This is a genomic window from Desulfoluna sp. CYM3A (assembly GCF_056829965.1).
This window is the reverse complement of the sequence record NZ_CP186556.1, coordinates 4,890,796-4,947,337: the sequence shown is the minus strand read 5'-3', so window position 1 is coordinate 4,947,337 and position 56,542 is coordinate 4,890,796. Positions and strand designations below refer to the sequence as shown.

Genomic DNA, 56,542 nt, shown 5'->3' with positions numbered 1-56,542 from the left:
TCCACCGTCCAGCCAGAGCCCGTGGTCGGGGCAGCGGTCGATGATCACACCGCTTCGCTGTCCGAAGTTGACGCGGTTCATCACCGTCTCGCACACCGGGCACTTGATGTAGGAGATGCCGTACTCGTCGTGGCGCTGCAGGGCGTAGAGCTCTTTGAGCTTTTTGTGGTTGACGTGGCTCACGTTTTTCACCGTGGCCTTGATGAGGGCTTCGAGCTCACCGGCATCAAAGAACATGCCCATGCACGTTTCGCAGCGCTCGATGAGAAAGGTGCCGCCGATCTTGAGGTCGATGGTCTTCATGGCCTTCTCACACCTCGGGCAGATGCGCTCTTTTTCAGGGGCCACCTCGGTGTACTCGTGGATGCCGGACAGGTCGGTGTCGTTTCGGGTGCCGCAGTAACTGCAGACAATGGTGTCCGCAGGGATGGGGGCTGAACAGTTTTTGCAATTGGCCATAGGTCAAACTCTGTGGGGTGATGAGGATGTCAACCAGTGGGGGCAGTACTTTCGCTTGCCTCCGGCGGGGCGCTTGAAAAAAAGCCCCGCAAAACATGTTCCGATTGGTGCCGAAGCCCTTGGGCGAAGGCGGATGAAACCTCTGGCCCCCGGCAGGGCGCCGGGGGCGTGTTGATCTATCAAGGCAGCGGGGGAGGCCCGTCTTCCAGGAGGAGCCTGAGCTCCTGGAGATCGGTGGCCTTTTCCCATCCTTCCATGCCCTTGCGCCAGACCAGGGTCTCTTTGGTGATGGCCTTGTCCCGGATCATCTCGTGGACGATCTTGGGGGAAAATGGACCCTTTTGCTCTCCGCCGATGCCCAGGTAATACGAGATGGCTTCCTGGGGGGGCAAGGGGGGCGGTACGGCAGCGCCGGAAGAGGTGGGGGCCGCCGCAGGCTGACTGGCCTGGGCTGCCTGGTCGGCCATGGTTCGGGTCATCTGGTTGGCCATGGCAAACCCCATGCCCATGCCCACCCCTGCCGAGGCATCCCCCGAGGGGTTTTCCGCGGCTTTTTCCAGGGCGTTGGCGGCCTGGAATTTGGTGTAGGCGTCCAGGTCCCCCACGATGCCCATGCTGGTGCGCTTGTCCAGGGCCTCTTCCACGGCCTTGGGCAGGGCGATGTTTTCGATGAGGAGCTTGGTGAGGTCCAGGCCGTAGGCGGAAAACTCTCCGGCAAGCTTGGCGGTGACCCAGGCCGAGAGCTCGTTGTAGTTGGCCGCCAGGTCCAGGACCGGGATCTTGCTTTCGGCCAGGAGGTCGGCAAAGCGGGTGATGACCATGCTGGTGAGCTGGCCGGTGATCTCCTCCACGGTGAAGTGCCCCTCGGTGCCGGCGATCTCCGTGATGAAGGCCTTGGGGTCTGCGACACGGACCACGTAGGTGCCGAAGGAGCGAAGGCGCACCGGCCCGAACTCGGGATCCCGCAGGGTGATGGGTTTTTTTGTTCCCCACTTGATGTCCGTGAAGTTTCGGGTGCTTAAGAAGTAGACCTCGGCTTTAAAGGGGCTGTCAAAGCCGTGGTACCACTTTTGGAGGGTGGTGAGGACGGGCAGGTTGCGGGTGGTGAGGCTGTAGAGCCCCGGCCCGAAGACATCGGCGATGCGGCCTTCGCTGACAAAGACCGCGGCCTGGGACTCCCGGACGGTGAGTTTGGCCCCGTACTTGATCTCGTTCTGGTACCGCGGGAACCGCCACACCATGGTGTCCCCGGAGTCGTCCAACCAGTCGATGACATCGACCAGTTCACCTTTCAGCTTGTCCCAAAGAGCCATGTGGGTCCTCCTTCCTCGTGATGGGGCCGTCATGCGGCCGGTTACGGAACCGGGAACGTGTGTGCCTTATTCCTTATGTCGGATAAAGGCGCATCGGACTTTAAACGTGCCGTAACTATTCAGCTTATGTTTGCCTCCGGCGGCCCTGCCGGGGGCCAAACTTTTGAAACGTTTGACAAACAGGTCTTGACGGCTTTGGCATGAATTTCAGCGATTTTGACTGTTCTAATCTTTTTGCGGAGAACTTTTTTAAAAAAAGCGACCCGCCGGAGGCAAGCTGAATAGTTACAACGTGCCTCCGGTTGTGTCCGGCCGGAGGCACGTGGTGTCGAGCGTCTGGCTATTCCACGGAAAAATCGGTCTGGGCCAGCAGGGTCCCGTCTTCGGCCAGGATTTCCACTCGCCAGGGCGCAGGAAGGGAAGGGCTCATGGCCTTGGAACTCCAGGTTCGCCAGGACGCGGAGGCGCCGATGGTCAGGGGCACCTCGGCCACGCGCTGACCGTCACGGTACCAGACATGGGTGATGGTGGTGGGCTCGGGCGAGACAATGCGGCTGTGGCAGAAGAGGCGCGGGGTGTCCGTGGAGAAGAGGGTACCGGTCTCAACGGGCTCACGCTCCACAATGTCTGTTGCGATGACCATCTCCGAGACACTCACAAGGATCGGGATGTTTTGCTCTTCGGCAGGTTCCATGTCCGCTGCGGTTTCAAGGTCCTCGGAGGTCATGGGCTCCGGGGGCAGGGGGACTGCCTCGGCCTCAACGTCGGCTTCAACGGCCGTGGGCTGAGGGGTTGTGTCGGACTGGGCCGTGAAAATCACCTCGCCTGGGTTGGCGTCGTCCAGGGTGGGGGCGGCGGAGGCAAACGATCCGACAAAACACAGGGAAAAAACGGCAATGAGAAGCGGTGCAAACAATTTCAACATGTTTCTTTCCTTTCGACTGGGATGCCAGGGGATGTTACCCCGAGGCATCGGGTTCTTATGGAGCGAAGGTTGCCTTATAGTAATCTTCGTGAAACCCCACCATAATCCGGTCTTTCAACCTGAGGGTGGGGGCGCGCAGGTTTCCGGACGGCCCCATGGCCGCCTTGAGTATGGCCTCTTTGTTCTCGTCGCTGGCCTTCCATTCCGTCACCTTTTTTCCCCGGGCCGTGATTACCAGGGGGCGTGATGAGAGGATGGCCCAGGCCGCATCGGCGTCAATGCGCTCTTTTCGCGCATCCACGACCTCTTTGGGGGCGAGGTTGAGGGGCCCAAGAAACTCCTGGGTCTTGGTACAGGACGTTCAGCCTTTTCGAAGGTATGCCCATTCAATCATGATATGCTCCTTAACGTGATGGTTGGGTGTGACATGTGTGGGAGACCCACAGGGTGCCGGAGCAGGAATCCCCGGCGGAAGAGGGGGAGGGGAAAGCCCTCGGCAGGAGGGCTTTCCCGAAATGAAACGGATTACCGCTGTGCTATCCGCAGCATTTTTTGAACTTTTTGCCGCTGCCGCAGGGGCAGGGATCGTTGCGGCCCACCTTGGGGCCCTGGCGGACGACCGTTTCGGGGACAACGCCCACGCCGTCGTCAAAGTACCAGGCACCGTCGACCTTCACGAAGCTTGCCAGCTCGTGGTGGCGAGCCTTTTCGCCTTTGACGGCGTAGTTGGCGATGAATTCCACCTGGCCGGTTTCGTCGCCTTCGCCGCCCTTGTCGGTGCGAACCACCTCCAGGTTGAACCACTCGGATTCGCCACCAGTCGAGTTCTGGCGTTCGTCATGGGTGTGTCGCTTGTCGGGGTGGATGGACTCCTTCAGGAAATCGGTCTCCACCTTGGCATAGGCGGTGTATCGGGCGCGCATGAGCTGCTCTGCCGTTTCAGCGGCTTTTTCGCCTCTGATAATGGGTCCGCAACAGGTATCGTAAGCCGCATCAAGTCCGCATGGGCATGGTTCCATGAATTTACTCCTTCAAGTCTGTATCGTTGCTTCGTCTTTTTGGCCCTTGTGCATGGGCCGGATCATCACAGGTTATCCTCGTGAGGTCCTATATAAATAAAATGACGCATAAAGTAAACGCCCAGCATTATACGGGAGAACCGGCAACGGGCCCCTCCCGGTGCTCGGGAATCTCTTCCAGTGTGGTGACGATGGGGTCCCTCATGATCGCCTTCTTGGCCTCGGCTGCGGCGGCCGCTGCCTGGGGGAAGACCGCGGAGAGGGCCGCAATGTGGTGCAGGTTGTCGGCGGTGCGCAGAACCAGCCTGGAGAGGTCCCCCTCCTGAAGGCCCGAGAACCTCACCACATCGTTCCACGGGGTGCCTGCTGCCCAGAGGTACAGGGTGGCTGCCGGGTGGAGGTAGAGAAAGGGGACGTTAAATCCCCAGTCCAGCATCTCCCGGGCAAAGGGGGTGAGCCCCTTTCTGATGGTGAGGAAGGTGTGGATGAGCTTCTTGGGCAGAGCGCTCCGGTCGATGCTCTCGTCGTCCCGTTCCCGCTCGTTCACAAAGGAGGCCACCATGGCCGTCATGAGGGCCGGGTCCTCGGGGAAGAGCTTCAGGCGGAAACACTCCCCCACCAGAAGGGGCGAGTCGATGCGCAGGCGGGAAGCCCACTCGCCGTCGGCGGTGAGGCGGTTGTCGTCGTCCACAAATCCCTTGAACTTCAAAAACTCCAGGTGAAGGGTGAAATCCTCCCAGAGGCGCCTGTTGTTTCGGCCTCTGCCCCGTTTTTTCTCCAGCAGGAAGGAGGCAAATGATTTGTCCAGGAGCCCTTCGATCTGGTGGGGGCTGTGGGAGAGCAACAGGTTCAGCACCATGGAGAAGTTGATGCGAATCTGGCTCTCCACGCGCTCGGGGGCCTGGTTGGTGAGGCGCGCCAGGTGCCGGAGGTCGTTGAACTTGCCGGGCAGGATCACGGCAAAACCCACTTGTCCTTGCCACGCCTGCCGGCACGGCCCGTCATCTGGTTGTACTCCGAGGAGGACAAGGGCATGAACTCCACGCCGTTGTAACGGTCCGAGTTCATGATCACCACACTCCGGGCGGGGAAGTTTACCCCGGCTGCCACGGTGCTGGTGGCGAACATGGCGTCTAAGAGCCCTTCGTTCATGAGGGTCTCGATGACGATCTTCCACCCCGGGAGCTGCCCGCTGTGGTGGGCGCCCACGGCCAGGTGCTCCAAATGATAGCGCTGCTTGTGGCGGCTGAGATGGGGGTGGGCCGTCAGGATCTCGTCCACACGCTGGGAGAGAAGGTCGGCACGGGCCGGGTCCCCGGCCAGGATCTCTCCGGAGCAGAGCTCCAGGGCTCCGTTGCAGTCGGCCCGGGACTTCATGAAGAAGATGGCGGGGAGCAGCCGGTATTTTTTCAGCACCTTCATGATCTCGCCCATGGGGGGCAACCGGTTGGGGGGCGCCAGAATGGGGGGATTGTCCTGATTGACGTAGGAGTTGACCTTTTTGTACAGCCCCACGCTTCCCTTGCCCCCTTTTTGGCTCACCAGGGGAAAGAGGGTGCCCGAGGGGTGGAAAAACAGGGGGTGCAGGGGCACGCTGCGCTTGGTCTCTTCGATGACCTGAACCTCCCGGCCCCTTAAGTCGGTGAGCCAGTCCGCGATCTGGCGGGCATTGCCCACGGTGGCCGAGAGCAACAGCAGGGGAATCCGCGAGGGCAGGTAGATCATCACCTCTTCCCAGACCACGCCGCGGTCGGCGTCCCCCAGGTAGTGGGCTTCGTCCATGACCACCAGGTCGGTGGTAAGGTCCCGGCCGGTGTGCATGGCATCGTAGAGCTGGTTCCTCAGGATCTCGGTGGTGCCCACGATAATGGGGGCGTCCGGGTTGTCCTTGATGTCCCCCGTGAGGATCCCCACGCTCCCTTTGCCGAAGAGATCGCAGAAACGGCTGAAGATGGTGTTGGTCAGGGCCTTTAAGGGCGTGGCGTACCAGCACCGCTCTCCCCGCTCCAGGGCTCCCATGATGACTTGCTCGGCAATCCAGGTTTTTCCCGACCCCGTGGGGGCCGTCACCAGGCAATCCCCATGACGAACCGCCTCCACCGCTTCCAGCTGAAATCGGTCCGGAGAAAAAGGACGGGCCTCCGGGGTGCCTATCTGCTCAAAAATGGGTTTCAGCCGCTCATCGGAGCCGGCCTTGATGGTGGGTGCGAATTTTTTTCTGGGCGGCCGTCGGTGTCTCCGGCGCTTGGGGTGGGGACTGCGTCTGTGGTAATTCTGTGTCATAGGGTGAGGTCTCTAACCAGCCATAGGCTATGGATACAACGTTTATCATGGATGGCACGCCCGAAGCGTCGGACCATGTCCGGTTGCGGGCGGCGCTCAAGTCATTTGTTTGCGTATTTTTTATCAACAGCCCACTTTATCATATCCGGCCGCGTTCTGTACCACCAAAAGTCCCTTGTCATATCCCGGGCAGTTCAGAAAGAGGCAACGTTTGCCGATACCTAAAAATAGAAGAGGGGAGGCCCTTGTGTCGGTAAAGGGCTGGTCGTGCGAACGCAAACCGTCTGGAGTGCCTTGTGAAACGTGTGTTGCCTGCCTTGGTTGTTCTGTGTCTTTTCAGCGCATGTACCCAAAAACGCTTTGCCTTTGAATACGCCGGGGAGCCTGTACCAGGGCCCGGCGGGCCCTGTCGTGTGCATGTGGCACAGGAAGGAGATGGGCAGCCCGGGTTTCGGGTGAAGGCGGTGCGGCTTGTGCCGGAACGGGTGGTCAAAACCCGGGTGGAAGCCAGGGGGGTGACCCGCCTGGAGATATACGGGTACGAGCCCGACGCCCGGCTGATCCTGGGCAGCGCCCTCTCCACCGTGGCAGGGGTTGTGGTGACCCCGGCCATGTGCGTGGACACCGGCTGGGGAGAACCCGACGGGGAGGAGGCCATGCGGCAGCGGGTTGTGGACAGCCACCTGCGCTCCTGGCTTTTCATGGGGTACCTGTGGGCTCCGGTGGACTATGATGTCGTGGATCGGCGCCGGATCCATGAAGAGACCGGAACCGTCCGCGAACAAAAGGTCTGGAGGAACATCCGGGTGACCGTCATGGACGATCAGGGGCGCTCGGTGGAGACCCTGGCCCTGGGAGACGGCCTCTATCGCCCGGACGTCACCGATGCCCTCCTCGAATCGCGAACCCTGTATGTGAGCGCCTCCTGCGAGGGTGCCTCCGATGCCCAGACCCTGGACCTGCTCCCCTGGTACCGAAAGCGGTACGGCCTCACCCAGAAGGAAGCCTCTGCCTTCGGCCGGCTGGAACCCGACCATCGCCCCTATCTCTTGAAACTCCCCCCGGAGCTGCGCGCCGATTTTCTCGCTTTTTCTTCACCGGAGCGAAACAGGTTTACAGAGCTGCTTCCCCTGGCAGCAATCCAGAATCGCGGGGCGGTGAATGCAGCCCTGACCGCTGCTGTCGAAGGAGCCTCTCAACCCGTCGCCTCCTTTGACGATGATCTTCCTGCTCTCCTTAAAGCCAGCAGCAAGGTGCAAAGGGATTCGCGGAACTGGCTCTTTGCCATGGGCATTGAGGAGTACGACCAGACCGGTCCCATCACCTATTCACGCCGCAGCGCAGAGCTCTTTACCCGGGTGGCCATGAAGCGCCTGGGGGTTCCGCCTGAAAACGTCTTTCTCCTGACCGACGACGGGCAAAGCAACATCCCTGCTTGCCCCCGCACCTTTCCCGTCACCGCCGCCTCCATCAAAGACCAGTTTCGCTTTCTCCTGCGAGGCTGCCGGGAGACCGTGATTGGTCCTCTACTACAGCGGCCATGGCCTTCCCTCCCTGACCCAGGGCAGCGCCCCTTATCTCCTGGCCCGAGACCAGGCACCGGACTTTGTCCACACCGACCCCTTTTTCAGGGTAGACGCCCTGCTGGACGCCCTCTCCCAAAGCCGGGCCGCAGAGGCCATCGTGTTTCTGGACAGCTGCTTTACAGGGGCCTCCGACGGCTCATCCGCCTTTGGCAACGGCCGGGCCGCCACCCGCCTCGTGCCCAAAGGGATAGAGGTCGATGGCCGCCGCATGGCCGTTCTCACCGCCGGAACCGAACGCCAGTTTTCCAACATGTACCCGGAAAAAGGCCACCGACTCTTCAGCTATTTTCTCATGAAAGAGCTGTGCCACACCCACCATACCCTGGAGGGCCTCTTTGAGCGCGTCCACGACCAGACCCGCCGCGTCAGCAGGGCCAGGGGCGGCACGCAACTCCAGGAACCGACCTTGAGGGGCAACGGTCGGTTGAAACTGCCGGGGACGTAAAAGGACGCCTCCGGCGGCCCGCGGGGGCCAAACTTTTGAAAAGTTTGACAAACAGGTTTTGAGAACAATTCCGGTCGTTTTACTGAAATATCCGGGAGTTGATATGTTCTGGACTTAACGAGTCTGTAGCCCTTTTTTCCCTCAGCCTTTCAGGGTTGAGGGAAGAGGGCTGAAACCGAAACGTTTTTGGTCCGGTTTTATTTTAAGCTACCGCCGAAGGCAGTGCGGTTAAATCGGCAATGGGCAAATAGCGACAACGTACCCTGTGACTTCGAAGCTTGTGAGCCAGACCGCACAAATCATTAGCGTTTATGTCGGGCGTAGCCCGAGCGAAGGCCATTGCGCTTTGCCCTGAGGAACGAAGGGCAAAGCGCAATGGCGATCAGTTCGAGGTGGCTCACCTCGCCGCCGGAGGCTTGCTTTTGCTCCCGACTTTAACCATAGAAGGCTGTTTAGCAAAATGGTCTGACTTAGGGCGTGTGTGATGCGTTGTGCAGGATGGATTGCTGGTGTGGTTATTCTGTTGGGTTGTCTCGGTTGCGGCGGCCCTGCCTGGTATGTGAACCGGGACCTTGCGGGGCCCGGGCATGTGCTGGTGGGGTACGGGCAGGGAGAGACCATGGAGGAAGCCCGGGCGGACGCGGCTCGGGAGATTGCCGAGTCATTGGGGGTCCGGGTCTCGTCCACGGGGGAGGTGGTGAGGGAGCAGGGGGCTGACGGGGCGTCGGGCTCTGCCCGGTTCCGGGTTTCCCTTGTCAGCCGGTTTTATTTCGGTAGTATTCTCACCCCGGTGAAGCACGGCAAGGCAGGGGGAAGGCATTTTGTGGCCCTGGCCTATGACAACCGCACGTTCATGCAAAAGCTCGGGGATGGCCGCATGGGGGATCGGGCTTCGGGATACGTCCATGCCTCCGGGTACAAGGCGAGCCTTCCTTTTTCGTACAATCTTTCGTTTCTGGGCATTTTTCCCGACGACTATCATGTGGTGAGGCGGCACGGCGGATGGGCCATGGCCCTTGAGGGAAAAGTCTATCCCATTCCCCCCGAGGATTGGTTCCGGCAGCTTTTTGTGGAAAAGGCCGACAACCAGGGCTTGCGACTGGTCGTGACGCCCTCCGGCGTCCTGAGATCGGGGCGCTGCTATCGGGTATTTCTCTCCCCGCCCCACCCCACAGGCTACCTCAGCCTCTACCATATCTCGGAATCGGGTCAGGCCCTGACCCTCATGGACAACCATCCCGTTACATCCTTTGAGCCCGTTGCCTACCCGGATGAGACGCATTACGCGGGGCTTGAAGCCATTGCAACCGGCGGAAACGGCAGCCGGGACATGCTCCTTGCCACCTGGTCGTCGGAGCCCACAGAATCCCCTGTGGCACCGCCCCCGGTGTCCGACACCCCATGGCCCGATACCGACACCCGGACCTTCAGCTACGGCGACCTGCTGGATGCCTTGAAAGATGCCCTCTGGGCGAGTCGGTTTGTGTGGATTCAAGGCTGGTAGGTGGCGTTTTTACCTTGGTCTTTCCGATTCGGGAGGCCGGGTCTCTCGAATTGAGCGGGCTTCACTTTTTCCACAGGGAAGCCAGCGGTAACCACCATTGGCTTTACTTGTCAGCCACAAGAACGAGTTTACTTTCCAGTAAAAGCCCCCCCTGTCTTCCCAACGCAAAACGGGACACAGCTTACGCTTGTGTCCCGTTTCCACAATTGGGCCCTTGCGGGCACCAACCGGCCCATGGCGGGACCGGCTATACAGGGGGGGGAGGGCAGCAACGCCGCCCTCACCGTCCTGATTTCATACCATCTCAGTACACAGAATCTTTGTGACCATACAGGTTGCTCCTTCCCGGACAGCCCCATTTCTGTCCATATAGCGGGGTGGTGCCAATCTGCCTATATGATCTATAACTCACGGGCGCAGCCCGTCAGCGAATGTGACGGGGCGAAGCCCCGGAGCATTCGCAATCCTGGGGTGCAGGGGATTATCCCCTGCCCGCCGGAGGCACGGTTTTACATTTTTGCCAATTCGGCCACGATGGCGTCACCCATGGCGGCGGTGCCCACCACGGTGCTGTTTTCGCGGGCGATGTCCGCGGTGTGGGTGCCGGCTTCGAGGACGTTGGAGATGGCCGCTTCGATGGCATCGGCCGCTTCACCGAGGTCCAGGCTGTAGCGCAGCATCATGGTGGCGGAGAGGATCTGGGCGATGGGGTTGGCCACGCCCTGGCCTGCGATGTCGGGGGCGGAGCCGCCTGCGGGCTCGTAGAGGCCGAAGCCGTCGGCGTTTAAGCTGGCCGAGGCCAAAAGGCCCATGGAGCCGGTGAGCATGGCGCACTCGTCGGAGATGATGTCCCCGAACATGTTGGAGCAGACGAGGACGTCAAACTGGTGAGGGTCTTTGACCAGCTGCATGGTGGCGTTGTCGATGTAGATGTGGTCCAGGGTTACCTCGGGGTACTCCTTGGCCACTTCGTTGACCACTTCACGCCAGAGCACCATGGTGGTCAGGACGTTGGCCTTGTCCACGCTGGTGACTTTTTTGCTGCGCTTCATGGCGGCGTCAAAGGCGTTTCTGGCGATGCGCTCGATCTCGGCACGGGTGTAGATCATGGTGTCGAAGGCGGTCTCGTCGGCGCCTTCGCCGTGGCGGCCTTTGGGTTCGCCAAAATAGATGCCACCGGTGAGTTCGCGGACGCAGAGGATATCAAAGCCGTCTTTGGCGATGTCGGGCCGCAGGGGGCAGGCGTCCACCAGGGTCTTGAAGACCTTGGCAGGGCGCAGGTTGCAGTGGAGCTTGAAGTGTTTCCTCAAGGGCAGCAGGGCGCCGCGCTCGGGCTGCTCGGCCGGGGGCAGGTGCTCCCACTTGGGACCGCCCACGGAGCCGAAGAGGATGGCATCGCTCTCCTCACAGACCGTGACCGTGGGCTCGGGCAGGGCCTTGCCCTGATTGTCGATGCCCGCGCCGCCCACGTCCGCCCAGGTGTAGGCGAGTTCAAAACCGAATTTTTTCTGGGCCGCGTCCAGGACCTTCACCGCTTCATCCATCACTTCGGGGCCGATTCCATCACCGGGTAAAACCGCAATCTTTTTCATCACATCACCATGTAAAATGAGTCTTGCCGAATTCGTTGGTTGGATTCGGCGGGGTTCGGGCCTGGGGAGAGAGACTCCGCACCGGGCTTATATCGTAGGCGTATGCCGTATTAACCAATACTGTATGGGCTGTAGTATTGTTTAAGTCGGTGGGGTTTGTCAAGGCGTATGTCATTCTAATATTTGTATGCGGTGCGTTGCCCGAGAGGAATAGCAAGATGGGCAAACCGGAAAGCAATCCCGGAAAAGTAAGGCCCTTGGGTTCTGGTGTATTCATCTCTTCATTTGATGAACCCAGAACCCAAGGAGTGTTCATGATGATCGATTCAACGAAAGAGACCTATTCCATTTGCCCCGTGGGCCAGGTGCATGAAGAGGCCGAAGGGGGCTTTACCCTGCAGGTGGGCAAGGCTTTCAGACGTGCCTTGAAAGAGCTTCATCGGTTTTAGCCATGTACAGGTTCTCTGTGGGCGAACGACCACGACACAAGGGAAGACAGGGCGCGTCTCCTGACGGAGCTTCCCTATGCCGAGGGTGTTGAGGCCGGTATTTTTGCCTGCCGCTCCCCGTATCGGCCCAACCCCATGGCCGTGACCACCTGTGCCTGCCTTCATGTGGACATGGAACGGGGCATCATCCGGGTTCCCTGGATCGATGCCCACGACGGCACACCCATCATCGACCTGAAACCCTATATCCCGGTGTCGGACAGGGTGCGTGAGGCCGTGGTGCCGGAATGGTTCCGAAACTGGCCCCAGTGGCATGAAGACGCATGGCAGCTCGAAGAGATGTTCGGGGCATGCGAATGACCTGAAAAAACCTTTGACCTGTCTACAGGTTTATAGGCTACTGAGTGGAGCCGGATAGAGTGTTGGGTTGACGGAACAGATGAAAGGAACAAGGTCATGTACACCGTTTCCGATGTCACGAAAAAGCTCGGCATATCCCGCTCCACGCTTCTCTATTACGAGAGGGGCGGTTTGGTTGTGCCTGAAAAGGATCCGGTGAACGGGTACCGGCTTTACTCGCAGGGTGCCCTGGACCGGCTTGTGATGCTGAAGCAGCTCCAGAAGGCGGGGTTTTCCCTTGCCGAGTGCCGACATTTTATGGACGGCGACCCTGATATGGCGCTTATCCGGGAGCGGCTCGTGCACCTGGAAAAGGAGCTTGTGGAGATGACGGTGGCCCGGGACCTGCTTCGCTCCCTTTATCATCGGATCACCGGAGATGCCCCGCCTGAGATGGCCCCAGCCGATGCCCGTGAGTGGCATGCAGAGTTTGAAAAACGCTCGGCAGATGCGCATGCGGCCTGGTTGCGAAAGATGGGGTTCAGTGAAAAGGAGGCCCTCTACATTCGCTGGGTATCGCGGGACATGCACGACAACGCCACCTACGTGAATCATTTTTTTCACGTCTTCGAACAGATGAAGCGCCAGGGGCCGGGGAGCACCGAGGCGACCCTCAAGGCGTTTGGCAGCATCTGTCATCCGGAGGCAATCCGTTCCATCCTCGATATCGGATGCGGCTCCGGCTCGGCTTCCCTTGTCCTGGCCGCGGCGTGCGGCGCACATATCACGGCCGTGGACAACCACCAGCCGTTTTTGGATCGTCTTCAAGGAGAGGTGACCCGCCGGGGATTGGAAGATCGGATCACCCCCCTTAACATGAGCATGCACAGCCTCGATTTTCCGGAAAATCACTTTGACCTTCTGTGGGCCGAGGGTAGTGCTTACATTGTTGGCGTGGAGGAGGCCCTTTCTCTGTGGCGCCCCCTTATCCGCGACGGCGGCTACCTCTTCCTGAGCGACGCCGTATGGCTTACCCGCAAACCTTCCAAAGCCTGCCAGGACTACTGGCGCATTGAATACCCCCGGATGACCGATCCCGACACACGGAAAAAGCAGGCGGAAAGCCTGGGCTATGAGGTCGTGGACACCTTTATCCTTCCACGCAGGGACTGGCAGGATTTTTACAGCGACATGAAAGCCACCGTTAAAAAGACCGTCGAAACCTTTGGCATGAGCCGCGCCCTCCGGGAGATGACCGACGAGATTCTCCTGGATGAAACCCATGGCGACGAATACGGATATGTTTGCCTGCTTTTGAAAAAGTGACAGCCTTGCCTCCGGCGGGCAGGGGCTACAGCCCCTGCACCCAAGGTTCGCGAATGTGCTCGGCCTTCGTCCCTCAGGCCGATCTCATTCGCTGACGGGCTTCGCCCGTGTTGAATACCAAGGGCAAGGGACAATAAATTTTTTGATGCATGAGGGGCAGTCAGCTTTCGAGGTGGATCACCTCGCCGCCTGAGGCGCGTTTTTCCTTGCAATTTACACCCATGATGGAGACAGAACCATGCACACTGAGTATCGCATACGCCGCGCAGAATCCAAGGACGATGGAAAACGCCTTCACGACCTTTTTCAGGAGGTCTTTCACCCGGAAGAGGTGGGGGTGCTGGCAGAGACCATGTTTCATCACCTTCCGGGCATGACAAAGGAGAACTGGTTTATTGCAGAGGAGAAGGCCACCGGCCGGGTTGTCTCGGCCTTTGCCCTCATCCCCTGGGCCTGGGAGATGGAAGGGGTGCCCCTGAAGGTGGCGGAGATGGGCATCGTGGGGACCCTTGAAGCCCACCGGGGCAAGGGATTGATGCGGCTGTTGAACAAAGAGTTCAACCAGGCCCTTGCGGATGAGGGATACGACCTTGCCGTGATCCAGGGGATTCCCGGATTTTACCATCGGTTCGGGTTTCACTACGCCGTGGAGATGGAGAACCATATCAACCTGCACCTGGCCGTCCTTCCCGGGGAAGCTTGAAAAGCCCCGCTTTGACTTCAGGCGGGGGCGGGGGTGGAGGATATCCCTTTTTTGATGCAGAAAGATAAGGCCTACCGGGGCGCTTATTCCATTGCCGTGAAACGGACGGAAGCAAACTGGCGGTATCTTTTTTCCGAAAGCCTGAAAACAGAGTACGGCTCGGAGTTCTGGGTGATGACGGATCCCAAGGGCGAGGCTTCCCATTACTTTCGTATCGCCTTGAACGGGTTCGGCAAGGGCCTTATTGTGAGTGAAGTCAGCGAAGGCGTTGACGAGGGCGCGGCACAAGAGATTCTTTCGTTTTGCAAGGGAAAAGCCCTGGAAAGGGACAAACCCTATGTCCGCCTCAACCTGCACCGGGAATCCACGTTGGGAAAGATCGCCCGGTCCATGGGCGCCCCGGAGAGTCTTCCTTACGCCTGGCAGGTAAAGGTGGTGGACAAAGAAGCCTTTCTGAAACGCATGGCCCCGGTCCTGGAGCGTAGACTGGCGGAAAGCCTTTTCCCCAGCTACACAGGCACCCTGCGGCTCAACCTGTTCGACTCCGGCATCGACCTTGCCTGGCAGGACGGCAAGCTTTACCACATCGGCCCGGCTACAGGCGAGGACTGCGATGCCATGATGAGCATGACCGACGATCTGTTTGCCCTGCTCTGCCTGGGCCATCGCTCCTGGCAGGAGATCCGCCACATCCGGCCCGATATCTTTCCGGATCTTATTTACGTGGATCCGGCCGTATGCCCCGCCTCAGGCCGCACCGCCCGCCTGGTGGATGCCCTGTTTCCCAAGCGGATGTCCTGGGTGTACTGCCAGTATTAAGTAAACTTAAGGGTAACTATTCAGCTTATGCCTCCGGCGGCCCTGCCGGGGGGTAAACTTTGCAAAAAGTTTAACAAACGGGCTTTAAAAAATCTTTTTGAGTGAATTTTTACTTTAAAGGCGGATGTGATTTGACCCGAGGACGGCAAGTGCGCAGTCCGCAACCTGCTTTCAAGGTGGCACACCTTGCCGCCGGAGGCATCTTTTGATTTACGCTGTCTACGCAGGTTGTTTTTTTCTCAGTGTTTTGACGTCTTGGGTGACCTCCTGCAGGGGCTTTCGGCGTACGCGGTGGGGCAGGGCGAGTTCGGCAGCGGTTTCGATGTCCTTTTGGGTGACGGTGTCGCGGCCGTCATAGGCGGCAAGGGTTTTGGCGGTTTTGAGGATAATGATATCGCCCCGGTGTCCGTCCACCCCGACATCGAGGCAGATGGTGGCGATGTCGTAGAGGCAGGCCTGCTCCACGGTGACGGTGGGGTAGAGGGCCACGGCCTTTGATATGCGCAGGGAAAGATCAGCAGAGGCCTTTTCCCATCCCTTGCAAAATCCTTCCGGGTCCTGGTCAAAGGCGGCCCGTCGCTCCATGACCTGCACCCGTTCTTCGGGGTCCCGGCTGCCTTCGATGGTGACGCAGAGGCCGAAGCGGTCCAGGAGCTGGGGGCGGAGTTCTCCCTCTTCGGGGTTCATGGTCCCCACCAGGGTGAACCGGGCCGGGTGGGAGACCGAGACACCTTCCCGCTCGATGGCATTCACGCCCATGGCCGCCGAATCGAGGAGGACGTCCACCACGTGGTCATCCAGCAGGTTTACCTCATCCACATAGAGGATGCCCCGGTGGGCCGATGCCAGCAGGCCGGGCTCCATGCGTTTTTCTCCTTTTTTCAGGGCATGCTCTAAGTCCATGGTGCCCACCACCCGGTCTGGGTCGCCCACGGGCAGCTCCACGACCTTCACAGGGGTACTCTCCACCTCCGGCGCGTCTTTTTTCTCCGCCCCTTGAGCGGGGCACTCTTCCACCATGCACTCCGTGCAGATCTCTCCCATCTCGGAAGGCACCAGTTGAAACGGGCATCCTTTAACTTTTTCCATGGCAGGCAGGATGTCGGCCAGGGCCCGGACAGCCGTGGACTTGGCCGTGCCTTTCTCTCCGCGAATAAGAACGCCGGAAAGCCCGGGGTTGATGATGTTGAGAATCAGGGCAAGCTTCATGCGCTCTTGCCCCACAAGGGCCGGAAAAGGAAATATTGATGGTTTCAACGTGGAACCTCATGTCTGTCCATTGGTTGTCAAGTGCCCCCGGTGGGCAGGGGCTACAGCCCCTGCATCCCAGGTTTGCGAATGCTCTGGGGTTCGTTCCTCACCCCTCCCCATTCGCTGACGGGCTTCGCCCGTAGCCAGCATTGATGTTTATTCAAACGTTTTCGTGTTCTTCATGGTTGGATTATTGGTCCATGAAGACAGGCTTGGGGTCGGGTATGGCCGAAGTTTTTTCGGTACTCTTTGGTTACCCCGATGACAATGGGTAAAGCCTGTTTGTCAAACTTTTCAAAGGTTTGACCCCCGGCAGGTAGCCGGAGGCTGTTTTTTACGTTTATGTTGCAGGGTGTCGTTTTTTCACCAGCCCCACCAGGGCGTCGGCTTTGAGGTCGTCGATGCGGTAGCAATCGGCGCCTGCGGCGTTTGCCAGGGTTTGGGCCAGTCCGAAGCGGAATCGTCCGGCCTGTTCGGTGTCCACCACGATGGTTTTCACGCGGGTGTCCTGGGCCAGGCGGGTGGCAAAGGTCAGGGCTTCGTCCACGGGTTTGGCGTCTCCAATGGAGACGTTGCTTTTGCCGTCGGTGATCATGATGATCACGGGCCGGGCCCCCGGGTCCCGCCGCGTGACGGAGGCGACCATGGCCGCGGCTTCGCTGAGCCCTGCGGAGAGCGGGGTGCGGCCTCCCACGGGCAGGTCGTTTAAGAGGCGGGCGGCCAGCTCCACGGAGGAGGTGGGGGGCAGGTTGACGATGGCTCCCGACCTTCGAAAGGAGATCATGGCCACCTTGTCTCTTTTTTGGTAGGCGTCCAGCAGCAGGGAGAGCACGGCGCCCTTGGCCGCTGTCATGCGGGCCCTGGCGCCCATGGAGCCGCTGGCGTCCACAAGAAAAACAAGGACGTTCCCGGTCTTTTTTTCCCGGATCTTTTCCCGGATGTCTTCGGGGCGGATGCAGAGGCGTTGACCTTGGGGCGCCGTTCGGATTCTCTGGTACGGGGCAGCGGCCCGCAAGGTGGCATCCAGGGCAATGTCCCGGCCTCCTCGGTTCATGCAGCTTTTTATGTAGCGTCCCTGGTTGCCTTCTACTCGGGTCCGGGACCTTCGCCCCGAGCCCTTTCGGGCTTTACGGTCTTTGCCCGTTTCAATGGCGCGCACCCGAAACGGGGTGCCGGTTTTAAAAACGGTGTCGTCCTGCCTTATCCTCTCCGGAGTCGGTGGGGTGTTTTTTGGTGACGTGTCGCCTGAAGGCTGGCTCCCTTTAGACGATGTGGGCTCCGACTGGGAGGCGTTTTCCTCGCCCTGATTATCTGCGGTATTCTGGCTTTTGTCTGACGGGGAGGGTTCGGGGGGAGGTGGGGCCATCTCCCGGGCCCTGTGGCTCAGGGCAAGGGGGGCAACGGTTTGGAGATCTTCATCCGTGGCTATCTCTCGGCCCATGAGGGCTGCGTGGGCCCGTGTTGCCTGTTCCATGACAAGATCGGCACGGTGCCCGGCCACTCCGGCGTTCCGGGCCTGCTCCGCCACTTTTCGCCTTAGGGTTGTGGGCAGGGTGACCCGGGGGAGCAGGGCCACGGCTTTTTCGATGGCCCGGGCGAGTTCCCGTGTCTGGGGTTTCCAGGTGTTTCGGAACGCTTCCGGGTGTTGGTCAAAGGTCTCCCGCTGCACCATGAGCTCCATGCGGACGGTGGGGTCCTGCTCGGCGGTGACGTCCACGCAGAGCCCGAATCGGTCGAGGAGCTGGGGCCTTAAGGCCCCTTCTTCCGGGTTCATGGTTCCCGCCAGGAGGAATCGAGAGGGATGGGAGAAGGAGAGCCCTTCCCGTTCCACACGGTTTTCTCCGGAAGAGGCGGCGCCCAGGATGCTGTCCACGAGGTGGTCGTCCAAAAGGTTTACCTCATCCACGTAGAGGATGCCACGGTGGGCTGCTGCCAGAATGCCCGGCTGGAGGACTGTTTGTCCTTCCCTGACGGCCCGGTTGAAGTTCATCCCACCGATGAGGCGGTCTTCCGTGGCATTCAAGGGAAGGGTCACCACCCGTCTTCGGACGCGAACCGGAGGCTGTGTGTGCTGTGTGCCGCATACGGGGCAGGTCCGGCTGCCGTTGGGGGCGCAGTGGAACGGGCAGCCCGGAAACACCTCGATGTCGGGAAGGACTTCGGCAAGGCCCCGCACCAGGGTGGATTTGGCCGTGCCTTTTTCTCCGCGGATCAGCACGCCGCCGATCTTCGGGTTCACGGCGCAGAGGAGAAGGGCCAGTTTGAGGGTCTCCTGGCCGGTGACGGCGGCAAAGGGGAAGAGGCGGCTCATGAGACACCCCCCATGGGGGCGTCTCCGGGGTCGGTGGCCGCTTCGATGTCTCCCTCCAGCTCCATGTACCTTTCCTGCAGGTCCATGATCTCCTCGTCGGTGGCATCCCAATAGCCCCGTTGCCAGGCTTCGAACATGCGTTCCAGGATGCGGGCGGCGGCGAATCGGTTGTTCTCAAGGAGTTTTTCGTACACCTCTAAGTTGTCCACGTAGGTCTCCTTTACCTGGCTGAAGACCCAGGAATCCACCGTGCCCGTGGTGGCGGAGAGGCCCACGAGGTTTTCGATGCGGGCGTTGATCTCCTGGGCTCCGTGGACCTTGTGGGCCAGCATGTTGTCGATGTACTCCGGGTTCAACAGGCGGGTGCGAACCCCCAGCTCCACGGCTTTGGAGGCTTTGTCCGTGAAGAGTTGGCTGCCGGAGCTGTCGGTGATGAGCATGTCCGGCTTTTCCCCCCGCACAGCTTGTACCGAGCGGGAGAGCCCGCCGAAAAATTCGTAGTAGTGGTCCAGGTCGGTGAAGGTGTAGTCGGCGGAGCTTCTCACCTGGGAGACCAGGTCCACGGTTTTCAGCCCTTCGCGAAAGAGGTCGGCCCTGGCTTCCCCCCGCCGGTTTCGGGTGTAGATGTGTTTCTGGGAGGCGAGGTAGGCCTCGGCGATTTCGGTTTCGTCCTGCCAGTTGCCAGACTCAATGATGCTGGTGATGCCGGTGCCGTACTCCCCCTGGGGCGGACCGAAGATCCGGGCCCGGGATAGCTCTTTTGCCTCTTGCTCCCCGTGGTCTTTGACCAGGGCCGCAAACCGCTTCCGGCTGTGTTTTCGGACATGGTTTGCCTCGTCGGGTTCGTTCAGGGAGGCCACGGTGTCAAAGGCGTTGTCCAACAGGTCCAGCAGGGTGGGGTACATGTCCCGGAAAAAGCCGCAGATGGTTGTGATGCAGTCGATGCGGGGACGCCCCAGCTCGGCGGACGGGATGATCTCAAAGGTTTTTTCCATGGACGCCCGGGTAGAGGTGATGCGAACGCCCAGGTAGGCCAGGACCTGGCAGAGGGTTTCGCCCCGGGTGCGGGAGGTTTCGAGGCCCCAGAGCACCACGGAGACCGAGTCCGGCCATTTTCCGTCGTGTTCTTTCCGGTAGTGCGCAAGGGTGCTCTCTGCAATGCTCTGGCCCCTTGCCATGGCCGCGTCCGAAGGCACGAGACGGGGATCGAACTGAAAGAGGTTGTGGCCCGTGGGAAAGATTTCCGGGTCGCGGATGAGGTCTCCCCCCAGCTTGGCCTCCACACGGGAGCCGTTAAGGGCCCCCAGCAGGGCGTCTATCTCTTGTGTCTGTCGGATCCTGTGGAGGCATTGGGTGCCGTAGCTGAGCACTCTGTCCAGGAGGGCTTGGGTCCCATGGTCTGCCTGGTCCGCCAGCTCCCGGTAGAGGGCTTTGTCCCCCATGTAATAGGATCGGATGATGGATTCGCAGGCCTTTTGCGCCGCATCGGGTGCGGCAAGGCCCGGGAGGCGGCGGAGAACCGCCTCCAGGGCCGGGATCTCTCCCCTGTCCCAGCTAAGCATGGCTGCCAGGTAGAGGGTTTCGGCCTCTGTGGTGAAGGGTTTGCCCACGGTGTGGAGTCCCACGGGCATGAGCATGGTTTTCATGCGCATGAGTTCGTGGGCAATGGCATCCGGGGTGGGCTCCCCTTCCAGGTTGAGATTCATGGCTTTCGCCATGTCGGAAAGCTTCTCCTCGAGCCTGCTGCGTCGCTCCGGGGCAATGGCTTCGGATTCGGCCAGTTCGTTCAGCACCCCTTCCAGCTCGGTGGCCTCGCCGTAAAGGCCCGAAGGCTTCAGGGGCGGCCCCGCATGGCTGATGAGGCAGCCGTGGATGCGCCGCTTGGCGATGGTGGCCTCGGCGGGGTTGCCGCTGTAGTACAGGTAAAAGTGGGGCATGCGGCCGATGAGGTGGTCGGGAAAGCAGGCGTCGGACATGGCGCTCTCTTTTCCCGGGAGGAATTCCCGGAGTCATGGTCCCCACGTGCACCACGGCATCGGCTTTGAACTCGTGCTCCAGCCACCGGTAAAAGGCCAGGTACTGGTGGTGGGGGGGAAGGGCCGTGTCGTGGTATTGCTTTGACGGGTCTTCGTGGACCCCTCGGCTTGGCTGGAGCCCCACAAAGAGGTTGCCCTCCAGGATGCCTGGTATCATGACATCCTGGGCTTCGGCCATCACCTGTCCGGGGGCCGGGCCCCAGGCGAGGCTGATCTCGTCCACGCGCTCCCGGTGAAGGGCATCCCCTTGCAGGTATGCCTCTGAGGGCCAGCGGATGGGCACGGCGTCAGGCAGGTGCCATTGGGCCGTGTTGCAGAGCCCTTCGGTCATGAAGGTTGTTTCCAGCCGGTCTGCCGAGATGGGGTTGCACCCCGTAGCCCGCATGGTGAAGGGCTGTTGTGATGTGTTCCATGGAGGCGAAGGTGTCCAGGAAGGCGCCGCCCCCCACGCTTCCCTCCCCAGGGGGGTAGTTGTAGAGGATAAAGGCGATTTTTTTCTCGGCGTTGGCAAGCTCACGGAGCTTGAGGTAGCCCCGGGCCCGGCCCATGAGCTTATCCAGGCGCCCCTCCAAGATGTGCAATTCGGATGCACCGCCTTCGGGGGTGTGGTCCCCAAGGGCTGCCACGGGCACGGTGTCGATGACCCCGTCGAGCTCCGGCAGCATGACCTGGATCACCAGTTCCATGGGGCTCAGGCCGCGGACATTCTCTTTCCATTCGGTTTTCTTTCGTTTGCCCAGAAAAAAGGGGTGCATCACCGGGACGCCCAGTTCTCGAAAGATGGCAAGCCCCGCCTCGGGGTCGCCTCCCATGGGCCCGGCCCCGAATCGAAAGGGGAGAAAATCCCAGAGCAGGTCCACGGTCATGCCGTCATCCATGAGGGCTTCGATTTGCCTGAATTTTTCCATGCCGGAGGAGACGCCCAAGGGAACCACGTTGTAGGTCTCCCGAAGCCTGTCCATGATCCGCGACAGGACGCCCGACGCGTAATGGGGGTAGTCGAAGTGGTGGAAGAGGACGCCCACGGTCTGGCGGCCGGGGTCCCATCCCCAGGCTGCCTTGAGTTCGTCAAGGGTCGTGAACCCCTGGTGGTGCCGGGGGTGCGAAGAAGAGGACATACCGGGAGTAGTCCACCAGGTCACCATGTGTGGGCAGGCCCTTGATTCCGCCGTAATGGCGACAGATGAGAAGGAGCATGTTCAGCAGGTTCTCCGGCCCGGCAAAGCATCTCGACAGGAGGACCCAGTGGCGCATGTCCTTTAAGGGGCCCACGGGCAGCACCTTGCCCAGGCTCTCCATGCGGCCCATCATCTTCTCCATGTCCATGGGCTCTTTTTTCCCCTTGCCCGATTTGCCGGAGGGCATGAACCGCGAAAGGGCCGCCATGCTGAACCGGCCCAGCTTCATCCGGCTCCGTAAAAAATCCGTGCCCGCCCCCAATACCACCAGGTCGCCGCCGTAATCGGCCGCCACCTCTTCACAGGCTCCCACCACGGACGGGGGCGCGCCCATGAGGTCCAGGAGGATCATGTGGGACCGGCGCATCTCGTCTTTCATGGCGGAGAGGGTGTCCCCATAATCCCGCAGCTCCCCCACATGGTGGCGGTGGATGGTCAGGTTTTTCTCGACCACCGCAGCGGCCTCCGGGTTTTGGGCAAGCCGCGCAAAGGCGTCATCCAGGTATCGGAACCCGCTGTCGGAAACAGAAACAATTGTCAGGGTAAATGCCATGGGATTTCTTTCTTTGTATTTAGGGTAACTATTGAGCCCCAGTTTGCCTCCGGCGGCCCTGCCGGGGGCCAAACTTTTGAAAAGTTTGACAAACAGGTCTTAAGAAAGCCATCCCAGTCTTCGCCGAAAGAAATTGGTCATTCCTGCACCCGCCTTTGTGTTGATCGCCCCGAAGGGCGGTCAACGCAAAGGCGGGTGTATTTGGAACGTTTTTTGCGGAGCTTTTTTTCAAAAAAGCGACCCGCCGTGGGTGCTAAGTGTTTAAAAAATTTAGAAAACAGGTCGTGGAAAATAGTGACATGAATGCCGTTTTAAGTGCAAATTACATCTGCTACCTGCTTTCAAAGTGGCACACCTTGTCGCCGGAGGCCACGCCTGCCTTTAAGGTGATGACGCGGTGGCACAGGGCGTCGATCAGGGTGGTGTCGTGGGAGATGAGGAGCATCCCGGTGCCGTGTTTTTTGCATTGGGCTTTGAGGAGACCCGCCATGTGCGCGCGGGTGATCATATCCAGGTTGGAGGTGGGCTCATCGGCGACGGTCGGGCCGGTTTTGTCGCCATGGTCCGGGCGATGACCACCCGTTGCAGCTCGCCCCCCGAAAGCTGCCTCGGCAAGCGTTTCAGGCAGGCGGCGGGCAGTCCCACTTCCTCCAGCATGTGGCTGAGCTTTTCTGGGGTGGCCTTGGCAAGGGCCGCCTTTCCCAGGGGGCAGGAACACCTCGTTGAGGCTTTCGGCGATGGTGAACTTTGGGTTCAGGGCCGATTCCGGGTGCTGGGTGATGGCTTTGACCCGTTGCCGGTAGGCGGCGAGTTTCCTGCCTTTGAGGGTGAGGATGTCGGTGCCGCCCAGGAGGACCCGGCCGGAATCGGCCGGGGTCACGCGAAGAAGAATCCGGGCCAGGGTTGTCTTTCCCATGCCGCTGGGGCCGGTGATGCCCAGGATCTCACCGGGGTGAAGGTCAAAGCAGAGGCCGTTCAGTACCGCTGTTTTTCAGGGAAAAGGCCCGTTGTCCGGTAGCCTTTGGTGAGGTGCCGTACGGCGAGATGCCCGGAGCGTTTGGGGTGGTCATGGGGTCCTCCTGTGTGCCGCGGCTGACGTGGCAAGGGGCGTCTCGTTGTCATCCAGGCAGAGGGTGCCTGCCTGAAGGAGCCTTTGGGTGTAAGGGTGGGCCGGGGCTGCAAAGAGCTGTCGGGCCGGTCCCTGTTCCACGATGCGCCCTTGTTCCAGAACGGCCACATGGTCGCAGGTGGCGGCCACCTCCAGGTCGTGAGTCACCAGGAGCAGAGCGCTCTGATTTTCTTGGATGGAGACGGCCAAGGTGGCCAGGAGCCGGTCCCAGGGTCTGGTTTTCAAGGCCCTGGGTGGGCTCGTCGGCCAGGACGAGCCGGGGATCGCAGGCCAGGGTCACGGCCATGAGAGCCCGTCAGGGCCATGCCACCGCTGAGCTGGTAGGGGTAGGCGCGGGCGATGCGGTTGGCCCCGGGGAGGTGGAAGCGCTCCAGGAGTTCCAGGGCCCGGGTCCTGGCATGGCTCCGGGGGAGGCGGCCATGGGCCGCAAGGGTTTCGATGATGTGGTTGCCCACGGTCATGAGGGGGTTCAGGGCGTCGATGCCCTGGGGAAGCAGGGCCACTTCGGCACCGTGGAGGGCCTGACGCTCTGTTGCGGAGAGGTGGAGCAGGCAGTGCCCCTTAAAAAGGGCCTGGCCGGAAACGGTGGCCGGGGCATGCCGGTACAAAAAGCTCCCAGGGCCGGGGTGAAGAGCCCGGTGAGGGTGTTGCACAGGGTGCTTTTGCCCGAGCCGCTTTCCCCGATGACGGCAAGGCTTTGCCCTGGAGCGATATCGAAGGAGGCCCGGTGGAGGGCCGGGGGGCAGGTTGCGGGATCTCCGAAGTGCACGGTGAGATCGCGGACCGACAGGGTGGGGGTCATGGGTTGGAGCCCTCAGGCTTCCAGCCCGTTGAAGGCAAGCACCGTCACGGAGATGGCTAGGCCGGGGAACAGGGCCAGGTGGGGCGCGCTTCGGATCCAGGCGGCGCCGTTGTTGAGCATGGCCCCCCATTCCGGTGTGGGGTCGATGATGCCAAGGCCGAGAAAACCCAGGGCCGAGGTCATGAGCAGGGTGCGCCCCATGCCCAGGGTGGCCATGACCACCAGGGGTCCGGTAATGGATGGGAGAATGTGGTGGCCCAGGATATCAAGGCGTGACAGGCCGGCCATGACGGCCACCTCGATATGGTGTTCCTGGCCTGGATTTGGCCCTGCCCCGGATCATGCGGGCGTAGCCGGGCCACATGCCCAGGGAGAGAATCCAGATCAGGTTCACGGGGCCGGGGCCCAGGGAACCGGCCGCCCATGGTCACCACCAGGGAGGGCATGGCCATGAAGAGGTCGGTGATCCGCATGAGGAAGCTGTCCGTCAGGCCTCCGGCATACCCCGCCACGCCGCCGATAAAGGTGCCTGTCACAAAGGAGATGGCCAGGATGCCCAGCCCCACGCCCAAAGAGACCCTGGCCCCGAAGAGGAGGCGGCTCAACAGGCATCGCCCCAGGGCATCGGTGCCCAGGGGGTAGGACCAGGAGGGGGGCTGGAGCCGGTGGATCACATCCACGGCCAGGAGGTGGTGGGGGGCCGGAGAGGCGCCAGAGTGGCGGCTAGCGGCGATGGCAGCCAGGATCCATCCGTGGAGGCCGAATTGCCCGGCCTTTTTCAGGACAGTGGAGAGGGTCGGGTGCATGGATCAGGCCTCCTCCGCGGGTTGCATGCGCTTGTGAACCAGCATGTGGGTCAGGTCGGTGACGAAGTGGGTTACGGTGATGAGGCACCCGGAGAAGAGGACCAGGGCCTGGATCATGGTAAAATCCCGGCCCATGACGGCCTCCTGAAAAAGGTTGCCGATGCCGGGCCAGGCAAAGACCGTCTCCACGAGAATAGAGCCTTCGATGAGCATGAGAAACTGCAGGGAGAGGTACGTGATGACGGGCACCAGGGCATTTTTCAGGACATGGGCCCCTAAGATGCGCCCGGAGAGGCCTGTGACGCATGGCGTACCGGACGTGGGGGCTGGAGAGCAGGTCCAGGACCGAGGCGCGGACCACCCTCAGGGTGGTGCCCACCTGGGAGACGGCCAGCACCCCCACGGGCATGATGAGATGCCGCAGGCTCCCGCTGCCGAAGCTGGGGAGCCATTTCAGGCGAACGGAAAAGATCAAGATCATCAAAAAGGCAAGGTAGACACTGGGCACCGAGGCGTTGACGGCGGCCAGGGACCGCGTGCCCCGATCAAACCACCCCCCTTGAAAACAGGCGGCGGCCATGCCGCAGGGCAGGGCGATGAGGGCGGTGAGGCCAAGGGAGAGAAGCGCCAGCTTCCAGGGTAAAGGGGAACCGCTGGCAAATCTCCTCCATGACGGGGACCCCGGTGCGCAGGGAGCGCCCGAATTCCCCCTGGCCACCTGGCCGAGCCAGTTGGCGTACTGCCGGTGGATGGGCATGCGAAGGCCTTCCCGGCTTCGGCCATCTCGGCGATGACCTCAGGGTAGATGAGCTGGGAACCGTAGCGATCCAGAGCGATGATGGTGGCCGGGTCCCCGTCGGTCAGCGGATGGAGGATGAAGGTGAAGGTCACCACCCCGAAAAGCACCGCCACCATGGAGGCCAGCCGTTTTGCAAGGAAAGGGATCATGGGGCCGGCTTACTCCTTGTCGGGGCGTGCCACACCTCCTGGAGGGAGCCCACCCACTCTTCCGGCGGGAAGGAAAAGCCGGAAAGCCCCTTGTTGAAGGCGGCCACCTTGGCCTCGTTGACGGCAAAAAGGATGATATCCTGTGCATCGATGAGGGCCTGGGCCCGGTTGCCCAGCTCCCGGAAGGCGGCAAGGTCCGTGGCGGCGTCCCGCTGTTCCAGCAGGGCATCGAGGGTGGGCAGGTCTATATGGGCCGACCAGCTCCCCTTGCTGTGGAAGGTCCCGGTCATGCCCAGGTAGAAGGAGGGAATGTTGGGGTGGACGGCGATGTCGAAGTCCATCTGGTCGAGGACCTCAAAGAGAGATCCTCTCTCCTTGGGCCGGATCGTTGCCTGAATACCCACCTTGGTGAGGCCGTCGCAGACCAGGGCGGCCAGGGAGGTGCTTTTGGAAACGGTAAAGGAGACGGCCAGAAGGGCGTTGGCAAACTCTCGGATGCCGTCGCCGTCGGTGTCCCGGATGCCCTCGGCGTCTAAGATGCGCATGGCCTCTCGGCGATCCATGGCGGGCAGGGCCAGGGCCGGATTCTGGAAGGGGGCCTCGGGGCCGAAGGGACCCGGGCAGACTGTGGCAAGGCCGCCCAGCACGGTGTTGATGGCCTCGGTGTCCATGGCAAGGCGCAGGGCCCGTCTCACCCTGGGGTTATCAAAGGGGGGCCGGGTGTGGTTGATCATCACCAGGCGCGTTCCCCAGTTGCTGCCGTGGGCTGTGTGGATAGAAGGGTGGTCAGGGCGAAGGTTCTCCTCTCCGAAGCTGGCCCCGGGGGCGTGGCCGGAGAGATGGATGTCCCCTGCTTCCAGGGCGATGGTTCGCGCCGCTGCGTCGGGGATGACCTTCCAGGTGATGGCCGTAAACGCCGGCTGTCCCTGCCTGAAGTCCGGGTTGCGCGTGACGCGGAACTCCCGGAGGCGCCGGTAGTGGGACTCATCCCACGCGTAGGGGCCGGTGCCGATGGCCCGGGCCACTGCAAAGCCGGTGGCCTTTTTGGACCCCATGGCCGGGGGCATCTTTGCCTTGGCTTGCCCCATGGCCTTGCCCTTATTTCCCATGGCAGGGCCTGCCGTGGCCGGGGCGGGCTTTGCGCAGACGGGCGGGGGACGGGGCCACGATGCCGTACCCGCTTCCGGCCATGTGGAGGAAAAAGAGGGGCAGGGGGCGCTTCAGGTGGAATCGGACGGTGAAGGGATCCACCACCTCCACATGGTCCAGGGCGCTCCACACCGCTTGCCAGTTGGTGCGGCCCAGGGTCTTGGCGTTGACCTTGACGGCGGCCGCGTCAAGGGCGTGCCGTCGTGGAATCGGATGCCCTTTCCGAGGGCAAAGGTGTAGACCCTGGCATCCTTGGAGACCGTCCAGGAGGTGGCAAGGCAGGGGACGGGCCTGCTCGCTTCATCCAGGTTGACGAGGGTTTCGTAGATCAGCGCGGCGGGCTCCCACATGCCCAGGGGCTGGGAAGTCCCCGGCTGGGTGGGGTCCCACCCGGTGCCCACCACCAGTTCGTGGGAACCGTTGGCTTGGGCCCGGTGCAGGGGGATGCTCACCGCACACAGCAGGCAAAGGGCAATGCAGGAGGCCGTTCGGGGTTCATCAAGGGGATTCTCCTTTGGTTTGAGTGACCCTCATGATTTCGTTGCCTCCGGCGGAACCGCCGGAGGCCTTTGGCTTGATCGTATTGTTTTTTTAGAATGTGTAGTCTACGGCCACCCACCAGGCTCGCTCGGGGCCCAGATTGGCGCCATGGACCTCGTAGTCTTCGTTGGTGAGGTTGGTGACGGCGGCCTGGATGCCCAGCTTGTCGAAGAGCTCCAGGCGAACACCGAGGTCTGCTACCACCCAGTCGTCTACTGTGATGGCCGCTTTGCTCATCATATTTTTGTAGGCCATGTAGGTCATTTCGCTGTTGTAGCGAAGGTCCAGGGAGGTGGTAAGCCGTGCCTTAGGCGAGAGGGCCCGGGTGGCCATGAGACCGGCGTTGGCCTGGTGCAGGGGGATGTTGGTGAGGCGCCCGGTCTCTTTGTCCACGGAGTGGGTGTAGGTGTAGTTGGCGTAGAGCCCCTAGCCATGGCATGAGCTGGCCGTCTGCTGATACTTCAAAGCCGTCGGTGGTGACTTCATCCAGGTTTTCATACCGCATGACCCCATGGTTCATGGGGGAGGAGATGAGGTCTTCGGCCTTGGAGTAAAAGCCGGTTAAAGAGAGATTGAATTGCTTGGCCAGGCGAAGGTCCACGCCGAGGTCGTAGGACCAGATGGTCTCGGGCTTCAGGTTCGGGTTGGACTGAGGGCACCCCGGGCATCATCATCCAGGTAGGGGTATAGAGTTCGTTGAGGTTGGGAGCGCGGAAGGCTTTTCCCGCGGAGGTCCGGAAGCTGACGGTGTCGGTGGCGCGGTAGAGGAGCCCGACTTTGGGAGAAAAGGCGTTGTCGGATTCGGAGTTGGCATCGTAGCGCATGCCGAGGGTCAGGGTGAAGGCATCGAACAAGTCGCTTTCGCTTTGGAGGTAAAGCGCTTGGTTGGAGAGGGACTCATCCATCTTGGTGCCGACGAGGGCGCCGTCTTCTTTTTTGTTTTCCCATTCCCCGCTGAGGAAGTTGGAGTCCACCCCGGCGGTGAGGTAGTGATTGTCCCCTGCGGCCATGCCAGTTTTGATCTGGATGCCCGTGTCGCGGCCCCAGTACTCACGGGTTCCGTAGTCGAAAGAGTAGGAAGAGGCGCCGCCGCCCATTCCTCCCATGCCTCCGCCGCCACCTGAGGAGCCGGCCTTTTTGGAGATGAGCTCAGAAATGGCATCGGATTTGTCATAGTTGGTGTACACCCGAAAGTCCAGGTCCACCCGGTCCGCCAGGGTGCTGGCATTGGCATTAAGGAAATAAAAAGTCCGTTCGGTCTCTTTTTCCCGTTCGTGTGGGTTGGTAATGGGTGTACCCGTTTTCCGATTCGGTCAAGGCCAGGTTACCGCTGAAGGAAGGGCGGGTCTCGTCGGAAAGGTCGTAACAGAACTTGCCGAAGAATCGCTGGTCGTCGTAGGCGGAGTGGTCGCTGATGTCGGTGAATTTTCGGTCAAATGTGTCGGTGGTGTTGTTGTAGGAGTAACTGACCTGCTGGTCCCGCTGGTAGAGGTTGTCGACCTGGCGGTGGCTGGTGTTGAGGGTGTAGGCCAGCTTGCCCTTGCGGCCCGATGCCTCGACACCGGCTTCTCGGAGGCCGAAGTTTCCCGCCTTGACCCTGGGGGTGACCTCCACCCCATCGGTTTGTTTCTCTTTGGTGATGATGTTGATGACCCCGCCCATGGCGTTGCTGCCGTACAGGGAGGAGAAGGCTCCTTTGACCACTTCCACCCGTTCGATAGCACCGGTCTGGATCTGGTTGGGGTAGATAAAGCCCGTGAGGGCCGAGTTTGTGGGGACACCATCCACGATGAGGAGGACGCGTTTGCCGCTGCCGACGCCCCGGATGTTGATGGCCATGGGGGAGGTGATACCGAAGTCCGAGGGACGCCTGATATCTACACCGGGAAGGCGCCTTAAAATGTCATCCACGTTGTTTGCCGGTGCTGTTTTGATCTCTTCTTTTGAGACAATTTCCACATCGGCGGTGACTTCATCCGGAGACTTGGCGTTTCGTGTTGCGGTGACCACCACTTCATGAAGGTTGGAAGTGGCTGTGTCGTCTGCAAAACTTCCCGCAGGAAGAAGCAGGGCGGCAGCCAGGAGAGGGGCTAGAAAAGTACGCTTCATCTTTTCTCCATTGGCCGGTGTTGCCTGGAAAAAAGGGGGCGTGGCATCGTGGGCTGCTTCAGAACAGTCGCCCTACACACCACGTCGACCTGTTTCAGGCAAAAGCCGTCGCGTCGTGCCGGGACAAAAAAATCCCGGATCATAATGAATAAAAATGATCTGGGATTCCCTGATTTCTTCCACAGATTATCGGTGCACCTTTCCCTTGTCCACGGAGAAAGGCGCCATATGGCATTCAGGCAGGTATTCTGACTCTCGGGTCATCCTGAGTCTAACCCGCGTCTTCCCGGCATGAAACATGCCAGTGACATGTATGCAGCGTTCGTCTCCGATCACAGCGGCGGGCCCGTCCCTGATTCTCACAGGGTTCCCTTTTGGCCTTTTTACAGGCACCTGAATGGTGTGTATCTTGTTTGCGAAGTTCCTAAAATAGCTGACATGAGGAGAATGTCAACCATGATTTTTCATTTATGAGAGAATTTTTAAAGAATTATCCCCACCGAAGCATTTTGCTTAACATATATCTTCACAACGATAGATATAAATGAACAGTTAGAGCGACTCAGTCCGTTGTCAGCACGGGGCCTCTTTTTTTTCTTTTCGGGCGTCCAGGGTGGTCCAGACGGTGGCCAGGAAAGATCCCGACAGGTTGTGCCAGAGGCTGAAGATGGCGCCGGGAAGGGCCGAGGCCGCGGTGAAGTACTTGATGGAGAGGGCCACGGCAAGGCCGGAGTTCTGCATGCCTGCTTCGATGGCGATGGTTCTGCATGTTTTTTCATCGAGCCCCAGGAGCTTGGGAAGGCCGTAGCCCGCTGCCAGGCCGCATCCGTTGTGGAGGATGATGGCCAGGGTCAGGGGAAGGGCCAGGGTGGAGAGCCTGGGCTGGTTGAGGCCGATGATGATGCCGATGAGCCCCACGATGGTCACCACCGAGATGAGGGGAAAGACCGGCTGGATTTTTTCCAGGTGCTCCTGAAAGAGGGTGTTGACGAGGATGCCTGCGGCCACGGGAACCACGACGATTTTGAGGATGCTCAGGAACATGGGGAGCATGGCCACGGGCACGGTGGCTCCCACATAGAGCTGGGTGAGCAGGGGGGTAAGGAAAACGGCCAGGAAGGTGGAGGCTGCGGTCATGACGATGGAAAGGGCCACGTCTCCACCGGCCAGGAAGGCCACCACATTGGAGGCCGTGCCCCCGGAGACGCTTCCCACCAGGACCATGCCCACCATGAGCTCGGGGGACAGGCCCAGGGCTCTGGAGATGAGAAAGGCGGCCAAAGGCATGATGAGGTACTGGATGGAGACGCCCAGAAGGATCACGTGGGGGCGCTTGAGGGGCTCTTTGAAGTCCCGGGCGCGCAGGGTGGCACCCATGCCGAACATCACCACCATGAGCAGGGGGACGATGAGGGGCTTGAGCTGGGCAAAGTGCTGGGGAAACCGGGCTGCCACCACACAGATGAGAACGGCCCAGACCACAAAGAGTCGGTTAAATCGTTCGATCCACTTAAGCATGACACGTGTACTCCTGATAAAAAAGTTGGGGCTTTGTCACGACCCGGGGCGCTGACAGAAGCGATGGGGTGGAAGTGAATCGTGACCTGTGCCTTTGGGCCAGATGATGGGCAAAGGGCACTTGGGTTTGTAGACCGGTTTGAGACGTCAAGTAAACAAGAATTCCAGAGGGCTGGGGTGTCATGCCTTGCTGTGATGCGTGGACGGGGCATGGGATGTCTATAGGGTGGGTGGGAAAGGGAAGGCAAGTCGTGGAATCAAGGGCAAATGCACTTATTGCTGAAGAAGCAGCCAAAGGGGCGGTTGCGGCACGCTTTGCCTTGTAGGGGCGACGCATGGCGGTGCAATGGGCTAAGATTCCGGAATGAAATGATTTCAAGCGTGGAGGCTGAGCCTCCGTGCCTCATTCCCAGGCGGAGCCTGGGAACGAACGGTACCATATCTGTGGCCATAGCCAAGCAAATCGTGTTTTCAGAAGAATGAAGAGGGCCTCTCCTGCATAAACGGTTGCCACTTGCCACACCCCACGCGAATGCTCCGAAAACGTTTGGCATCATGTCTGCCTTCAAGCATTCGCCATCAGGTTTCCAGGTGCCCCCACCTGGCCGCCGGAGGCTTTTTTAAACACGTGCTCAGCGGATTTCCACAGAGCACCGGACAAGGGCTTCCCGGGTTTTGGGGAGGAACCGGATCCCGGCAAGGCTGGGGTACTGGCTGGCCAGGATGCGGGATCGGGCTTCCACGGAGGCGCCCACCAGGAGGTTGAAGGCCACGGTGGTGACGTCCCGGTTGTCGGGGGAGGCCAGGGGCGTGTCCTTGGTCCAGGCGTTGAAGGCGCCGATGGCGGGCCCACACCAGATCTGGTAGTCCCCGGAGCGCTCCGGGATGCCCCGGATGGCCCATAGTGAGGCCTGGCCGAGGTAGCTTCGGAAGATCAGGGCCATGCGGTGCTTGGGGTCGGACTGGGCCTTGGCCAGCTGGGAGGGGTCCCGCTCTTCAAAAAAGGCCTTGGTCTCCAGCCACACCTGCTCCAGGGGCTTGCCCAGGATTTTTTTCTCCACAAACATACGATCGGACTCGGGCAGGGCCTCGATGCTCGGGTGCTCCTTGTAGAGGGCAAAGAGCTTGGCCGCGCGCATGGCGAACATGGTGCCCCGCTTGAGCACCTGGACCTTGCCTCCCATCTCGAACATGTCAGCGGCAGGCGCCATGGTGACGTCGGCCTGGCGGGCCTGGGCCAGGGCGGCCTTGACCGGTTCTGCTGTTCCCGCCTCCACGCAGGCCTGGTTGATGGTGCCGGTGAGGACGTAGTCGGCGCCCATGGCGTAGGCGGCGGTGGCAGACACGGGCGCGGCAATGCCCCCGGCCAGGCCCACGCCGATTTTTTCAGGGTACCCGTGGGTCTCCATGAGGCGGTCCCGCACGGCCTGGATGGCAGGAAGCAGGGCCAGGGCAGGGCGGTTGTCCGTGTGGCCCCCGGAGTCGGCCTCGGCCGTGATGTCGTCGGCCATGGGGATGCGGGGGGCCAGGGCCAGCTCGGTGTCAGTGATGAGTCCCCTGGCGTGGAGCTTTTTGAGGATCTCCGCAGGGGGCGGGCTCATGAATTTTTCAGCGAGCTCTTCCCGGGAGAGTTTGGCAATGATCTTGTTGGGCGTGATCACCCGTCCGTCGTCGTCTAAGTAGATGCCGGTGACCCGGTAACGCACAAGGGCCATGGTCATGGTGAGAAAGGCCGCGGCGCTGACGCAGCGGATCCCTTCGGAGAGGTAGAGCTCGCACAGGGCCATCTCCGCCTCCGGGGCGCCGTGGTGGTGGAGAAAGTTGAACCCAAAGGGAAACGGCTGAGCCGCAGCCGCTTGTTTCAGGCGGGCGATGGCCTCCTTGATGCGGGGGAGGGTGCAGCCGCCGGATCCGAAAAATCCCAGCATGCCGTTTTTCCCGGCAGCCTCCACCATGGCCTCACTGGTGATGCCGTTGGCCATGGCCCCCATGATATAGGGAAAGCGCAGCGCGCTCGACAAAAGTTCGGACCCAAGGGCAGAGATGGGCAGGGCGCGGACCGTGGCCAGGGCGGGGTGCCACTGGTCACCGGGTTTGTCGCACCCCAGGCGGATCTCTCCGGAGGTGTGGGCCTCGGGCCCGTTTCCCTTGTCTACAAGGAAGAAGGGGCTGTCGATGGTTTCAAGGGCCTTTCGGACATCCACGGCAGAGTCGTCGGGGGAGGTGGCGCGCCACCAGGAGGGTACGGATTCGAACATCGGGTTTTTCCACTTGGGTTCGTGCAGTGAGAGGGCCATCATGGGGCGATGGAACCTCGGGTGCTGGTTATGTATTCAGGCTCCGGCCTCGCATCAGGGGCGATTGTCACTTCCTTGGGCGTGGGGTTTCCTGAATCTTGGTGTTCAGGGGGAGCTGATCATATCGTGTGTCGGTTCGGTTTTCGGAAGGATTTACATGCTAAATGGTCTGGCTGTCAAGGATTCCTGTTCGGGGAACGATTGGGGTGTTGCGAAAATCGTGTCGGGTTGTGTGGCCTGTGATGCTTGTTTGATGCCCCTCGCTTTACCGGTAGACATGGAATTTTCTAACGGTATTGCCCTGGCAGCAACCCCGTTTCCCTGACAAAGACCTTTCGTAAATTGCCGCTGTCCGCGTATCCCGACTCCCATGAAGTTTGGCCCCCGGCAGGGCCGCCGGAGGCTCTTTTGAGCTGAATGGTGAGCGTTTTTTCTGGTGCCTTTGGTTTGTGGCGGGTATGTTCTTTGGGTAACGAAAGGGCACCTGCCTGTGACCAGAGATGAAGGAGTTGTCATGCATTTTGATAGGCCCATTGACCGCAAAGGGACATCAAGCCTTAAGTGGGATTGGTTTAAAGAGGATGTGTTGCCCCTGTGGGTGGCGGATATGGATTTTGCAGCACCCGAGGCCGTGACCACGGCGCTCACAAGACGGGCTGGCCATCCGGTGTACGGGTATACCCTTCCCTCCGATGCCCTGTACGAGGCGGTGCAGGGGCATATTGCGCGGCACTTTGACTGGCGCGTGGAGCGTGAGTGGATTCTTTTTATACCCGGCGTGGTCACCGGGTTCAACGTGGCCGCCCGGCTGGTGGGGGAGACAGAAGACATCGCCGTGCCCACCCCCGCCTATCCGCCGTTTTTGTCTGCAGCCAAAAACGCCCGGCGGCAGATGGTGAAGGTCCACCTGCCCGTGGAGGACGGCCGGCTCGTGATCAACCGTGAGGTGCTCGAAGCCCAGGTGACCCCGGAGAATGTACTTTGGCGGCCTTTCGCACCCCGTATAACCCCGGCGGTACCCTGCTTACACAGGACGAACTCGCCGGTATCGTTGATTTTTGCGAGGGACGGGATATTCTCATCTGCTCCGACGAGATCCATGCCGACCTGGTGCTGGACGAAAAGGCCGCGCATATCCCCACGGCCTCCCTCTCGGAAAAAGCCGCCGCACGCACCATTACCCTCATGGCCCCCAGCAAGACCTTCAACATCCCGGGCCTCGGCTGCTCCATGGCCATCATCTCTGATGAGAAACTTCGCACCCGCTTCAAGGCCGCCATGGAGGGCATCGTCCCCCACGTGAACCTCATGGGATACGAAGGGGCCACTGCCGCCTATATCCACGGCGGCCCCTGGCTGAAAGAGGTCTTGTCGTACCTCCGGGCCAATCGGGACTACGCCTTTGAACGCCTTGCCGCCATGAAAGGTCTCACCCCCCTCCTGCCGGAGGCCACCTACCTGATCTGGATGGATGCCCGGGACCTGGGCGTGGATAACCCTGCCACCTTTTTCGAAGAGAACGGCGTGGGCCTCTCAGACGGCGCCTACTTCGACGCCCCTGGCTGGCTTCGTCTCAACTTTGCCTGCACCCGTGCCCTCCTTGAAGAGGCCCTGGACCGCATGGAAAAAGCGTTGGAACAACTTTAAACAAGGCCTTCTGTGGTTAACGTCGGCTCAAAAAGCGTGCCTCCGGCGGCGAGGTGAGCCACCTCGAAAGCATATAGCCCTTGCGCTTTGTCCCTCGTTCCTCGGGCCAAAGCGCAAGGGCCTTCGGCTCGGGCTTCGCCCGATACAAAAGCCGGTAGCTCAGGCGGACAGGCTCTCAACCATCGAAGGTACGGGATACGCTATCATAGCTTGTCCATTATCGGTTTAACCGGACTGTCTCCAGCGGCAATGGGCCAAGCGTTCGCAAATGCTCTCGGCCTTCGCTTTGTCGTGCCGTCGGCCGGTTACGTCTTGGCTGAGTGGTGACACGCAGGCACGGGCGTAGGCGGATTCCTCAGGGTCGTCACATTTGCTGACGGGCTTCGCCCGTGGTAGGCGGTGTGGGGCACTTAACTATCTTCTTTCGTTCCCAGGCTCCGCCTGGGAATGGTGCATGGAGGCTCTGCCTCCACGCTGGAGTCCCTTCTCAATACCTCACACCGGCAAGGCGGAGCCTTGCAACAGACACTCCCAGGCCTCTCCTGAATAAGCGGTTGCCCCATGTCACACACCACGCGAATGCCCTGTGAGCGTTCGTATACCCGCCATCTCCATGCATTCGCCATAGGGTTTCCAGGTGCCCCCACCTGGCCGCCGGAGGCTTGCTTTTAAGCCCTGCCATCCGGCAGCATGGCGTGCAGCACTTCCCAGCCCTGGGCCAGGGAGTCGATGACAAGGTACTCCTCGTGGCTGTGGAAGCGGCCGCCCTGGCAGAGGCCCATGCAGACGCAGGGCCATCCTTTGGAGAGGGGGACGTTGATGTTGGTGCTCATGGGGATCTCTTTGGGGGTGATGCCGGTGGCGTCGTGGATGGCTTTGACGGCCATGGGTTCGATGCGGTGGCTCTCCACCGGGGAGGCCGCGGGGCGCTCTCCCGTGGTGGTGCAGGAGAAGGTGACGGCTTCTGTGACGTGGGAGGCAAGGCTCTCTTGCAGGTCCTGGTCCAGGCGGTTCAGGATCTTTGGGTCCACGCTTCGGAACTCAAATGTTGCCGAGGCCCCTGCGGCGATGGAGTTGATTCCTTCTCCACCCTGGATGGTGCCGACGTTGCAGGATGCCTGGCCGGGGTGGGTGGCGGTGATGGCGCCGAATCGGTGCTTGACGTCGGTGAGCAGGGCCATGAGGGCATCGATGGAGCTGGGCAGGCCGAAGTCGCTCCAGCTGTGCCCACCGGGGGCCTGGACTGCGATGCGGTAGCGTTTGGACCCCAGGGCCGTCAGGCAGATATTGTCGAAGTTCAGGTCAAAGGAGACAAAGAGGTGGGGCGGCTTTTCCTTTTCTGCCACCAGGTGCCGGATGCCTTTGAGGTTTCCGTCGCCTTCTTCCCCGGTGGAGAAGAGGATGAGAAGGGGGCGCTCCAGGGCATGCTGCGGTCACGAAGATCTGCGGCCAGGTGGGCCAGGAGGGTCACGGCAGCCAGGTCGTCGGCCACGCCCATGCCCACGAGCCGGTCTTTGTCGCGGGTCACTTTGGCCTCAAACCCTTCCTGCACCACGTCCATGTGGGCATCGAACACCACGGTCTCTTCCCAGGGGCCTTCTCCGAAAAGCACCCGGAGGTTGCAGGCGCCGTCCACGGAAAAGGGCACGCCCCGGGTGGTAAAAAAATCCTCCAGAACCTTTCGTCTCAACGTCTCTTCCAGGCTCGGCCCGGGTGTTTCCGCCAGGGTAATGAGAAGATCCATGCAGGTGTCTTGCTGAAATGGGGGGCGCATCGTGTTGTTCCTTTCGCGTTGTGGGGTGGGGCCGTGGCGAAACATCTTGTGCCGCCGGGATGTTGATGCATCCGTTGCCGCGGCACGTCGCCTGTCATCCACGACCATTACCACATGGACAAAAAACCGTTAAGTGAAAGACGGCGAAATTTTCCTTCGTCGCCATGAGACGGCGAGGCGTTTTCCTGAACAGGGATCATGAGAGTAAATTTTGAACTTCTACTTCCCTTGTGTTACCATCCCGCCACGATGTTTGCCTGCCCCGTAACTGAGGCATCGACGTGTGACGAGTTTATCTTTTATCACGAGGCCAGCCACCCATGGATGATCGCAGAGCGCAGAACCACAAGGCCTATATCTCTTTTCTCAATATCTTGATTCACTCACAAACCGAAGACGAGCTTGTGGACAAGCTTTGCCTTCTCCTGTCTTCCGGGGAGAGTCGCTACGACTATGCCTGGGTGGGGGGGCCGCCCGCGGCAAAGGGGGAGCTGTTGTCCGTGCGCGCCGGGGACGGCCTGGAGGCATTCTGCCCCGACCTGGCGATGATCCGGGGGGACGGCGCAGACAGGCTGGGCTGTCCGGCTGCAGTTTCCATGGCCGACGAGCGGACCTGCATTGTCCAGAATATCGAAACGGATTACAATTTTGCCCAGTGGCGCGATGAGGCCCTGAAGATGGGCTACTCCGCTGCGGTGAGTTTGCCCATTGCCCTTTCCATGGGGGAGTCGTGGGTCATCACCCTGTATGCGTCGGGCGACTATCTTTTTGATGCCGAGGAGCTGAACCTCCTGGGCGTACTGGCAAAGGGGGTGGGGGAGGCGGTCCACAAGTTGCGCCTGGGCGCCGGTCGCTTAAAGTCCATCAAGGCCCTTGCCAGGAGTGAAAAGATGTACCGGGCGGTGTTACGGAGGCCCAAGGCGCACCATCATCATCGACCACGAGATGACGATCCTTTTCTCCAACGAGCGGTTCGAGGCCATGGTGGGGTACACCCGGGAAGAGATCGACAACCGCATGAAGTGGTCCCAGTTCGTGGTCCCCGAGGACCTGGACCGCATGCAGCGCTACCACTACGGACGGCGAAAGCCCGGGGCGGATATCCCCATCGAGTACGAGTGCCGCATCCACGACAAGGCAAAGAACCTCACTTATATCTACATGAAGGTGGGGATGATCCCGGGCACCATGAACAGCATCGCCTCGTTCATGGATATCACCGAACGCAAGCTCGCCGAGAACAGCCTGCGAGAGAGCGAGGCCAAGCTCTCCGCCATTCTTACAACCTTCGAGGGGTTTATCTACATCATCACCACGGATCGTCGCCTGGAGTTCATCAACCGGACCCTGGAGGAGAAGATCGGCCGCAACGCCGTGGGGGAACTCTGCCACAAGGTGATTTACGGGCTGGACACCCCCTGCCCCTGGTGCACGGAGAAGGTGTTCACCGGAGAGACGGTGCGCCAGGAGGTGAAGAGCCCCAAGGAGGACCGCTGGTATTTTGCGGTGCGCACCCCGATTTTCGATACGGACCGCAGCGTGATCAAGGTGCAGTCCATCGTCCTGGACATCACCGACCGCAAGCTCACGGAAGAGGCCATCGCCGCAAGCGCCAAGCACTTGCGAAAGGAGAACCTCCGGCTTCGCTCCTCCATCCGGGAGCGCTACAAGTTCGGGGACATCGTGGGCAAGAGCGAGGTGATGCAGGAGGTCTACGAGCTGATCCTCAACGCGGCGGCCAGCAACGTCCACGTCATGGTCTACGGGGAGTCGGGCACCGGCAAGGAGCTGGTGGCCCGGGCGATCCACAAGATGAGCGACCGGAGTTCCAAGCCCTTTGTGCCCGTTAACTGCGGCGCCATCAGCGAGAGCATCATCGAAAGCGAGTTCTTCGGGTACAAGAAAGGGGCCTTCACCGGGGCCAGCGCCGACAAGAAGGGGTTTCTGGATATCGCCGATGAGGGCACCCTGTTTCTCGACGAGATCGGGGAGATCGGCCTCAACATGCAGGTGAAGCTCTTACGGGCCATCGAGGGAAGCGGCTACACACCGGTGGGGGGCACCCTGGTGCGTAAGCCCAACATCCGCATTGTGGCGGCCACCAACCGGAATCTCAAAGAGCTGGTCCAGAAGGGGCTCATGCGGGAGGACTTTTACTACCGCGTTCACATCATCCCCATCAAGCTGCCCCCCTTGCGCAAGCGCAAGGACGACCTGCCCCTTCTCATCGATCATTTTCTCTCCATGTATGCGGACGGGCGGGAGGTGGCGCCCATCACCGGGCGGCTCCTGGCAGCTTTTACCCGCTACCACTGGCCGGGCAACATCCGGGAGCTCCAAAACGTGCTGAAGCGTTACGTGACCTTGCGAAAGGTCGATTTTATGGAGCTGATGGAGGCGGAGACCCTCGTGGAGGATCCCGAAGAGGAGGAGGCCCTGCCCGACGCCGGGGTGGGTCTGACAGCGGCTGTGGAGGCCTTTGAAAGGCGGGTCATCGAAAATGCCCTGGAGAAGACCCGGTGGCAGAAGGGGCGAACGGCGGAGATTTTGGGGATCCATCGCAAGACCCTGTTTACCAAGATGCGCAAGTATGGGTTGAAATAACCACGTGGTGTGGTGATTCCGCCACAAAATGGCGTAAGCTATTCGAACCAAACAGGGAACGGTCGGAAGGGGGGAACGGGTTGTGGCGATATCGCCACATCGGTTCCCCCCTTCCTGTTCAGGGCCTCCGGTTCCTCTCTTTACTACTTTCCTTATGAAAAACAGGCTTCTGGAATCTTGTTGATAGAGGTGGCATGTTTGTTGCCCATGATTACTCATTGAAACGGCGTATGCGCCGGATAACGGTGGAATGGAATCGTCACCGGGTACCCAGCCCGGTTTCACCGGTTCGGCGGCACCGTGGGCCATGTTGTGCGGCAGCACTCCCCATTGACGCAGGGTCTCCCACACTCCCTGCAGGGGGGTGCCCCCGCCTGGCACCGCCTGTTGAGACTTACCATCGGCACAGGGAGGAGTTATGGGGTTCATCAACGATTACAAGAACAAGCTCATGTCGGCCATGGATGCGGTGTGTCTGGTTCACCCGGGGGACTGGGTGGACTACGGAGCGTTCTGTTGTGCCCCCGAATACCTGGACGCGGCCCTGGCCATGCGCCAGGACGAACTCTGGAACGTCAAGGTCCGGGCCCTGGCCTTTCCCGGTGTGGCCGCGGTGGCCAAGGTTCCCGCAGAAAGCGGTCGCTTTGTCTACAACAGCTGGCACTTCAGCTCAGGGGAGCGCAAGAGCCACGACCGTGGAAGCTGCCATTTCATCCCCTTTGTCTACCATGAAGGGCCGTCCCACTACCGACAGAACCTTCATTGCGATGTCTGCATGGTGCGCACGGCACCCATGGACAGCTTTGGCAATTTCAACTTCGGCATCGCCAACTCCTTTCAGCGGGCAATTATCGAAAACGCCCGCACCGTCATCGTGGAGGTCAATGAGAACATTCCCCGGTGCCTGGGCGGGGCCGAAGAGTCGGTGCACATCTCCGAGGTGGATGTGGTGGTGGAGTCGGACAACAAGCCCCTGCTCACCCTGCCGGACGCGGCGGTTACCGCCGTGGACAAGGCCATCGCCACGCGCATCGTCCATGAGATCGAGGACGGCTCCTGCATCCAGCTCGGCATCGGGGGCATGCCCAACGCCGTGGGCAAGCTCATTGCCCGTTCGGATCTCAAGAACCTGGGCGTGCACACCGAGATGCTCGCCGACTCCTACCTGGAGATGTTCGAGGCCGGAAAGATCACCAACAGCAAAAAGGCCATGGACCGAGGCAAGATGGTTTACGCCTTTGCCCTGGGAAGCCAGCGCCTCTACGACTTTCTGGACAACAACCCGTCCTGCGCCAGCTACGCCGTGGACTACACCAACGATTTGTTCAACATCGCGGCCAACGACCGGGTGGTCTCCATCAACAACGCCCTGGAGGTGGACCTCTACGGCCAGGTCTCCTCGGAGTCCGCAGGCTTTCGCCATATCACCGGCACCGGCGGGCAGTTTGATTTTGCCTACGGCGCGTATCACTCCAGGGGCGGAAAATCCTTTATCTGCCTCTCATCCACGGCAAGGGATGCCGAGGGCAAGCTCATCTCCCGCATCAGGCCGGTATTTGATCCGGGCACCGTGGTGACCCTGCCCCGGTCCATTACCCAGTACGTGGTCACCGAGTTCGGCATGGTTTCCCTCAAGGGCAAATCCACCTGGGAACGCGCCGAGGCATTGATCAGCATCGCCCACCCGGATTTTCGGGACGACCTGGTGCGGGAGGCCGAGAACATGCGGATCTGGTGTGCGGCCAACCGCAATGACGAGGTGCTTCACATGGTGGGGGCCTGCGCCTAAAGCGATAAAGCGCACAGGCACCACCTGCCATTCATTTACGACGGTTTTAGGCAATCGCGGCTTCGTCCCCCTTGTCGCCGGAGACAGTATTCATTCAGCTTTGATCATTACTCACACAACGATGAAAGGAACCGATTCATGGCTCAACTGATTGCAGACAAACGGGATATCGACTTCGTACTTCATGAACAGCTGGACGTCGGCACAGAGTACAAGGGCGGGTCCTATGCGGAGTTCAATCGAAAAACCATCGACATGATCATCGGTGAGGCCCGGAATCTGGGGATCAAGGAGATGCTCCCCCTGCAGAAGGTGGGGGATGACGGATGTACTTTTGACGCGGGCACCGTCACCGTGCCCGAAGGGTTCAAGCACGCCTACGACCTCTACTGCGAAGGCGAGTGGCTGGCCATGAGCGACGACCCGGAGTGGGGCGGCCAGGGCCTTCCCCATGCGGTCTCCATGGCGGCCAACGAGTACTTCTACGGCGCCTGCAACGCCTTTATGCTCTACAACATGCTCTCCCACGGCGCGGCCAAGCTCATCGAGAGCTACGGCACCGAGGCTCAGAAGAAACAGGTCCTGAAGAAGATGTTCTCCGGTGAGTGGTCCGGGACCATGCTTCTTACCGAGCCCGAGGCAGGCTCCGACGTGGGGGCCCTCACCACCGTGGCCACGAAAAACGACGACGGCACTTATTCCATCTCCGGCAGCAAGATCTTCATCTCCGGCGGTGAGCAGAACATGGTGGAAAACATCATCCACCCGGTGTTGGCCCGTATCGAAGGGGCCCCGGAAGGCACCCGCGGTATCTCCCTGTTCATGGTTCCCAAGTACCGCATCAACGAGGACGGCAGCCTGGGCGAGTTCAACGACGTGGTCTGCACCGGCATTGAAGAGAAGATGGGCCTCCACGGCAACTGCACCTGCTCCCTGACCCTGGGCGGCAAAGGCCAGTGCATCGGCACCCTTCTGGGCGAAGAGAACAAGGGCATGGCCGCCATGTTCCAGATGATGAACGAAGCCCGTCAGATGGTGGGGCTCCAGGGTTTTGCCAATGCCACGGCCTCCTACATCCACGCCCTGAACTACGCCCGTGAAAGGGTCCAGACCAAGGGGCTCACCGATCCGTCCGGGTCCGCCCCCGTGACCATCATCCACCACCCGGACGTCAAGCGTCAGCTCCTCATTATGAAGTCTTACGTGGACGGCATGCGAAGCCTTATCTACTTCGGCGGCCTCTGCCACGACAAGATCGCCATGAGCGAGGACCCGGACGAGCGCAGCAAGTACAGCCTCCTTCTGGAAGTGCTCACCCCGGTCATCAAGGGCTACATCACGGACAAGGCCTTTGAGGTCTGCAGCCACGGCATCCAGGTGTACGGCGGCTACGGCTACGTGGAAGAGTTTCCCGTGGCCCAGCTTTTGAGGGATTCGCGCATCTTCATGATCTACGAAGGCACCAACGGCATTCAGTCCATGGACCTTCTGGGCCGCAAGCTCGGCATGAAAAAGGGCAAGCCCTTCATGGACTTTCTGGAGACCATCCACCACACCATCGACCAGGCCAAAGAGATTCCCGACGTGGCGCCCCTGGCCGAGAACCTCCAGGCCTTTTTCACCAAGTACACCGAAGTGACCGCCGCCATCAGCAAGGCCGCCATGTCCGACAAGGTGCTGGACGCCTATGCCTTCTCCCATCCGCTTCTGGAGGTGACCGGCGATCTCACCATGGCCTGGATGCTCCTGTGGCGCGCCACCGTGGCCGCTCCCCTTGTGGAGAAGAAGAAAAAGGATGCCGCATATTACAAGGGCCAGGTCACCACCGCCCGGTTCTTCATCAACACCATGCTGCCCGCCGCCATGGGCAAAATGGATGCGATTCAAACCTGCGATGGTGCCGTGACCGCCATGGACGACGCAGGATTCGGGGGGAAATAGCATGACGGGCCCCGCCGCCACTTCGGGGCCTCCTTGCTGTTGAGAGAGGAAAGCCGGGGGGAGCCTTTTTGCAAAAAGGCTTGCCCCCGGATCCCGGATCGGAAATAGTTGTGAAGAGTTATCCATCTGCTTTGCACGGACGGAGCGTGGTGGCCGATGCGGGATCCCGAAGGCTGTGTGTATTGGTATATTTTATGATGATGTTGTTTTTTTGTAAGTAAAACTCCTGTGCAACAGGCAGTCCCGTTTGGTGTTCCGGACCGAAGGCCAAAGGGGCCTGCACCTTGGAGGCCAGGGGCGATGATTGCCCTGGCCGCCGGGGGCACATGGGAAATGGTTTTTGCATTGGGAGATGCCCCGGGAATCGTGCGACACCATGCATGGCATTCATTTTAAGGCCATGCCAGGAATAAATGACACATGACGGGATCATTCCATAAATCCTCAGCATGATTTTTTGATCGTTGCTTCGACACATAATGAGTTTAAGGCGGCGTTTCGTTATGTATTATTATTTTAGGGCATAGCCCTTAACGGGATAGGCACAAGATGACGGACACGACCAAGACGGCACTGGAAGGGTTGGGCAGCAAAGAGAAGGCGACGCTGGCCATGGACATGATGCATCGTATTATCATGCATCACGTCCTGTGGTTTACTGAGGTGAGGCATCAGATGGGCACGGAAAAAGCCCACGACACCCTCTGGAAAGCTTTGGAGACAAGCCGGGGTATCCAGCTGAAACGCCTCTCCAAGACCCTGGGCTTCGGCCTCACCGACGGCATTCCCGATGCGCTCCTTAACCTGGATGACGAGGCCATGGACGCGTTTCTGGAGTCCATTTCCATCAACTGGCTGGCCAACGACGGGGTGTGGTTCCAGTCCGTGGAGTTCACCCACGGGATGAACGACGCCAAACGTTGCAACGACTCCTGCTGGGCACATTTTTCACCCTTTGAGGCATCGGCCGTGAAACGGTTGCTGGGGCTCTCTGAAAAGCCCGGACTGGAAGGGCTCAAGACGGCCTTGAAATTCCGCATGTACGCGCGGATCAACGAGCAGTCCATTGTGGAGGAAGAGGAAAACAGCTTTGTTTTTCAGATGAACAAGTGTCGGGTCCAGACCGCGAGGCAGCGAAAAGGCCTGGACGACTACCCCTGCAAATCCGCAGGGCTTGTGGAATACCCCTCTTTTGCCAGGGCCATTGACCCGCGCATCCGCACAGAGTGTGTGGGATGCCCGCCGGACGCCCATCCCGACACCTGGGTCTGCGCCTGGAAATTTATCCTGGACCCGGAAGGGGGACGCTAAGCACCACCGATTATCGGGGTCGACCGTGACGGGTCGGCCCACACCGATGTTCTGGCTCAAATCTCTCCTTAATTCATGATGTTTCGGTTCTCTGCATCGATGTGACCCATGAATTGTACCAGCATTTCTTCCTGCCCTCTAACGTCCGACCGCGTTGGGGGTTCCACCGTGCTGTGAGCCAGAGCTTTTTTTCAAGGCACCGCCGTTGCTCGTTTTGAGGGACGGCGGTGTTTTTTTTGTGAATAGGAAATAGGAAATAGGAAATAGGGGATAGGGCAAAAAGGCGAAAGGCGAAGGGCGAAAGGGGAAAGGTGAAGGGTGAAGGGTGAAGGGTGAAAGGTGAAAGGTGAAAGGTGAAAGGTGAAAGGCGAAGGGCAAAAGGGGGACGGACGGCGTGAATGCCATAGCGCTTTGCCCTGAGGAACGAAGGGGAGAGCGCTGTGGCAATCTGCTTTCAAGGTGGCTCACCTTGTCGCCGGAGGCATGTTTTTTGCCTTTTTTAATTGTTAGTGGTGCCGCCGGATGAGCTTTCCGATGGTGAGGCCCTGGACCACGATGGAGAAGATCACCACCACGTAGGTCATGGTTACCAGGCCGTCGCGCACCGGGATGGTGGCGGGCAGGGAGAGGGCAAGGGCCACGGAGATGCCGCCCCTGAGGCCTCCCCAGGTGAGGATGGAGAGGGCGCCCTTGGCAAAGGGGCGGAAGGGCTTGAGCAGGGCCAGGGCCCCTGTGAGGGAGACGAACCGGGCCACAAGGACGATGCCGAAGGCCAGCACACCCAGGGCCAGGAATCGCTTGCTTACGGTGAGGATGAGGATCTCAAAGCCGATGAGCAGGAAGAGGACGGCGTTGAGGGTCTCGTCCAGGAGCTCCCAGAAGGTATCGAGGTGCTCCCGGGTTTTGTCGCTCATGGCAAAGGCCCGCCCCCGGTTGCCGATGAGGAGGCCGGCCACGACGATGGCGATGGGGCCGGAGAGGTGAAGGGCAAGGGCCAGGGCGTAGCTGCCGGTGACCAGGGCCAGGGTGATGAGGACCTCCACCTGGTAGTTGTCCACCTTGGCGAGCATCAGGTAAGCTATCCAGCCTGTGACCAGGCCCAGGACGAGGCCGCCGGCTACCTCGGTGGCGAACAGGGCCGCCACGTGGCCGAAGGAGAGTTGCTGCCTGGCCCGTGGCGATCTCCAGGATGGTGAGGAAGACCACCACCCCGATGCCGTCGTTGAAGAGGGACTCCCCGGTGATCTTGACCTCCAGGCTTTTGGGCGCTCCCGCTGATTTGAGGATTCCCAGCACGGCCACCGGGTCCGTGGGAGAGATGAGGGCCCCGAAGAGGAGGCAGTGGATGAAGGCCAGCTCCAGGCCCATGAGGCTTGCGGCCCCGTAGACCAGCACAGCGGTGACAAAGGTGGAGGTCACCACCCCCACTGTTGCAAAAAGGGCGATTTCAATCTTGTTTGCCAGCAGGTCGTCCATCTCCACATGCAGGGCCCCTGCAAACAGGAGAAAGGAGAGCATCCCCACCATGAGGGTGGTATTGAAGTCAATGCCGGAGATGAGCTTTGCCACCCCCGGGTCCAGCCCGAAGGGTGCCACCAGGATGAGCCCAAGGGACATGAGCATGGCGATCATCATGATGCCGATGGTGGCGGGGAGCTTGATAAAACGGTCGTTGATGAAGCTGAAAAGAGCGGCCAGGGAGATGAGGATGGCAATGGCGTTGAACAGGTGCATGGGTAGGGTCCTGAGCGGGATGGTGATCATGGGAATCAGCTGACGGCCGTGCGTTCATTTTTGCCTCCGGCGGTTTTGCCGGAGGCATGGTGATGGCGCGGCGACAGTTTACGTTGTTTTATGCGGGTATTTCGTCTTTGAGGGCAATGCCCCACTCCGTTGCAAGGAGGTCGGGTCGGTGGCCGGCAAGGCTTCGCTCGCCTGCCCACTGCATGAGCTCGCTGTCCCGGGCGGCGCCGGTGCACAGGAGGCCCTGGGCGGGGCGGATGCCGGCACGGCCCAGGTCGAGGCGGTCCGAGTCCCAGCAGACCCGCACGGCGAGGTCGCCGGTGATGAGGCCGTCGGTGTGGGCTTCGCAGGCGTGGGTGAGAAGGGCCAGCTGGTCTTCGTCCAGGGGGACGAGCCCCTCTTTGTGGAGGCGGCGGGCCAGCTCAGCGCCCCGGGCTCCGTGGCCGGGGTCAAAGCTTTCGGTTTTTCTGCAGGCATCGTGGAACACGGCAAAGTGTTCCACAACAGCGAGGTCAGCGTCGGTGAGGTCGGCCAGCAGGCGCCCGTTTTCAAGGACCCGGGCCCAGTGGGCAAGGCCGTGACGTCCTTCCAGGGGTTGGACGTACTGGGCAACGATGGCCTCGATGAGAGGTTTGGAGATCACGAGAGTCACCTGTATGCGGTTAAATTGACAGAAAGATCACTATAGGTGGGTTTGGGGGCGAAAGGCAAGGTGATTGGCGGTTTTTCCGCTTTTGGAGCAAAAAAAGGTTGCAAAAGGCCGGGGGTTGGTGCATGTTTCTGCTCGTAGAAACAAAAAGGGCGGCCGGACCGGTAAGGGCAGGACCGCGAAAGAGACGATACAGACCCAGGAGAGTAGATATGACCACCGACATCCGCAGCCTTGAAATGCCCAACGCCGAAGGTTACTTCGGAGATTACGGCGGAAGCTTTGTGCCCCCCGAACTCCAGGCCATCCTCGACGAGATCACCGTCGCATACAACGAGATCAAGGACGACCCCGCATTTGTGGCGGAGCTGACCACCCTCATGAAGGACTTTGTGGGCCGCCCCAGCGCTCTGTTCCACTGCAAAAACCTCTCCGACAAGATCGGGGGCGCTCAGATCTACCTGAAGCGTGAAGACCTCAACCACACCGGCGCCCACAAGATCAACCACTGCCTCGGCGAGGCCCTTCTGGCCAAGCGCATGGGCAAGAAAAAACTCATTGCCGAGACCGGTGCCGGGCAGCACGGCGTGGCCCTGGCCACGGCCGCTGTTCTCGTGGGCCTGGAGTGCGATATCTACATGGGGGTCATCGATATTGAGAAAGAGAAGCCCAACGTCACCCGCATGAAGATCCTCGGCGCCAACGTGATTCCCGTGACCCGCGGCACCCAGACCCTCAAGGACGCCGTGGACGCCGCCTTTGAAGCCTACCTCGCCGATCCGGTGACCCAGCTCTACGCCATCGGCTCCGTGGTGGGGCCCCACCCCTTTCCCATGATGGTCCGCGACTTCCAGAAGATCATCGGCATTGAGGCCAGGGCCCAGTTCCAGGAAAAATACGGCACACTGCCCAACCATATCGTGGCCTGTGTGGGGGGCGGTTCCAACGCCATGGGACTTTTCACCGCTTTTCTCGACGACAAGAGCGTCAAGATCCACGGGGTGGAGCCTTCGGGCAAAGGCCTTGAAGACGGTCAGCACGCAGCCACCCTCACCCTGGGCAAGCCCGGGACCCTGCACGGCTTCAAGTCCTATCTCCTCCAGGACGACGCCGGCGAGCCCCTGCCTGTCTACTCTGTTGCCAGCGGCCTTGATTACCCCGGCTTAATTCAGCACAGCCTCTTGAAAGACATCGAGCGTGTGGAGTACGTCACCGCCGGTGACGAAGAGACCATCGACGCCCTCTTTGAGCTCTCCCGCACCGAAGGGATCATCCCTGCCATCGAGAGCGCCCACGCCGTGGCCTACGCCATGACCCTGGCCAAGGACCTCCCCAAAGAGGAGTCCATCCTCATCAACCTCTCCGGCCGCGGGGACAAAGACATCGATTTTGTGGTGGAAAACTACGGAAAGAAATACGGTGTCTAAGCCTTGGGCTTATAGACCAAAAAAACAGTGACCGTGTGTTTCGATAAAACACGATCAACAGCGAATAATAAAAAAAGGCCGCCCTCTATGGGCGGCCTTTTTTGATTTTTGGGTAACGATTCCGTTGGCCTCCGGCGGGTCGCTTTTTGAAAAAAGCTCCGCAAAAACGTTCCGGTTGGATGCTCGTTATGTTGAAAATGATCGGAAAACCAAATGAACAATTTGCCCCCGGCAGGGCCGACGGAGGCAATTTTGAGTTGACTCGTTACCGTTTTTTTACCGAAAAAGCTCCATGGCCACCCAGGTGTTGTAGCCGATGTAGGCGGCCACCAGGGCAGCGCCTTCGAATCGATTGATGCGGCCGGACCCCTTGAACCCGTAGCCGATGACAAACATGGAGAGGGTCAGGGCGCCCATGGTGAGGGCGTCCCGGGTAAGGACCTCCGGGCCCACATCCAGGGGGTGGATGGCCCCTGCGATGCCCACCACGGCCAGGGTGTTGAAGAGGTTGGAGCCCAGGACATTGCCCAGGGCGATGTCGTGTTCTCCTTTGCGGGTGGCAATGACCGAGGAGGCCAGTTCGGGGAGGGAGGTGCCCACGGCCACGACGGTGAGGCCGATTATCAGGTCGTTGACCCCGAAGGCATGGGCCAGCTCCACGGCTCCCCAGACCAGGACCCGTGAGGCGATCACAAGGGCCACCAGGCCGGTGGCAAGCCGGACCAGGGCCTGGGAGAGGGTCTTGGTATCCGATGCCATGCCCTGCTCTGTTTCATCGGCCAGGGTATCCCCCCGTCGCCTGAGGCCCTGGTGGATGGTCCAGGCCATGAGCCCGCCGAAGATGCCCAGAAGGACCCAGGCGTCCGCGGCGCTGATGTGGCCGTCGGCGATCTGGAAGGCGGACAGGGCGGTGATGGCGGTGAGAAGGGGCAGCTCTTTTTTCAGGACCTGGGACTGGACGGTGATGGGGGCGATGAGGGCCGTGACGCCCAGGATCAGGGCGATGTTGGTGATGTTGGAGCCGTAGGCGTTGCCCAGGGCCAGGCCGGGGTTACCCTGGGTGGCGGCAAGGGCGGAGACCACCATCTCCGGCGCCGAGGTACCGAAGCCAAGGATCACCATGCCGATGAGAAGGGGAGGCATGCCTAAGTGCCGTGCGGTGGCGGCGGCTCCGTCCACAAAACGGTCTGCGCTCCAGACAAGGAGGGCCAGACCGGAAATGACAGCAAGTAAAGCGAGGGGTGTGAGGGGTATCAAAATGTGTAAGCCTTGTAAGGTCAGCTGGTTAAATGCGGTGACGCAGATGGCATGTGCCCGGATGACACGATGCCCTGGAGACTTTTATCAACCATGTGTACCGTAGCATAAACAGAGGTGCAAACAAATTCATCTGGAAAAGGAGGGTGTGGGATGACACACATCATGATTCTGGCAAGGGACGCCCTGGTTTATCAGCCGCTGGTGGCGGCCGCAGGGCTGTCCGACGTGGTTTTGCATGCCTGCGAGACGGTGGCCGAGGCCATGGAGATCGTGGGGGGCTGCGAGGTGATCCTGGGCCAGCCGGACATGGTGGCCCGGGTGCTTCCCGAAGCACGCAAGCTGGTGTGGGTGCAGTCGACCTTTGCCGGGGTGGATGCCCTGTGCGCCCCCGGGCTTCGCAGGAACTATCTCCTGACCGGGGTCAAGGGGATCTTCGGGCCCTTGATGAGCGAATACGTCTTCGGGTACATCCTGGCCCGGGAGCGCAAGGTGTTCGACGTACGGGCCCATCAGCTTCAGAAGGCCTGGCGTCCCCTTTCGTACCGGAGCCTTCGGGGGATGACCCTGGGGGTGTGCGGGCTGGGGTCCATCGGCGCTCATGTGGCGGAGACCGCCCGTCATTTCGGTATGCGGGTGGTGGGCTACCGTCGTAGCCCCAAATCGTTTTCCGGTGTTGACCCGCATCTCATCTCGGGGACGCATTCCACGGGTTCCTGGCCCGGTGCGATTATGTGGTGTCCGTTCTTCCCGCCACCCCGGCCACCCGTCATCTGTTTGACAGAAATGCTTTTTCCGCCATGAAGCCCTCTTCGGTGTTCATGAACGTGGGGCGCGGAAGCACGGTCTGCGAAGCGGACCTTTTCAATGCCCTTGCGGAACGGCAGATCGCAGGGGCTGTGCTGGATGTCTTCGAAGAGGAGCCCCTGAGCCCGGAGAGCCCCTTGTGGACGTCAGACCAGGTGATGGTGACCCCACACATTGCCGCGTGCAGTTTTCCCGAAGAGGTGGCCGGGATTTTTATCCGAAATGTTGAGGCCTGGCAAAATGGCTCGGCACTATCCTATCCCGTGGATTTTGAGCAGGGGTATTGATGGCCTTTATGGGCCGTCAACGGGTTCTCTCACCAGGTGGCCGTCTCCCTGGAAACCGAATCGTCGGTACCAGGCATCCAGGGCGTCGCTGCCCAAGGGGGGCGGGGTGTCCGTAGGACAGGGGATGGGGCTGAGGCTGAGGGCCACGCTGAAGCGGTTTGCCTGGCTGCAGAGCTCATCCAGCATGGTGGTGCCGTGGCCGCTGCCGGGGATGAAGGCCCCCACATGGTAGAGGTGCACCACTTCACGGTCCTGCTGGGTCATCACGGCCAGGGCCACGATGCCGATGGGGGTGCCGCAGAGGGCTTCAAAGACAAAAGGGAAGATCTCCGTGAGGCCGGGGCCGTACCCCACGCTGAGGGCGACCCGACCGGGAAAGCGGGTGTAGAATGAGAGGACAAAGGCATGGGCGGGGCTTGCCATGGGCGGATCTCCATATGTGATGCTGCACGTCGGGGTTTGATGGCTTGCAGCAGACACACAGAGGAGAAATAAGAGTATGGAGTCCGCATGGTGGATTTTTTATATCACGTGTGGTTATAGCATGCTGGTGACTGGTGGCAACCCCTAACCCGGATATTTCATGAGAAAACGACCGCCCCAAATATGTAACATGTAATTTATCGTTTTCTGGTCGACTTTCTTACCCTTCGGGCGACCCGGGTGCACCCATCATCTGAGTTATCAGAGCCTTGAATATTGGGTGCACTCGACTCGTGAAACAGACCCGCCGGAGGCAACCTGGGGCCCCCCCTGGGCCACGCAGGCTTGTTTTTCAACCTACATGGCTTTGTCTGCTTCGGTCATGCCGAGGCCGATGTCGTCTGCCACCTTTCGCATGCCCAGGATGGTCTCGGTGATGAGCTCGGAGATCTCCATGCCGAGCATCTCGGCCCCTTTTTCGATGATGCTCCGGTCCACGCCCGCGGCAAAGCTTTTGTCCTTCCATTTTTTCTTCACGGATTTCGCCTTCATGTCCATGACGCTTCGGGAGGGGCGTACCAGGGCAGTGGAGGCCACCAGGCCGGTGAGCTCGTCAATGGCGTAGAGGGTCTGCTCCAGTTTGGTTTCAGGCTTCACGTCGGTGACGATGCCCCATCCGTGGCTGATTACGGCCCGGACCCAGGCCTGGGGCCATCCGGCGCCCGAAAGGATCTCTTCCGCCTTCTTGCAGTGTTCATCCGGATACATTTCGTAGTCGATGTCGTGGACAAGGCCGATGATCCCCCACTCGTCGGGGTCTTCTCCGAATTTTTCGGCAAAATGGCGCATGACGCCCTCCACGGAGAGGGCGTGGCGGGTGAGGCTCTCGGAGGTGTTGTAGGTTTTGAAAAGTTCCAGTGCGTCGCTACGGGTGGGAAGGCTCATGACGGCTCCTTGCGCTTGGGTGACGGGTCAGGGGAAGGGCACGGACAGTCTCCATCACATTGGGGGCGGCCCTATTCCCAAAAAAATAAAGATAACCCTTTTGTTTCCAAAGGCAAGGGGGGCCTTACAATTGCTCGTGCTGGTGGCGTCTCAGGGTGGTCTCCAGCACTTTGTTTTCATACTCCAGAAACTCTTCCAGGTCTTTCATGCCGTAGTTCAGCAGCTTTTTGATCCCGAACAGGGCCTGGGGGCTGCGATGGGCGAAGGCGTGGGCGGTTTCCAGGGCGCTGGTGCGAAGGTCCTTCTCTTTGACGACGCGGTTGACCAGGCCCAGACCCAGGGCCTCTTCCATGTTGATGTCCCGGCCCGAGTAGAGGATCTCCGCACACTTGGCGGGCCCCAGGAGGTGGGAGAGAAAAAAGACTCCCCCGCCCTTGGGGGGCAGGCCCAGCTCCATGCCGGGGTTCTGAAAGAGGGTCTCTTCGGTGGCGATGCGATAGTCACAGGCCAAAGAGAGGTTCATGAAGAGAAAGGCGGTGTCCCCGCCCCCGGCATGCACCACAAAGGGGTTGAGTTTGTAAAGCTTCATGATGAACTGGTTGAGGCCGTTGTAGAGGCGCTTGAGCAGGGTCTGGTCGGCGATGGAGGTGGTGCCGAGGTACTGGCGATAGAACTCCAGGAACCTCTCTTTGTCCAGGCGCTGGGGGGAGGCCAGGATCAGGAAGACGCGGATGGTGGGGTCCCTGGAGACGGACTCCAGATAGTCCAGAATCCGGTTTTTAGCCGTGAGGTCCGTGAGGTGGTGGAGCAGGTGCTTATGAAAGGTGAGGACCTCCACTTCTTCGATCCGTTCGCAGGTAAAAAGGTCGGTGTTGTGTTGCAGGGGAGGGTGGATCATGGCGTACCTCCGTGTGGGGTGGCCGCTTGGAAAGGGAAGCGGCGGGTCAATGGGGCTTAGGGCAGGAACAGATCAAAATCCGTGCCTGGTGGGCCCGGGGAGGTGAAAGGGCTTGTCCCGGGGAATCGCCACACCGCTGAAAACCATGGAAAACCAACGCTTCACCGCGGCGATGCCATGGGAACCCACCGGTCTCCGGCAAAGGAGACGGCCCTTGGGCGTCGGTGCATGGGTGGGAAACGGGTGAAACATGCTGACACCCTGCAAAGTCGCCTGACAGCCATGGGCCATAAAACCCCTTTTACGCCCCTGATCCATCTCTATCAGATCCCTTTGGCTTGGGCAAATGTATAAGTGCTTGAAAAATAAGGGCCCAGAGCGTATTTTTAAAAGACCCCTCCTTCCTTAGAGTGTTTCTCAACGCATGGCCTTTTTTCCATAAGGATACCCTTCCATGGTTGTCAAACCCACCCTTTTGGTGAGCAAGTGCCTGGGCTTTGAAGCGTGTCGTTACAATGGGCAGGCGCTCTCGGACTCCTTTGTGACGCAGTTGAAATCCCATGTGACGTTTACCCCTGTCTGCCCCGAGGTGGAGATTGGTCTCGGGGTGCCGCGTTCTCCCATCCGCCTTGCCAGGATTGAGAAGAAACTGCACCTTTACCAGCCCGCAACGGAGACGGTCCTTACCGATACCATGGCGGCCTTTTCCCAAACCTGCCTCGACGCACTTCCCGAAGTGGATGGGTTTCTCCTGAAAAACCGGTCCCCCTCCTGCGGCCCGTCAGACGTCAAGGTGTACGAGGGGCTGGCAAAATCTGCCAAGGCAAAGCGGGGCAGCGGGTTTTTTGCCACCGCCGTCTTTGATCGTTTCCCCGGCCTTCCCGTGGAGGACGAGGGGCGGCTGAAGAACTTTGAGCTTCGGGAGCAGTTCCTGATCCGGATTTTTTCCCTGGCCAGATTTCGGAAGGCCCGACAGAGTGGACGGATGCGGGACCTGGTGGCCTTTCACAGCACCCACAAGCTCTTGCTCATGGCCTGGAACCAGACCCGGTTCCGTGCCTGCGGCAAGATCACGGCCAACCATGAGAAGCGCCCCGTGGCCGAGGTGTTCGCCCTGTACGAGGAGGAGCTTAAAAAAGCCCTGGCTGCACGGCCACGGGCACCTTCCATGATCAACACCCTGTTGCACGCCTTTGGCTGGGTCTCCGATGGCCTTTCCAGGGAAGAGAAGGCCTATTTCCTCCAGAGCCTTGAAGAGTACCGGGATGAGCGAATTCCCCTTGCCGCCCTGCTTCGCCTGATCAAGGGGTATGCCGTTCGCTTTGAGCAGGCGTACCTCCTGAGCCAGGTGATCATGGAGCCATTTCCCAACGCCCTGGTGAAGATGTCGGATTCCGGCAAGGGGCGTTGAGATCGGAACGCGGTATCGGGCCGTCGGGCTTTCCCCGGATGTTTCCGTGAACGGCTCAAGGGAACAAACCTTCGGGGGATGCCGTCCCATGGGGTATTTTCCCGTTGTGAAACAAGGGGATGATTTTTTTTGTCCGGGCGACAGGGCCACGGTTGGGCTCTCTGGGCGGCACGATCCCCGGCCAGGGGCTTTTATGGTTGACGATGCCGGGTGGTGTCTGGTTTTTAATTGGGTTTGGCGGGGGATGTGTTTGTGTGTAGACACTTTGGTTGGTGGGGTGTGTCAAAAAGATGGGTGTGATTCGATTCAAGTCGAGCATCGGTGTACAGCTGACGGTCACTCTTTCGATGGTTCTTTTGCTTTTTGCGGTTCTTTTTGCCATGTTCACGACCCGCCATGTCCAGCAGTTCGGGGACACCTTTGCCGATCGGGCCGTGAATACCCTGCACCACCGGGTGGAGTTGAACCTCACGGAGCGGGTCCGGCAGCGGGCCCTCCATTACAACCATTTCTTTGAAAAGGTCGCCCAGAATTCGGCCCTGCTTGCCGAAAAATCCCGGGACCTCGTTTTTGCAGACGGCCCCGGCGGGTCCTTCCCCTGCGGAACCCTTCCCCCGTTATCACCCATTTCCACCGGGACCCTTGCGGGCCCTTCGGATGCACCTTCCCTTCTGCTTCGCCTTCCGGGTGGAGATGCCGGAGGGGCCTTCCCGCCAAGCGATCGCCACGCCTGCCTTCTCCCCTATCTCGAGATCTTCGGGCACACCTCCATGCCCACCGCCGCAGCCTACGTCATCTACACCAGCGGATTTTCCCAATACTACCCGAATACCGTGTCCCGGGAGGCCTTTGTCGGGCTCACCATGGAGGGCATTGTGAAACAGCGGTGGTTTTCGGCGGCCACCCCGGAGGAGAACCCGTCTCTGGCGACGGTCTGGACCCCCGTGTACAGGGATGACGCCATGGGCGGGGTGGTGGCCACGGCATCCACCCCTGTGGTCACAGAGGCTGGGGAGTTCAAGGGCATCGCCGGCATCGACCTGCCCGTGTCCGATATTTTTGACCCGCTGGTGCATGAAGAGGCCAGCTCCAAGGACGTGGAGGGGATGTTCTGGTTCCTTGTGGACGAAGGGGGGACCCCGCTGCTGTTTCCGAAGCGGGCCCTGGCAATGTTCGGGGTGCCGGATCCATCCGACGGAAACGGCATGGGGAGCCTTTTGACCTCGTCGTTCAGCGAGGTCAGGCGCTATGCCCACGGGGTGATGAGCCTGGACAAAGGGGTGGGGCACCTCCGGCTTGGCGGGCGGGTCTGGATTGTCTCCCACCATGTGCTGCCGGGCATTGGGTGGGTGCTGGGAAGTGCCGTACCCGAGGATGCCCTTTTTGCCGGTCTGGAAACGGCCCGGGCCGACTACGGCCGGGCCACACGGCGCATGGGCTGGGAGATCGTGATGGGTGCCGTTATCTTTACCTCCCTGGCCCTGGGGCTCTTCTATTTTGTGCTGAGGGAACGCCTGGTCCGCCCGCTTCGAATGCTGGAGCGGCAGGCTCAGCGGGTGAGCCGGGGAAACCTCGACGGAAAGACCGTCCTCCTGTCGGGCAAAGATGAGATGGCTCGCCTGGCGTTTTCCTTTAACAGCATGGTCGATTCGCTCAAAGAGGGACGGGCTTTTCAGGAACAAACCACAGAGCATCTGGAGGCCATGGTGCGGTCCCGGACCCGGGAGGCGGAGGGGAAGGCCCGTGAGCTTCACACCGCGGTGACGGAGCTGACCACCATTTTTTCAAACAGCATGGTGGGGATTATGCTGCTCAAGGGGGGGCGAACCCTCTGGAAAGCCAACGACAGGATGGCTGAGATCCTCGGGTACGGTACCCCCGGGGAGATGGAGGGGCTCTCCATGAGGGAACTCCATCTCAGCGAAGATGCCTTCAGAAGGTACGGGGCCCATCACTACGACGCCTTGGTCCACGGGGGCAGGACGCAGATCGACTATCGGCTGAAGCGCCGTGACGGCTCTGCGGTGTGGTGCAGCCTTTCGGGAAAGGCCGTGGATACCCATGTGCCCCCGGACCTCAACAAAGGGGTGCTCTGGGTGGTGGACGACATCACCGAGCGAAAAGCCTCGGAGCAGGCAATTCGCGAGAGCGAGGAGCGGTTCCGGGAGATGGCCGAGCTGCTGCCCTGCATTGTCTGCGAAGTGGACCTGGCCCTTCGTGTCACCTACGTCAACAGCCTG

At 60.5% G+C, this 56,542-nt stretch carries 53 protein-coding genes, 7 pseudogenes and 1 riboswitch (2 of these 61 running past the window's edge); of the genes and pseudogenes, 18 read left to right on the top strand and 42 right to left on the bottom strand.

Annotated features, from left to right (window positions below; genetic code table 11):
* From ACOYW1_RS25045 to ACOYW1_RS25015, 7 genes and pseudogenes are all read right to left on the bottom strand, one after another.
* Nucleotides 1-459 carry the 5' portion of a zf-TFIIB domain-containing protein gene (locus ACOYW1_RS25045; protein ID WP_482420197.1) on the bottom strand. 225 nt of this gene lie to the left of the window's left edge, so the window shows 459 of its 684 coding nt (coding positions 1-459); the start codon lies at nt 457-459; the stop codon falls past the left edge of the window.
* Nucleotides 460-638: 179 nt separating this feature from the next.
* Nucleotides 639-1,772, bottom strand: coding sequence for an SPFH domain-containing protein (locus ACOYW1_RS25040; protein WP_482418253.1), 1,134 nt, complete (start codon nt 1,770-1,772; stop codon nt 639-641).
* Nucleotides 1,773-2,112: 340 nt separating this feature from the next.
* Entirely contained in the window at nt 2,113-2,697 is a 585-nt protein-coding gene (locus ACOYW1_RS25035; RefSeq protein WP_482418252.1) for a DUF2914 domain-containing protein, read from the bottom strand.
* A 55-nt stretch (nt 2,698-2,752) separates the two neighbouring features.
* Nucleotides 2,753-3,046 (bottom strand): annotated as a pseudogene (locus tag ACOYW1_RS25030) (ArsC family (seleno)protein); the annotation flags it as partial.
* A 187-nt stretch (nt 3,047-3,233) separates the two neighbouring features.
* Nucleotides 3,234-3,716: a YchJ family protein gene (locus tag ACOYW1_RS25025; RefSeq protein WP_482420196.1), complete on the bottom strand. Its 483-nt coding sequence runs from the start codon at nt 3,714-3,716 to the stop codon at nt 3,234-3,236.
* A 127-nt stretch (nt 3,717-3,843) separates the two neighbouring features.
* A complete protein-coding gene (locus ACOYW1_RS25020; RefSeq protein ID WP_482420195.1) occupies nt 3,844-4,686 on the bottom strand; it encodes a hypothetical protein in 843 nt (280 codons plus the stop codon).
* Complete coding sequence (locus tag ACOYW1_RS25015; RefSeq protein ID WP_482420194.1) at nt 4,671-5,999, bottom strand: DEAD/DEAH box helicase; 1,329 nt, start codon at nt 5,997-5,999, stop codon at nt 4,671-4,673. Before ACOYW1_RS25015 ends, ACOYW1_RS25020 begins: the two co-directional genes overlap by 16 nt.
* 1,518 nt (nt 6,000-7,517) lie before the next feature.
* On the opposite strand from ACOYW1_RS25015, the gene ACOYW1_RS25010 reads away from it, so the two are divergent.
* Both ACOYW1_RS25010 and ACOYW1_RS25005 read left to right on the top strand, forming a co-directional pair.
* Nucleotides 7,518-8,030 (top strand): caspase family protein, encoded by a 513-nt coding sequence (locus ACOYW1_RS25010; protein WP_482420193.1) that lies wholly within the window; start codon nt 7,518-7,520, stop codon nt 8,028-8,030.
* A 511-nt stretch (nt 8,031-8,541) separates the two neighbouring features.
* On the top strand, nt 8,542-9,534 hold the full coding sequence (locus ACOYW1_RS25005) for a hypothetical protein (RefSeq protein ID WP_482420192.1): 993 nt from the start codon (nt 8,542-8,544) through the stop codon (nt 9,532-9,534).
* Nucleotides 9,535-10,043: 509 nt separating this feature from the next.
* Here the strand turns inward: ACOYW1_RS25005 and leuB are convergent.
* Entirely contained in the window at nt 10,044-11,126 is a 1,083-nt protein-coding gene (gene leuB / locus ACOYW1_RS25000) for a 3-isopropylmalate dehydrogenase (protein ID WP_482420191.1), read from the bottom strand.
* Nucleotides 11,127-11,440: 314 nt separating this feature from the next.
* Here leuB and ACOYW1_RS24995 point away from each other — a divergent pair, with 314 nt between their 5' ends.
* The 5 genes from ACOYW1_RS24995 (at nt 11,441) to ACOYW1_RS24975 (ending at nt 14,762) form a co-directional block, all read left to right on the top strand.
* On the top strand, nt 11,441-11,575 hold the full coding sequence (locus tag ACOYW1_RS24995; protein ID WP_482420190.1) for a hypothetical protein: 135 nt from the start codon (nt 11,441-11,443) through the stop codon (nt 11,573-11,575).
* A 15-nt stretch (nt 11,576-11,590) separates the two neighbouring features.
* The gene (locus tag ACOYW1_RS24990) at nt 11,591-11,935 is read left to right on the top strand and encodes a TrmO family methyltransferase domain-containing protein (protein WP_482423820.1); all 345 of its coding nucleotides are present in this window, start codon (nt 11,591-11,593) and stop codon (nt 11,933-11,935) included.
* Nucleotides 11,936-12,031: 96 nt separating this feature from the next.
* A complete protein-coding gene (locus ACOYW1_RS24985) occupies nt 12,032-13,240 on the top strand; it encodes a MerR family transcriptional regulator (protein ID WP_482420189.1) in 1,209 nt (402 codons plus the stop codon).
* 238 nt (nt 13,241-13,478) lie between these two features.
* Nucleotides 13,479-13,943, top strand: a complete 465-nt coding sequence (locus tag ACOYW1_RS24980; RefSeq protein WP_482420188.1) for a GNAT family N-acetyltransferase — start codon at nt 13,479-13,481, stop codon at nt 13,941-13,943.
* Between the two features lie 54 nt (nt 13,944-13,997).
* On the top strand, nt 13,998-14,762 hold the full coding sequence (locus ACOYW1_RS24975; protein ID WP_482420187.1) for a GNAT family N-acetyltransferase: 765 nt from the start codon (nt 13,998-14,000) through the stop codon (nt 14,760-14,762).
* A gap of 219 nt (nt 14,763-14,981) precedes the next feature.
* On the opposite strand, the gene ACOYW1_RS24970 is transcribed toward ACOYW1_RS24975, so the two are convergent.
* The 24 genes and pseudogenes from ACOYW1_RS24970 to ACOYW1_RS24855 all read right to left on the bottom strand — a co-directional run bounded on the left by ACOYW1_RS24970 (nt 14,982) and on the right by ACOYW1_RS24855 (nt 33,350).
* Entirely contained in the window at nt 14,982-16,019 is a 1,038-nt protein-coding gene (locus ACOYW1_RS24970) for a magnesium chelatase ATPase subunit I (RefSeq protein ID WP_482420186.1), read from the bottom strand.
* Between the two features lie 334 nt (nt 16,020-16,353).
* The gene (locus ACOYW1_RS24965; RefSeq protein ID WP_482420185.1) at nt 16,354-18,324 is read right to left on the bottom strand and encodes a putative cobaltochelatase; all 1,971 of its coding nucleotides are present in this window, start codon (nt 18,322-18,324) and stop codon (nt 16,354-16,356) included.
* A pseudogene (locus tag ACOYW1_RS24960) lies at nt 18,321-20,315 on the bottom strand (cobaltochelatase subunit CobN); the annotation flags it as partial. The gene ACOYW1_RS24965 and the pseudogene ACOYW1_RS24960, both read right to left, overlap by 4 nt.
* 82 nt (nt 20,316-20,397) lie before the next feature.
* Nucleotides 20,398-20,691, bottom strand: a pseudogene (locus ACOYW1_RS24955) (cobaltochelatase subunit CobN); the annotation flags it as partial.
* Complete coding sequence (locus tag ACOYW1_RS24950) at nt 20,648-21,478, bottom strand: cobaltochelatase subunit CobN (protein WP_482420184.1); 831 nt, start codon at nt 21,476-21,478, stop codon at nt 20,648-20,650. The gene ACOYW1_RS24950 and the pseudogene ACOYW1_RS24955, both read right to left, overlap by 44 nt.
* Nucleotides 21,429-22,091, bottom strand: coding sequence for a hypothetical protein (locus ACOYW1_RS24945; protein ID WP_482420183.1), 663 nt, complete (start codon nt 22,089-22,091; stop codon nt 21,429-21,431). Before ACOYW1_RS24945 ends, ACOYW1_RS24950 begins: the two co-directional genes overlap by 50 nt.
* A gap of 331 nt (nt 22,092-22,422) precedes the next feature.
* Nucleotides 22,423-23,025: an ATP-binding cassette domain-containing protein gene (locus tag ACOYW1_RS24940; RefSeq protein ID WP_482423819.1), complete on the bottom strand. Its 603-nt coding sequence runs from the start codon at nt 23,023-23,025 to the stop codon at nt 22,423-22,425.
* Nucleotides 23,026-23,157: 132 nt separating this feature from the next.
* Nucleotides 23,158-23,445 (bottom strand): ABC transporter ATP-binding protein, encoded by a 288-nt coding sequence (locus ACOYW1_RS24935; RefSeq protein ID WP_482420182.1) that lies wholly within the window; start codon nt 23,443-23,445, stop codon nt 23,158-23,160.
* Nucleotides 23,442-23,828: a hypothetical protein gene (locus ACOYW1_RS24930; protein ID WP_482423886.1), complete on the bottom strand. Its 387-nt coding sequence runs from the start codon at nt 23,826-23,828 to the stop codon at nt 23,442-23,444. The genes ACOYW1_RS24935 and ACOYW1_RS24930 overlap by 4 nt, the downstream gene beginning before the upstream one ends.
* A gap of 14 nt (nt 23,829-23,842) precedes the next feature.
* Nucleotides 23,843-24,022: pseudogene (locus ACOYW1_RS24925) on the bottom strand (ATP-binding cassette domain-containing protein); the annotation flags it as partial.
* Nucleotides 24,023-24,034: 12 nt separating this feature from the next.
* The gene (locus ACOYW1_RS24920) at nt 24,035-24,310 is read right to left on the bottom strand and encodes an ABC transporter permease subunit (RefSeq protein ID WP_482420181.1); all 276 of its coding nucleotides are present in this window, start codon (nt 24,308-24,310) and stop codon (nt 24,035-24,037) included.
* On the bottom strand, nt 24,202-24,828 hold the full coding sequence (locus ACOYW1_RS24915) for an ABC transporter permease (RefSeq protein ID WP_482420180.1): 627 nt from the start codon (nt 24,826-24,828) through the stop codon (nt 24,202-24,204). The genes ACOYW1_RS24920 and ACOYW1_RS24915 overlap by 109 nt, the downstream gene beginning before the upstream one ends.
* A 3-nt stretch (nt 24,829-24,831) precedes the next feature.
* Nucleotides 24,832-25,110: an ABC transporter permease subunit gene (locus ACOYW1_RS24910; protein WP_482423818.1), complete on the bottom strand. Its 279-nt coding sequence runs from the start codon at nt 25,108-25,110 to the stop codon at nt 24,832-24,834.
* Between the two features lie 85 nt (nt 25,111-25,195).
* Nucleotides 25,196-25,408, bottom strand: a pseudogene (locus ACOYW1_RS24905) (hypothetical protein); the annotation flags it as partial.
* Entirely contained in the window at nt 25,309-25,776 is a 468-nt protein-coding gene (locus ACOYW1_RS24900) for a hypothetical protein (protein WP_482423885.1), read from the bottom strand. The gene ACOYW1_RS24900 and the pseudogene ACOYW1_RS24905, both read right to left, overlap by 100 nt.
* Nucleotides 25,773-26,885: an ABC transporter substrate-binding protein gene (locus tag ACOYW1_RS24895; protein WP_482420179.1), complete on the bottom strand. Its 1,113-nt coding sequence runs from the start codon at nt 26,883-26,885 to the stop codon at nt 25,773-25,775. The genes ACOYW1_RS24900 and ACOYW1_RS24895 overlap by 4 nt, the downstream gene beginning before the upstream one ends.
* The gene (locus ACOYW1_RS24890; RefSeq protein ID WP_482420178.1) at nt 26,875-27,027 is read right to left on the bottom strand and encodes a hypothetical protein; all 153 of its coding nucleotides are present in this window, start codon (nt 27,025-27,027) and stop codon (nt 26,875-26,877) included. The genes ACOYW1_RS24895 and ACOYW1_RS24890 overlap by 11 nt, the downstream gene beginning before the upstream one ends.
* A complete protein-coding gene (locus ACOYW1_RS24885; protein ID WP_482420177.1) occupies nt 26,997-27,377 on the bottom strand; it encodes an ABC transporter substrate-binding protein in 381 nt (126 codons plus the stop codon). The genes ACOYW1_RS24890 and ACOYW1_RS24885 overlap by 31 nt, the downstream gene beginning before the upstream one ends.
* Before the next feature lie 139 nt (nt 27,378-27,516).
* Entirely contained in the window at nt 27,517-27,858 is a 342-nt protein-coding gene (locus tag ACOYW1_RS24880; protein ID WP_482420176.1) for a hypothetical protein, read from the bottom strand.
* Entirely contained in the window at nt 27,773-28,066 is a 294-nt protein-coding gene (locus tag ACOYW1_RS24875; RefSeq protein ID WP_482420175.1) for a hypothetical protein, read from the bottom strand. Before ACOYW1_RS24875 ends, ACOYW1_RS24880 begins: the two co-directional genes overlap by 86 nt.
* A complete protein-coding gene (locus ACOYW1_RS24870) occupies nt 27,960-28,682 on the bottom strand; it encodes a TonB-dependent receptor plug domain-containing protein (protein WP_482423817.1) in 723 nt (240 codons plus the stop codon). The genes ACOYW1_RS24875 and ACOYW1_RS24870 overlap by 107 nt, the downstream gene beginning before the upstream one ends.
* A 16-nt stretch (nt 28,683-28,698) precedes the next feature.
* Nucleotides 28,699-29,574, bottom strand: a complete 876-nt coding sequence (locus ACOYW1_RS24865) for a TonB-dependent receptor (protein WP_482420174.1) — start codon at nt 29,572-29,574, stop codon at nt 28,699-28,701.
* Nucleotides 29,575-29,795: 221 nt separating this feature from the next.
* A riboswitch (cobalamin riboswitch) is annotated at nt 29,796-29,986 on the bottom strand.
* A gap of 161 nt (nt 29,987-30,147) precedes the next feature.
* On the bottom strand, nt 30,148-31,092 hold the full coding sequence (locus tag ACOYW1_RS24860; protein WP_482420173.1) for a bile acid:sodium symporter family protein: 945 nt from the start codon (nt 31,090-31,092) through the stop codon (nt 30,148-30,150).
* Nucleotides 31,093-31,724: 632 nt separating this feature from the next.
* Nucleotides 31,725-33,350 (bottom strand): PfaD family polyunsaturated fatty acid/polyketide biosynthesis protein, encoded by a 1,626-nt coding sequence (locus ACOYW1_RS24855; protein ID WP_482420172.1) that lies wholly within the window; start codon nt 33,348-33,350, stop codon nt 31,725-31,727.
* Between the two features lie 1,020 nt (nt 33,351-34,370).
* Here ACOYW1_RS24855 and ACOYW1_RS24850 point away from each other — a divergent pair.
* The gene (locus ACOYW1_RS24850; RefSeq protein WP_482420171.1) at nt 34,371-35,036 is read left to right on the top strand and encodes an aminotransferase class I/II-fold pyridoxal phosphate-dependent enzyme; all 666 of its coding nucleotides are present in this window, start codon (nt 34,371-34,373) and stop codon (nt 35,034-35,036) included.
* 668 nt (nt 35,037-35,704) lie between these two features.
* On the opposite strand, the gene ACOYW1_RS24845 is transcribed toward ACOYW1_RS24850, so the two are convergent.
* Together ACOYW1_RS24845 and ACOYW1_RS24840 are read right to left on the bottom strand one after the other, a co-directional pair.
* Nucleotides 35,705-36,439: a M20/M25/M40 family metallo-hydrolase gene (locus ACOYW1_RS24845; RefSeq protein WP_482423816.1), complete on the bottom strand. Its 735-nt coding sequence runs from the start codon at nt 36,437-36,439 to the stop codon at nt 35,705-35,707.
* Entirely contained in the window at nt 36,334-36,780 is a 447-nt protein-coding gene (locus ACOYW1_RS24840) for a hypothetical protein (protein ID WP_482420170.1), read from the bottom strand. Before ACOYW1_RS24840 ends, ACOYW1_RS24845 begins: the two co-directional genes overlap by 106 nt.
* A gap of 350 nt (nt 36,781-37,130) precedes the next feature.
* On the opposite strand from ACOYW1_RS24840, the pseudogene ACOYW1_RS24835 reads away from it, so the two are divergent.
* The 5 genes and pseudogenes from ACOYW1_RS24835 to ACOYW1_RS24815 form a co-directional block, all read left to right on the top strand.
* A pseudogene (locus ACOYW1_RS24835) lies at nt 37,131-37,580 on the top strand (hypothetical protein); the annotation flags it as partial.
* Nucleotides 37,581-37,692: 112 nt separating this feature from the next.
* Nucleotides 37,693-39,414: a sigma 54-interacting transcriptional regulator gene (locus ACOYW1_RS24830; RefSeq protein ID WP_482420169.1), complete on the top strand. Its 1,722-nt coding sequence runs from the start codon at nt 37,693-37,695 to the stop codon at nt 39,412-39,414.
* 418 nt (nt 39,415-39,832) lie between these two features.
* Complete coding sequence (locus ACOYW1_RS24825; protein WP_482420168.1) at nt 39,833-41,203, top strand: acetyl-CoA hydrolase/transferase family protein; 1,371 nt, start codon at nt 39,833-39,835, stop codon at nt 41,201-41,203.
* Between the two features lie 138 nt (nt 41,204-41,341).
* Complete coding sequence (locus tag ACOYW1_RS24820) at nt 41,342-43,144, top strand: acyl-CoA dehydrogenase (protein WP_482420167.1); 1,803 nt, start codon at nt 41,342-41,344, stop codon at nt 43,142-43,144.
* Between the two features lie 549 nt (nt 43,145-43,693).
* Nucleotides 43,694-44,455 carry a DUF6125 family protein gene (locus ACOYW1_RS24815; RefSeq protein WP_482420166.1) on the top strand — a complete coding sequence of 254 codons (762 nt, stop codon included), beginning with the start codon at nt 43,694-43,696 and terminating at the stop codon, nt 44,453-44,455.
* Nucleotides 44,456-44,961: 506 nt separating this feature from the next.
* Here the strand turns inward: ACOYW1_RS24815 and ACOYW1_RS24810 are convergent.
* The 3 genes and pseudogenes from ACOYW1_RS24810 to ACOYW1_RS24800 all read right to left on the bottom strand — a co-directional run bounded on the left by ACOYW1_RS24810 (nt 44,962) and on the right by ACOYW1_RS24800 (nt 46,841).
* A complete protein-coding gene (locus tag ACOYW1_RS24810) occupies nt 44,962-45,600 on the bottom strand; it encodes a cation:proton antiporter domain-containing protein (RefSeq protein WP_482420165.1) in 639 nt (212 codons plus the stop codon).
* Between the two features lie 76 nt (nt 45,601-45,676).
* Nucleotides 45,677-46,087 (bottom strand): annotated as a pseudogene (locus tag ACOYW1_RS24805) (cation:proton antiporter domain-containing protein); the annotation flags it as partial.
* 220 nt (nt 46,088-46,307) lie between these two features.
* The gene (locus tag ACOYW1_RS24800) at nt 46,308-46,841 is read right to left on the bottom strand and encodes an HD domain-containing protein (RefSeq protein ID WP_482420164.1); all 534 of its coding nucleotides are present in this window, start codon (nt 46,839-46,841) and stop codon (nt 46,308-46,310) included.
* A 218-nt stretch (nt 46,842-47,059) separates the two neighbouring features.
* Here ACOYW1_RS24800 and trpB point away from each other — a divergent pair, with 218 nt between their 5' ends.
* Nucleotides 47,060-48,274 (top strand): tryptophan synthase subunit beta, encoded by a 1,215-nt coding sequence (gene trpB, locus ACOYW1_RS24795; RefSeq protein WP_482420163.1) that lies wholly within the window; start codon nt 47,060-47,062, stop codon nt 48,272-48,274.
* Between the two features lie 276 nt (nt 48,275-48,550).
* Here trpB and ACOYW1_RS24790 read toward each other — a convergent pair whose 3' ends face one another.
* Complete coding sequence (locus tag ACOYW1_RS24790) at nt 48,551-49,531, bottom strand: calcium/sodium antiporter (RefSeq protein WP_482418231.1); 981 nt, start codon at nt 49,529-49,531, stop codon at nt 48,551-48,553.
* Between the two features lie 153 nt (nt 49,532-49,684).
* On the opposite strand from ACOYW1_RS24790, the gene ACOYW1_RS24785 reads away from it, so the two are divergent.
* Together ACOYW1_RS24785 and ACOYW1_RS24780 are read left to right on the top strand one after the other, a co-directional pair.
* On the top strand, nt 49,685-50,335 hold the full coding sequence (locus ACOYW1_RS24785) for an NAD(P)-dependent oxidoreductase (protein ID WP_482420162.1): 651 nt from the start codon (nt 49,685-49,687) through the stop codon (nt 50,333-50,335).
* Nucleotides 50,266-50,625, top strand: a complete 360-nt coding sequence (locus ACOYW1_RS24780) for an NAD(P)-dependent oxidoreductase (protein ID WP_482420161.1) — start codon at nt 50,266-50,268, stop codon at nt 50,623-50,625. The genes ACOYW1_RS24785 and ACOYW1_RS24780 overlap by 70 nt, the downstream gene beginning before the upstream one ends.
* Nucleotides 50,626-50,631: 6 nt before the next feature.
* On the opposite strand, the gene ACOYW1_RS24775 is transcribed toward ACOYW1_RS24780, so the two are convergent.
* From ACOYW1_RS24775 to ACOYW1_RS24760, 4 genes are all read right to left on the bottom strand, one after another.
* Nucleotides 50,632-51,048: a hypothetical protein gene (locus tag ACOYW1_RS24775; protein WP_482418229.1), complete on the bottom strand. Its 417-nt coding sequence runs from the start codon at nt 51,046-51,048 to the stop codon at nt 50,632-50,634.
* Nucleotides 51,049-51,405: 357 nt separating this feature from the next.
* Nucleotides 51,406-51,993: an HD domain-containing protein gene (locus ACOYW1_RS24770; RefSeq protein WP_482420160.1), complete on the bottom strand. Its 588-nt coding sequence runs from the start codon at nt 51,991-51,993 to the stop codon at nt 51,406-51,408.
* A gap of 124 nt (nt 51,994-52,117) precedes the next feature.
* Nucleotides 52,118-52,891 (bottom strand): enoyl-CoA hydratase/isomerase family protein, encoded by a 774-nt coding sequence (locus ACOYW1_RS24765; protein WP_482420159.1) that lies wholly within the window; start codon nt 52,889-52,891, stop codon nt 52,118-52,120.
* A 72-nt stretch (nt 52,892-52,963) separates the two neighbouring features.
* On the bottom strand, nt 52,964-53,143 hold the full coding sequence (locus tag ACOYW1_RS24760) for a hypothetical protein (protein WP_482420158.1): 180 nt from the start codon (nt 53,141-53,143) through the stop codon (nt 52,964-52,966).
* Nucleotides 53,144-53,345: 202 nt separating this feature from the next.
* Here ACOYW1_RS24760 and ACOYW1_RS24755 point away from each other — a divergent pair, with 202 nt between their 5' ends.
* Both ACOYW1_RS24755 and ACOYW1_RS24750 read left to right on the top strand, forming a co-directional pair.
* The gene (locus ACOYW1_RS24755) at nt 53,346-54,302 is read left to right on the top strand and encodes a YbgA family protein (protein WP_482420157.1); all 957 of its coding nucleotides are present in this window, start codon (nt 53,346-53,348) and stop codon (nt 54,300-54,302) included.
* A 290-nt stretch (nt 54,303-54,592) separates the two neighbouring features.
* A protein-coding gene (locus tag ACOYW1_RS24750) for a PAS domain S-box protein (protein ID WP_482420156.1) crosses the window boundary here: on the top strand, nt 54,593-56,542 show its 5' portion. It continues 996 nt past the right edge of the window; the window shows 1,950 of its 2,946 coding nt (coding positions 1-1,950); its start codon is at nt 54,593-54,595; the stop codon falls past the right edge of the window.

Coding starts and splice junctions, on each gene's coding strand:
- ACOYW1_RS24765 (WP_482420159.1), bottom strand. CDS start 52,891: ATGATCCACCCTCCCCTGCAACACAACACCGACCTTTTTACCTGCGAA.
- ACOYW1_RS24770 (WP_482420160.1), bottom strand. CDS start 51,993: ATGAGCCTTCCCACCCGTAGCGACGCACTGGAACTTTTCAAAACCTAC.
- ACOYW1_RS24980 (WP_482420188.1), top strand. CDS start 13,479: ATGCACACTGAGTATCGCATACGCCGCGCAGAATCCAAGGACGATGGA.
- ACOYW1_RS24860 (WP_482420173.1), bottom strand. CDS start 31,092: ATGCTTAAGTGGATCGAACGATTTAACCGACTCTTTGTGGTCTGGGCC.
- ACOYW1_RS24950 (WP_482420184.1), bottom strand. CDS start 21,478: ATGTCCTCTTCTTCGCACCCCCGGCACCACCAGGGGTTCACGACCCTT.
- ACOYW1_RS25040 (WP_482418253.1), bottom strand. CDS start 1,772: ATGGCTCTTTGGGACAAGCTGAAAGGTGAACTGGTCGATGTCATCGAC.
- ACOYW1_RS24820 (WP_482420167.1), top strand. CDS start 41,342: ATGGCTCAACTGATTGCAGACAAACGGGATATCGACTTCGTACTTCAT.
- trpB (WP_482420163.1), top strand. CDS start 47,060: ATGACCACCGACATCCGCAGCCTTGAAATGCCCAACGCCGAAGGTTAC.
- ACOYW1_RS24775 (WP_482418229.1), bottom strand. CDS start 51,048: ATGGCAAGCCCCGCCCATGCCTTTGTCCTCTCATTCTACACCCGCTTT.
- ACOYW1_RS24985 (WP_482420189.1), top strand. CDS start 12,032: ATGTACACCGTTTCCGATGTCACGAAAAAGCTCGGCATATCCCGCTCC.
- ACOYW1_RS25025 (WP_482420196.1), bottom strand. CDS start 3,716: ATGGAACCATGCCCATGCGGACTTGATGCGGCTTACGATACCTGTTGC.
- ACOYW1_RS24815 (WP_482420166.1), top strand. CDS start 43,694: ATGACGGACACGACCAAGACGGCACTGGAAGGGTTGGGCAGCAAAGAG.
- ACOYW1_RS24895 (WP_482420179.1), bottom strand. CDS start 26,885: ATGGGAAATAAGGGCAAGGCCATGGGGCAAGCCAAGGCAAAGATGCCC.
- ACOYW1_RS24755 (WP_482420157.1), top strand. CDS start 53,346: ATGGTTGTCAAACCCACCCTTTTGGTGAGCAAGTGCCTGGGCTTTGAA.
- ACOYW1_RS24865 (WP_482420174.1), bottom strand. CDS start 29,574: ATGAAGCGTACTTTTCTAGCCCCTCTCCTGGCTGCCGCCCTGCTTCTT.
- ACOYW1_RS24840 (WP_482420170.1), bottom strand. CDS start 36,780: ATGGATCTTCTCATTACCCTGGCGGAAACACCCGGGCCGAGCCTGGAA.
- ACOYW1_RS24995 (WP_482420190.1), top strand. CDS start 11,441: ATGATGATCGATTCAACGAAAGAGACCTATTCCATTTGCCCCGTGGGC.
- ACOYW1_RS24785 (WP_482420162.1), top strand. CDS start 49,685: ATGACACACATCATGATTCTGGCAAGGGACGCCCTGGTTTATCAGCCG.
- ACOYW1_RS24855 (WP_482420172.1), bottom strand. CDS start 33,350: ATGTTCGAATCCGTACCCTCCTGGTGGCGCGCCACCTCCCCCGACGAC.
- ACOYW1_RS24825 (WP_482420168.1), top strand. CDS start 39,833: ATGGGGTTCATCAACGATTACAAGAACAAGCTCATGTCGGCCATGGAT.
- ACOYW1_RS24915 (WP_482420180.1), bottom strand. CDS start 24,828: ATGCACCCGACCCTCTCCACTGTCCTGAAAAAGGCCGGGCAATTCGGC.
- ACOYW1_RS24920 (WP_482420181.1), bottom strand. CDS start 24,310: ATGGCCGGCCTGTCACGCCTTGATATCCTGGGCCACCACATTCTCCCA.
- ACOYW1_RS24945 (WP_482420183.1), bottom strand. CDS start 22,091: ATGGCATTTACCCTGACAATTGTTTCTGTTTCCGACAGCGGGTTCCGA.
- ACOYW1_RS24900 (WP_482423885.1), bottom strand. CDS start 25,776: ATGATCCCTTTCCTTGCAAAACGGCTGGCCTCCATGGTGGCGGTGCTT.
- leuB (WP_482420191.1), bottom strand. CDS start 11,126: ATGAAAAAGATTGCGGTTTTACCCGGTGATGGAATCGGCCCCGAAGTG.
- ACOYW1_RS24975 (WP_482420187.1), top strand. CDS start 13,998: ATGCAGAAAGATAAGGCCTACCGGGGCGCTTATTCCATTGCCGTGAAA.
- ACOYW1_RS24965 (WP_482420185.1), bottom strand. CDS start 18,324: ATGAGCCGCCTCTTCCCCTTTGCCGCCGTCACCGGCCAGGAGACCCTC.
- ACOYW1_RS25035 (WP_482418252.1), bottom strand. CDS start 2,697: ATGTTGAAATTGTTTGCACCGCTTCTCATTGCCGTTTTTTCCCTGTGT.
- ACOYW1_RS25015 (WP_482420194.1), bottom strand. CDS start 5,999: ATGACACAGAATTACCACAGACGCAGTCCCCACCCCAAGCGCCGGAGA.
- ACOYW1_RS24760 (WP_482420158.1), bottom strand. CDS start 53,143: ATGTTTCACCCGTTTCCCACCCATGCACCGACGCCCAAGGGCCGTCTC.